The 57,042-nt window shown below is 59.6% G+C and carries 53 protein-coding genes and 1 tRNA gene (1 of these 54 cut by a window edge); 15 read left to right on the forward strand and 39 right to left on the reverse strand.

The genetic code is table 11. From position 1 onward, the window contains the following. Positions 1-59 precede the first annotated feature (59 nt). The 12 genes from T18_RS19360 to T18_RS19415 form a co-directional block, all read right to left on the reverse strand. The gene (locus T18_RS19360) at positions 60-1,139 is read right to left on the reverse strand and encodes an LLM class flavin-dependent oxidoreductase (RefSeq protein WP_003518065.1); all 1,080 of its coding nucleotides are present in this window, start codon (positions 1,137-1,139) and stop codon (positions 60-62) included. Continuing rightward, positions 1,136-2,875, reverse strand: a complete 1,740-nt coding sequence (locus T18_RS19365) for a dipeptide ABC transporter ATP-binding protein (RefSeq protein ID WP_003518066.1) — start codon at positions 2,873-2,875, stop codon at positions 1,136-1,138. The genes T18_RS19360 and T18_RS19365 overlap by 4 nt, the downstream gene beginning before the upstream one ends. Next, the gene (locus tag T18_RS19370; RefSeq protein WP_038494564.1) at positions 2,854-3,690 is read right to left on the reverse strand and encodes an ABC transporter permease; all 837 of its coding nucleotides are present in this window, start codon (positions 3,688-3,690) and stop codon (positions 2,854-2,856) included. Before T18_RS19370 ends, T18_RS19365 begins: the two co-directional genes overlap by 22 nt. Further along, positions 3,687-4,694 (reverse strand): ABC transporter permease, encoded by a 1,008-nt coding sequence (locus T18_RS19375; protein WP_003518071.1) that lies wholly within the window; start codon positions 4,692-4,694, stop codon positions 3,687-3,689. The genes T18_RS19370 and T18_RS19375 overlap by 4 nt, the downstream gene beginning before the upstream one ends. Positions 4,695-4,731: 37 nt before the next feature. Then, positions 4,732-6,381: an ABC transporter substrate-binding protein gene (locus T18_RS19380; RefSeq protein ID WP_003518073.1), complete on the reverse strand. Its 1,650-nt coding sequence runs from the start codon at positions 6,379-6,381 to the stop codon at positions 4,732-4,734. 461 nt (positions 6,382-6,842) lie between these two features. Beyond that, complete coding sequence (locus T18_RS19385; protein WP_003518075.1) at positions 6,843-9,137, reverse strand: molybdopterin guanine dinucleotide-containing S/N-oxide reductase; 2,295 nt, start codon at positions 9,135-9,137, stop codon at positions 6,843-6,845. 18 nt (positions 9,138-9,155) lie between these two features. Further along, the gene (locus T18_RS19390; protein WP_004431566.1) at positions 9,156-10,562 is read right to left on the reverse strand and encodes an FAD-binding oxidoreductase; all 1,407 of its coding nucleotides are present in this window, start codon (positions 10,560-10,562) and stop codon (positions 9,156-9,158) included. 121 nt (positions 10,563-10,683) lie between these two features. After that, the gene (locus T18_RS19395) at positions 10,684-11,286 is read right to left on the reverse strand and encodes a 2-hydroxychromene-2-carboxylate isomerase (protein ID WP_004431567.1); all 603 of its coding nucleotides are present in this window, start codon (positions 11,284-11,286) and stop codon (positions 10,684-10,686) included. Then, complete coding sequence (locus T18_RS19400; protein WP_004431568.1) at positions 11,283-11,861, reverse strand: TetR/AcrR family transcriptional regulator; 579 nt, start codon at positions 11,859-11,861, stop codon at positions 11,283-11,285. The genes T18_RS19395 and T18_RS19400 overlap by 4 nt, the downstream gene beginning before the upstream one ends. Positions 11,862-11,909: 48 nt before the next feature. Then, positions 11,910-12,938, reverse strand: coding sequence for a ketopantoate reductase family protein (locus tag T18_RS19405; protein WP_004431571.1), 1,029 nt, complete (start codon positions 12,936-12,938; stop codon positions 11,910-11,912). Between the two features lie 320 nt (positions 12,939-13,258). Beyond that, positions 13,259-14,416 carry an ATP-binding protein gene (locus tag T18_RS19410; protein WP_004431573.1) on the reverse strand — a complete coding sequence of 386 codons (1,158 nt, stop codon included), beginning with the start codon at positions 14,414-14,416 and terminating at the stop codon, positions 13,259-13,261. Then, entirely contained in the window at positions 14,413-15,111 is a 699-nt protein-coding gene (locus T18_RS19415; RefSeq protein WP_004431575.1) for a response regulator, read from the reverse strand. Before T18_RS19415 ends, T18_RS19410 begins: the two co-directional genes overlap by 4 nt. 170 nt (positions 15,112-15,281) lie before the next feature. Between T18_RS19415 and T18_RS19420 the strand changes: the two genes are divergently transcribed. After that, positions 15,282-16,067, forward strand: coding sequence for a phosphatase PAP2 family protein (locus T18_RS19420; RefSeq protein ID WP_004431576.1), 786 nt, complete (start codon positions 15,282-15,284; stop codon positions 16,065-16,067). 140 nt (positions 16,068-16,207) lie between these two features. On the opposite strand, the gene T18_RS19425 is transcribed toward T18_RS19420, so the two are convergent. The 9 genes from T18_RS19425 to T18_RS19465 form a co-directional block, all read right to left on the reverse strand. Next, on the reverse strand, positions 16,208-16,492 hold the full coding sequence (locus T18_RS19425) for a copper-binding protein (protein WP_004431579.1): 285 nt from the start codon (positions 16,490-16,492) through the stop codon (positions 16,208-16,210). Between the two features lie 24 nt (positions 16,493-16,516). After that, on the reverse strand, positions 16,517-16,993 hold the full coding sequence (locus T18_RS19430) for a plastocyanin/azurin family copper-binding protein (RefSeq protein ID WP_004431582.1): 477 nt from the start codon (positions 16,991-16,993) through the stop codon (positions 16,517-16,519). A 41-nt stretch (positions 16,994-17,034) separates the two neighbouring features. Further along, positions 17,035-18,384, reverse strand: coding sequence for a multicopper oxidase family protein (locus T18_RS19435; RefSeq protein ID WP_004431584.1), 1,350 nt, complete (start codon positions 18,382-18,384; stop codon positions 17,035-17,037). Between the two features lie 14 nt (positions 18,385-18,398). Beyond that, positions 18,399-19,862 (reverse strand): TolC family protein, encoded by a 1,464-nt coding sequence (locus T18_RS19440; protein WP_038494569.1) that lies wholly within the window; start codon positions 19,860-19,862, stop codon positions 18,399-18,401. Further along, entirely contained in the window at positions 19,859-20,089 is a 231-nt protein-coding gene (locus T18_RS19445) for a hypothetical protein (protein WP_004431588.1), read from the reverse strand. Before T18_RS19445 ends, T18_RS19440 begins: the two co-directional genes overlap by 4 nt. Before the next feature lie 87 nt (positions 20,090-20,176). Then, positions 20,177-20,572, reverse strand: a complete 396-nt coding sequence (locus T18_RS19450; RefSeq protein ID WP_038494572.1) for a hypothetical protein — start codon at positions 20,570-20,572, stop codon at positions 20,177-20,179. An 88-nt stretch (positions 20,573-20,660) separates the two neighbouring features. Further along, positions 20,661-21,584: a hypothetical protein gene (locus T18_RS19455; protein ID WP_004431592.1), complete on the reverse strand. Its 924-nt coding sequence runs from the start codon at positions 21,582-21,584 to the stop codon at positions 20,661-20,663. A gap of 123 nt (positions 21,585-21,707) precedes the next feature. After that, on the reverse strand, positions 21,708-22,607 hold the full coding sequence (locus tag T18_RS19460; protein WP_038494576.1) for a helix-turn-helix transcriptional regulator: 900 nt from the start codon (positions 22,605-22,607) through the stop codon (positions 21,708-21,710). Positions 22,608-22,712: 105 nt separating this feature from the next. Then, the gene (locus tag T18_RS19465) at positions 22,713-23,159 is read right to left on the reverse strand and encodes an acetyltransferase (RefSeq protein ID WP_004431596.1); all 447 of its coding nucleotides are present in this window, start codon (positions 23,157-23,159) and stop codon (positions 22,713-22,715) included. A gap of 223 nt (positions 23,160-23,382) precedes the next feature. On the opposite strand from T18_RS19465, the gene bioB reads away from it, so the two are divergent. From bioB to T18_RS19490, 5 genes are read left to right on the forward strand one after another with little or no spacing between them, the layout of a single operon-like run. Then, positions 23,383-24,402, forward strand: coding sequence for a biotin synthase BioB (gene bioB, locus T18_RS19470; RefSeq protein WP_038494580.1), 1,020 nt, complete (start codon positions 23,383-23,385; stop codon positions 24,400-24,402). Beyond that, entirely contained in the window at positions 24,399-25,541 is a 1,143-nt protein-coding gene (locus tag T18_RS19475; protein WP_004431602.1) for an 8-amino-7-oxononanoate synthase, read from the forward strand. Before bioB ends, T18_RS19475 begins: the two co-directional genes overlap by 4 nt. Further along, complete coding sequence (gene bioD, locus T18_RS19480) at positions 25,538-26,176, forward strand: dethiobiotin synthase (RefSeq protein WP_004431604.1); 639 nt, start codon at positions 25,538-25,540, stop codon at positions 26,174-26,176. The genes T18_RS19475 and bioD overlap by 4 nt, the downstream gene beginning before the upstream one ends. After that, positions 26,173-27,486: an adenosylmethionine--8-amino-7-oxononanoate transaminase gene (locus T18_RS19485; protein WP_004431606.1), complete on the forward strand. Its 1,314-nt coding sequence runs from the start codon at positions 26,173-26,175 to the stop codon at positions 27,484-27,486. The genes bioD and T18_RS19485 overlap by 4 nt, the downstream gene beginning before the upstream one ends. Positions 27,487-27,488: 2 nt before the next feature. After that, positions 27,489-28,475, forward strand: coding sequence for a beta-ketoacyl-ACP synthase III (locus T18_RS19490; protein WP_004431611.1), 987 nt, complete (start codon positions 27,489-27,491; stop codon positions 28,473-28,475). A 122-nt stretch (positions 28,476-28,597) separates the two neighbouring features. Here the strand turns inward: T18_RS19490 and T18_RS19495 are convergent. Further along, positions 28,598-28,671, reverse strand: a tRNA-Gln gene (locus T18_RS19495). A gap of 123 nt (positions 28,672-28,794) precedes the next feature. Continuing rightward, positions 28,795-29,232, reverse strand: a complete 438-nt coding sequence (locus T18_RS19500; RefSeq protein ID WP_004431612.1) for an Lrp/AsnC family transcriptional regulator — start codon at positions 29,230-29,232, stop codon at positions 28,795-28,797. Positions 29,233-29,364: 132 nt separating this feature from the next. Here T18_RS19500 and rocF point away from each other — a divergent pair, with 132 nt between their 5' ends. Both rocF and T18_RS19510 read left to right on the forward strand, forming a co-directional pair. Continuing rightward, the gene (gene rocF / locus T18_RS19505) at positions 29,365-30,285 is read left to right on the forward strand and encodes an arginase (protein WP_004431622.1); all 921 of its coding nucleotides are present in this window, start codon (positions 29,365-29,367) and stop codon (positions 30,283-30,285) included. 13 nt (positions 30,286-30,298) lie between these two features. After that, positions 30,299-31,354: an ornithine cyclodeaminase gene (locus T18_RS19510; RefSeq protein WP_004431625.1), complete on the forward strand. Its 1,056-nt coding sequence runs from the start codon at positions 30,299-30,301 to the stop codon at positions 31,352-31,354. Between the two features lie 23 nt (positions 31,355-31,377). Here the strand turns inward: T18_RS19510 and T18_RS19515 are convergent, their stop codons facing one another. The 5 genes from T18_RS19515 to T18_RS19540 all read right to left on the reverse strand — a co-directional run bounded on the left by T18_RS19515 (position 31,378) and on the right by T18_RS19540 (position 36,830). Further along, positions 31,378-32,262, reverse strand: coding sequence for a DMT family transporter (locus T18_RS19515; protein ID WP_004431626.1), 885 nt, complete (start codon positions 32,260-32,262; stop codon positions 31,378-31,380). A 264-nt stretch (positions 32,263-32,526) separates the two neighbouring features. After that, a complete protein-coding gene (gene iolG, locus T18_RS19520; RefSeq protein ID WP_004431628.1) occupies positions 32,527-33,519 on the reverse strand; it encodes an inositol 2-dehydrogenase in 993 nt (330 codons plus the stop codon). Between the two features lie 232 nt (positions 33,520-33,751). Further along, positions 33,752-35,002 (reverse strand): adenylate/guanylate cyclase domain-containing protein, encoded by a 1,251-nt coding sequence (locus T18_RS19530; protein WP_004431631.1) that lies wholly within the window; start codon positions 35,000-35,002, stop codon positions 33,752-33,754. Positions 35,003-35,226: 224 nt separating this feature from the next. Further along, entirely contained in the window at positions 35,227-35,457 is a 231-nt protein-coding gene (locus T18_RS19535) for a helix-turn-helix domain-containing protein (protein WP_004431634.1), read from the reverse strand. A gap of 257 nt (positions 35,458-35,714) precedes the next feature. Then, positions 35,715-36,830, reverse strand: a complete 1,116-nt coding sequence (locus tag T18_RS19540) for an RHE_PE00001 family protein (protein ID WP_004431636.1) — start codon at positions 36,828-36,830, stop codon at positions 35,715-35,717. A 222-nt stretch (positions 36,831-37,052) separates the two neighbouring features. On the opposite strand from T18_RS19540, the gene T18_RS19545 reads away from it, so the two are divergent. Next, on the forward strand, positions 37,053-38,357 hold the full coding sequence (locus T18_RS19545) for an MFS transporter (RefSeq protein WP_004431639.1): 1,305 nt from the start codon (positions 37,053-37,055) through the stop codon (positions 38,355-38,357). A gap of 62 nt (positions 38,358-38,419) precedes the next feature. On the opposite strand, the gene T18_RS19550 is transcribed toward T18_RS19545, so the two are convergent. The 5 genes from T18_RS19550 to T18_RS19570 all read right to left on the reverse strand — a co-directional run bounded on the left by T18_RS19550 (position 38,420) and on the right by T18_RS19570 (position 43,791). Continuing rightward, positions 38,420-39,757 (reverse strand): sensor histidine kinase, encoded by a 1,338-nt coding sequence (locus T18_RS19550; protein ID WP_038494585.1) that lies wholly within the window; start codon positions 39,755-39,757, stop codon positions 38,420-38,422. Between the two features lie 6 nt (positions 39,758-39,763). Beyond that, a complete protein-coding gene (locus tag T18_RS19555; RefSeq protein WP_004431644.1) occupies positions 39,764-40,417 on the reverse strand; it encodes a response regulator transcription factor in 654 nt (217 codons plus the stop codon). A 65-nt stretch (positions 40,418-40,482) separates the two neighbouring features. Continuing rightward, positions 40,483-42,150 (reverse strand): phosphoethanolamine transferase, encoded by a 1,668-nt coding sequence (locus T18_RS19560; protein ID WP_038494588.1) that lies wholly within the window; start codon positions 42,148-42,150, stop codon positions 40,483-40,485. A 198-nt stretch (positions 42,151-42,348) separates the two neighbouring features. After that, complete coding sequence (locus T18_RS19565; RefSeq protein WP_003508451.1) at positions 42,349-42,612, reverse strand: spike base protein, RCAP_Rcc01079 family; 264 nt, start codon at positions 42,610-42,612, stop codon at positions 42,349-42,351. Positions 42,613-42,876: 264 nt separating this feature from the next. Next, positions 42,877-43,791 carry a LysR family transcriptional regulator gene (locus T18_RS19570; protein WP_004431656.1) on the reverse strand — a complete coding sequence of 305 codons (915 nt, stop codon included), beginning with the start codon at positions 43,789-43,791 and terminating at the stop codon, positions 42,877-42,879. 156 nt (positions 43,792-43,947) lie between these two features. On the opposite strand from T18_RS19570, the gene T18_RS19575 reads away from it, so the two are divergent. From T18_RS19575 to T18_RS19600, 6 genes are all read left to right on the forward strand, one after another. Then, positions 43,948-46,110, forward strand: a complete 2,163-nt coding sequence (locus T18_RS19575; RefSeq protein WP_004431660.1) for a TonB-dependent siderophore receptor — start codon at positions 43,948-43,950, stop codon at positions 46,108-46,110. Between the two features lie 28 nt (positions 46,111-46,138). Further along, positions 46,139-47,041: an iron-siderophore ABC transporter substrate-binding protein gene (locus T18_RS19580; RefSeq protein WP_004431662.1), complete on the forward strand. Its 903-nt coding sequence runs from the start codon at positions 46,139-46,141 to the stop codon at positions 47,039-47,041. After that, on the forward strand, positions 47,038-49,002 hold the full coding sequence (gene fhuB / locus T18_RS19585; protein ID WP_004431664.1) for a Fe(3+)-hydroxamate ABC transporter permease FhuB: 1,965 nt from the start codon (positions 47,038-47,040) through the stop codon (positions 49,000-49,002). The genes T18_RS19580 and fhuB overlap by 4 nt, the downstream gene beginning before the upstream one ends. Before the next feature lie 34 nt (positions 49,003-49,036). Next, positions 49,037-49,846, forward strand: coding sequence for an ATP-binding cassette domain-containing protein (locus T18_RS19590; protein ID WP_004431665.1), 810 nt, complete (start codon positions 49,037-49,039; stop codon positions 49,844-49,846). A gap of 248 nt (positions 49,847-50,094) precedes the next feature. Then, positions 50,095-50,622, forward strand: coding sequence for a DUF992 domain-containing protein (locus tag T18_RS19595; RefSeq protein WP_004431668.1), 528 nt, complete (start codon positions 50,095-50,097; stop codon positions 50,620-50,622). Between the two features lie 92 nt (positions 50,623-50,714). Continuing rightward, on the forward strand, positions 50,715-51,125 hold the full coding sequence (locus T18_RS19600) for a c-type cytochrome (RefSeq protein ID WP_004431671.1): 411 nt from the start codon (positions 50,715-50,717) through the stop codon (positions 51,123-51,125). A gap of 3 nt (positions 51,126-51,128) precedes the next feature. On the opposite strand, the gene recX is transcribed toward T18_RS19600, so the two are convergent. The 6 genes from recX to T18_RS19630 all read right to left on the reverse strand — a co-directional run. Further along, positions 51,129-51,719, reverse strand: coding sequence for a recombination regulator RecX (recX, locus tag T18_RS19605; protein WP_004431673.1), 591 nt, complete (start codon positions 51,717-51,719; stop codon positions 51,129-51,131). Positions 51,720-51,792: 73 nt separating this feature from the next. Then, positions 51,793-52,713, reverse strand: a complete 921-nt coding sequence (locus tag T18_RS19610) for an SMP-30/gluconolactonase/LRE family protein (RefSeq protein WP_004431678.1) — start codon at positions 52,711-52,713, stop codon at positions 51,793-51,795. 35 nt (positions 52,714-52,748) lie between these two features. Next, a complete protein-coding gene (locus tag T18_RS19615; protein WP_004431681.1) occupies positions 52,749-53,696 on the reverse strand; it encodes an ABC transporter permease in 948 nt (315 codons plus the stop codon). After that, positions 53,693-54,634: an ABC transporter permease gene (locus T18_RS19620; protein ID WP_004431684.1), complete on the reverse strand. Its 942-nt coding sequence runs from the start codon at positions 54,632-54,634 to the stop codon at positions 53,693-53,695. The genes T18_RS19615 and T18_RS19620 overlap by 4 nt, the downstream gene beginning before the upstream one ends. After that, positions 54,631-56,094 carry an ATP-binding cassette domain-containing protein gene (locus tag T18_RS19625; RefSeq protein WP_004431687.1) on the reverse strand — a complete coding sequence of 488 codons (1,464 nt, stop codon included), beginning with the start codon at positions 56,092-56,094 and terminating at the stop codon, positions 54,631-54,633. Before T18_RS19625 ends, T18_RS19620 begins: the two co-directional genes overlap by 4 nt. A 101-nt stretch (positions 56,095-56,195) precedes the next feature. Then, a protein-coding gene (locus tag T18_RS19630) for an ABC transporter substrate-binding protein (RefSeq protein ID WP_004431691.1) crosses the window boundary here: on the reverse strand, positions 56,196-57,042 show its 3' portion. The gene runs 170 nt beyond the window's last position; the window shows 847 of its 1,017 coding nt (coding positions 171-1,017); its start codon lies beyond the right edge, outside the window; it ends in the stop codon at positions 56,196-56,198.

The raw sequence follows: 57,042 nt of genomic DNA on the forward strand, positions 1-57,042 counted from the left end.
GCCGCGTTTCCGTCTTCAAGTCGCTGCCACGAAGTGGCAATCGCTCGGTGCCCTAACGGTTACAAGGTGGGCGACCAGCCCAGGCTCGGAGCCACCGTGTCCGCCAGATCGGTCAGCAGTTGTATGTTTTCGGCGAGACCGAAGGCAGGCGGCAAAAACAGCACGACCTCATCGGCTGCTGCAAGGCCCGGATCGTTGAATACCGATTCCAGCACCTGATCGGGCGTGCCCTGAAAAACGGGCGAAATTTGAAACCCCGCTGGCTGGGCTGCCTGTTCGAGAGCGCCTTTGGGGCGAGACGCGGCAATACCCTTGGTACGCCGCTCCAGATCATAGGCGGCGTATTTTTCGCGAAGCTCGGCCGTGGTGCCAACCAGGATGGAGGCGGCGACGGCGACCGGCGGCGGTTCCGTTGTCCATGTCTTGCGCCATGTGGAACGGAAGGCCTCGATGATGCGGGCCTGATATTCCCCGAAGCTCTCGCCTTCTGCCTGATCGTGCTGGACGGTTCCCGAGATAAGGCCGATGCCGAGTTCCGCCGCCTGCACAGCCGAAGCAATGCTTGCTGCACCCTGCCGGATGCGCGAACGCAGTGTCGGGCTATGCGGCGTGACACGCAGTGCCGTGCCCTCCGGGTTGGATTGGCCGCCTTCGACACGGTGCAGGACATCGCCAGCGATTGCCGAGAGGAAGCGGGCCTGACGACGCCTGGCCTCTGTGCGGGCATCGGTGTCGACCGTGCCGAATACCGCGTCAAAGGCGGCGTTTGCGCCGGTCGAAATGGCAAGTTCCAGTCGCCCATCAATCAAAAGATCGGTCGTGCCGGCCGCCTCGGCAAGCAGGATCGGATCCTGATAGCGCATGGGGATGACCGCAGAACCGAGCGTAATATGCCGGGTATGCTGGCCGGCAGCGGCGAAGAACGGAAGTGGCGAGGACAGATAGTGATCGAAATGCCGCTGATAGGCCCAGCCGGACTGGTAGCCCAGTTTTTCGGCAGCCTTGAACAGCTCGATACCCTCACGCAGCCCCTGCGCCGGCCCGGCATCGTCGCTGAAAGATACGCGGGTATTGAAGCCGAGCCGCTGTTTGGGGTGGAAAGACGTGGACGCAGTATCGATGGGTGCAGCGATGGTCATGCGATCTTTTCCTTATCGTGAACCCGCCGGGGCAGCGGCTGTGGCGCACGGGCGATGGTTGCGGCACCGGATGGGATCGATTCCAGCAGCGACGCGGTATAGGGGTGCTGCGGATTGTCGAAGATATCGACGACCGTTCCATGTTCGACGATACGCCCGCGCTGCATCACCGAAACGGTGTGGGCGAGCTGGCGTACCAGTGCCAGATCATGGGAGACGAAAACATAGGTCAGGCCGAGCTTCGCCTGCAGCGAGAGCAGCACATCGACGATGTCTGCCTGGACGCTGACATCAAGTGCGGAGGTCGGCTCGTCGAGCACGATCACATCCGGTCGGAGAACCAGCGCCCTTGCAATGGCAACGCGCTGGCGCTGGCCACCCGAAAGGGCCGTCGGCTTGCGGTTGAGAAGGTGTTCGCTCAAGCCCACATTGGCCAAAGCCTCACGAACAGTTTCGAGCCGTTCCGCACGGGTTCCGATCTTGAAACGATCAAGCGGCTCGCGCACCAGCTGTTCGACACTCCAGGTGGGATCAAGCGAGGTAAACGGGTTCTGGTAGACGAACTGAAGATGGCGCCAGGTTGCACGCAGCGACGTGCGGGAGCGGCCGGTCAATTCTTCGCCGGCTACCGATATTGTGCCGGTGTCGGGTTCCTCGAGGCCAAGCAGCAGCCGAATGGTTGTCGTCTTGCCAGAGCCGGACTCGCCAACCAGCGCATGGGTGGTACCTGCAGGCACGTTGAAGGAGACGTTGTTGACCGCCGTCAGCACCCTGTCGCCGACCCTGAAATTCTTGGTGACGGCATTGACCGCGATCTTTGGCGTCGTGGTGGACTCTGCCTTCAGCAGACGGAAACCCGGATCGCGCAGCCGGGCGTAGCGATCCGGATTGAGTGCCGGCACGTCCGCATGCAGCTTCCTTGCATAGGCAGAGGCCGGTGCGGAAAACACCGATGCGGTGCTTCCGGCTTCCTGAACCTTGCCACCCTTCAGGACTACCAGCGAATCCGCCCGTTCGGCGGCGATCGCCAGATCGTGTGTGATGAGGAGCAGGCTGATATCCAGCTCGTGCTGCAACCGCGAGAGCAGATCGAGGATCCGCTTCTGGATCGTCACATCGAGCGCAGACGTTGGCTCGTCTGCGACCAGAAGTGACGGGCGCGGCAGAACCGCAAGGCCTATGAGCACCCGCTGCAACATGCCGCCGGATAATTGGTGCGGGTAGGACTCGTAGACAACACCCGGGTTTTCCAATCCCACCTGCGCGAAGGTCTCGAGAATGAGGGCCTTGCGGATCGCCTTGTCAGGCTCGTCGAGAAGTGCGGCCGCCTCCATGGCCTGCGCGCCGATTGTCCGCACCGGATTGAGCGAATTGCCTGGATCCTGCGGGACAAAGCCGATGGCGCGTCCCCGCAGCGGTCGGAAGTTGCGCTCTGGCAGTCCCAATATCTCCTGATCACCAAAGGTGACGTGGCCGGTGGCATGTCCCCCGCTTGGCAAAAGCCGAAGGACCGCGCGGGCGATTGTCGATTTGCCGGAACCGGACTCGCCAATGAGGGCAAGGCTCTTGCCACGGCCGAGTTCGAAACCGACATTGCTGACGACCTCCTGGCCTCCATAGGCAACCGAAAGATCGTTGACCCGGAGAAGCGGGACAGGAGCCTGCTGCGGCTGCGGTCTGGCCGCAAAGGTAACGGGGCGGGCGATAGTGGTGGTCAGTCTGTCTTGCGTAGCCATCGGCTGATCCTGTTTACAGAGAGGACGGTCGCGATTGTGACGAAGGCGGGGGCGTATACGAGCCACGGCCATTTGAGGTAATCCTTGCCGATCGAGATCAGCAGGCCCCAGTCGGAGGCGGGCGGCGGGTCGCCGTATCCGAGAAAGGCAAGGCTTGCGATCACGAGGATCGACTCGCCGAACTGCAACACGGCAAGCGGCAGCACCGAGCGTGACGCGTTGGGCAGAACATGGCGCAGAAGGATGAACCAGCGCGAGCCGCCGAGCAGGTACGAAGCCTCCACGAATGTCGCCTGTCTGGTCTTGATGACCTCCGCACGCGTGACGCGGGCAAAGACCGCCACGGCGGAGACGCCGGTGGCGATGGCGGCATTGATGGTCTCGAAACCGATGGCGGTGACCACGATCACCGCCAGCAGAAACTTTGGAATTGCCAAGAGAACATCGACCAGCCGGGCAAGTGTGATATCGACCCAGCCGCCGAGAAAGCCCGCAAGAAGCCCGATGAGACCGCCAGCGAAGACGCCGATGACGACCGCGACGAGCGCGCTGGAGACGGAAGAGGACGTGCCATAAACGACGCGTGCGTAGACATCGCGGCCAAGGTGGTCGGTGCCGAACCAATGCGCAAGACTTGGGCCGAGCAATTTGTCCGTCGGCACCCCGACGACCGGGCTGTGACTGGTAAACAGGCCGGGCGCCAGTGACCAGGCGACGACGAGCGCGATAATGGCGACGGTCAGCGGTATCCGCAGGCCTGTCAGCCTGTTTGCAGGGGTCGCACCCGGCAGGGAAGCGTTCGAGGCGAAAGTCATGGTGTCACCGCCTTGGTGGTGGTGGAGGAATCCTCTGTAATGGCCAAGCGAGGCTTTCGCGCGCCGAGAATTTGCACGCGTGGATCGAGCAGGGGATAAAGAAGATCGGCAATCAGGTTGACGAGCACGAACACCACGGCTCCCAGCGAAACGATCGCTTGCAGGACAGGCAGGTCCTGCGTGCTCACGGAGCGCTGCACCAGGCTGCCGAGACCGGTTCGCCCAAAGACAGACTCGGTGATGAGTGAATTGCCAAGCAGTTCACCGACGGTGATGGCGATCACGGTGACGACGGGCAACGAGGCAGGCTTGAGCAGATGCTGTGCAAACAGCCGCGCCTGTCCGATGCCGCGGCTGCGGGCGACGGCCGCGTATTCCTGTTCTGCCTCCCTGTCGAGGTTCGCTATAAGCACCTCGGCGATTTGCGCAGAGAAAGGAATTCCGATTGTGATTGCGGCAAACACCGTTGCCCAGAAGCTATCTGGTTCGATAACGCGGAAGAGGCGCAGCTGAAAGCCGAAGAGATGGATCAGTATCAGGCCAATCACAAAATTCGGTGTCGAGAGAAACAGCGATGGGAAAGCTCGTAGCAATCCCTGGCCGTAGCGCTTTGGTACCACCTGGGTTCCGTAAGCAACGGCCATTGCCAGAATCAAGGCGACGGCGAGTCCCGTGGATGCAAGGATCAGTGTCGATGGCAGCACTTCAGCGATGAGGGTCGCCACCGGCCGGTTGGAGCGCATCGACATGCCCAGATCGCCAGTCAGAAACCCCGACAGGGACGACCACAGCTGCACGAGAACCGGTCTGTCGAGGCCCTGCGCGGCGATGATTTCCGCGATCTCCTGCTCGGTGAACCCGTTTTGCGGGTTCCGGAGCACGCTGGTGATCGGGTCGCCAGGCAGGATGCTGACGACCACGAAGGTGAAGACGTAGGCCAGCAGTATGACGACGACCGCCTGGCCAAGCCGCTTTGCGGCGTAGGTTAGGTAGGCATTGCTCATGCCGGTGACCTCCTTCAACGTTGCCCTGTTGTGCGCATCAGTCGCTGATGGAGGCGGTGTAGTAGCTGGCATAAGCCACGCCGTTATATACTTCGCCCTTCAGCTTCGGGGACTGCACGTAGATCCTCTGCACGATCTGCGTTCGCGGAATGAAATAGCCCTGCTCAAGCACATATTTCTGCAGCTCATCGAGAAGCGGGCTGCGCTCGTCGACAGAGCCGGCGCCGGCGATCTTGTCGCGCAATCCGTTGAGCGTCGCGTCGCGGTCGTCAAGGGCGAACCAGTTCTCGCCATTGTTGGCGTTGGTGAGAATGCTGGCGACGGTGCCTGCATCGATGAAGCTGCGCGTCACCTCATAGGTCGGGATGGCCGCACCGCCGAATTTGACCTTTTCACCAAAGGTCACGACGTCGTAAGCGCGGATAGCGACTTTCCAACCGAGCTTGCCGAGTTGCTGGGCAATGAGTTCATCGACCGACTTGGATGTCGCGAGATAGGGATTGGAGTGGATCGTCAGCGACAGCGGTTTGCCGTCTTTGGTCCGGATACCATCGGCGCCCTTGACCCAGCCCGCCTCGTCGAGCAGCTTTTCGGCCTTGGCGGGATCGTAAGCGAGAAGTGCGCTGTGGTCGGTCGCGCCCGGCACGTTGCTCTGGATGAAGGACGTGGCGAGCTTCCAGTCCGGCGTATAGACGGTGTCGATGATTTCCTGACGATTTACACCGGCCTGAAGTGCCTGGCGAACCTTCACATCATCATAGGGCGGAAGCTTGGTGTTGACCGCCCAGCCGTTGACGAAGCCGAGATAACGCGGCGTTGCGACGGTAAAGCCCTCTTCGTGCAGCGACTTCAGTTCCTGCGGCGAAGCATTATAGGCGACATCGGCCTGGCCGGACTGGACCGAGGCGACACGCAACGACGGTTCCGACACCAGCTTATAGGTGATGGAATCGAGGAAGGCCGGGCCGGTGTGGCCAACGGCGGCAGGACCCCAATTGTAGTCCTTGCGCTTGACCAGCTTGACGTAATCTCCCTCCTTCCAGGATTCGACCACATAGGGGCCGCTGCCGGAAGTCTTGCTGAGATCGGCCTGCTGGGTGGCGGGCTGGGCGATGGTCTTCGGCGAGATCAGGATCGAGCCGTGGTAACCGAGCGTCGGAATAAAGCCGAGCGTCGGCTTCTTGAAGAAGACCTTCACCGTGGATGCGTCCACCGCTTCAGCATGGTCGTAGGTCTTGGGGAAAAGACCGATCGGGTTGATGCCTTCGCTCTTGCGTCCGGCATACCAGATGTCGAGATTGGCGACGACCGCCGCTGCATCCAGCGGTGTGCCATCGGAGAAGGTCACGCCGTTTTTGAGGTGAAGCGTGAATTCGGTGGCATTGTCGTTCTGCTCCCAGCGCTCGGCAAGCCAGGGGCTGACCTTACCGTCGGCATCGACATAAAGCAGCTTATCGGCGACATGGCCCCAGATATGGCCCTGAAAGCTGGAAATGGCGCTGTTGTTCGGGATCCAGGTGTCGCCGAGAGAATCGATGAGGAAGGTAATGTCGCCGCCATTGCGTGGGGTATCGGCTGCCTCAACCGGAGCAGGCCCCATCGTCGTTAGAAGCGCGATTGCCCCTGCGAGAGTGGTGGTCAGCAGACCCCGACGGGAGAAGGAAAAAAGCGAAGAACGTATCGTCATTAAGAAATCCTGATTGGTCGCGTTGTTTCTTGTCTTTGTGATTTCAGGAACTATCGCCGCTCTGGCTGATCTTTTGCGGGCACACGAAAGGCTTCACACGACAGCCTTGCCGGTGGTTTCAATGTCCTGAAATCGGGAAAAATGTGCCTGCGTTACCTCTTGGAAGGTCCGACCGATGTTACGGCTTAGCCGTTACTTTCAGCCATTGACGGCTCGTTCGATCGCAGGCCGTGCTTGCTGATACATCGTGCGGTCATGACGCGGTCCCTTGTTTTGAAATTCGGTTCTTGATGTCTAACGTAGCAGGGTGGCCAGAAGGAGAAAGACCAGTTGTTCTTTTTCTATCGAATTAATGGATTATTTTGCCGCGGTTTCCGAAGGTGGTAGGATCAGCTTTTCCGACGCCCGAAATACGTTGGCGGTGCGATTTTTCAGGTAGTGCCGGAACACCCGTCCCTCACTTATTTTGCAAATGTCATCTTTTCGAAAATCCGCACCGGAGGCGCCTCACCGGCAAAACGTTCCACCTCCACTCTGGTAATCTGACCGGTCGATCCCTGCGCCAGTTTCGAGGTGCCGATGTCGCGCGTCAGGATGTTCGGATTGCCGTGAATGCACATCGCTTGCTCTGCATGCCGGTCATGCGGTTCGAACCACGCACCAGTTGCCAGCTGCATCACGCCGTTGCGCACATCCGTGCTCAGGACGGCTGCGGCGAGGCAGCTGCCACGACTGTTGAACAGCCTGATGATATCGCCATCGGCAATGCCCCGGCGGGCTGCATCTTCGGGGTTGATGCGCACGGGTTCCCGGCCCTTAATCTTGGTGGAGCGGCTGAAGGCGCCATAGTCGAGCTGGCTGTGCAGACGCTGATGCGGCTGATTGCAGACCAGATGCAGCGGATAGAGCGCTTCGTCTTCCGGTTTCGTCCTGCCGGGATACCATTGCGGATGGCCGCCGCAATCGTCATAGCCGAAACCCTCGATCGTCTCGGAGAAGATTTCGATTTTACCGGATGGTGTCTTCAGAGGGAAGGCTATGGGATCATCACGGAAGGCACGCGCAGGCCCTCCGTCATCCGGCTTGAGCGGCAGACCTATCTCTCCACGTTCCCAGAACGTTTCGAAATCGGGAGCCTCGTACCCACCGGCGGCAAGCGCCCCACGCGTTGTTTCATAGAGGAAGGCAAGCCATTCCCGGCTGCTGCGGCCTTCGGTGAAGGTTTCGAATTTGTCGAGCCGGCGCGCGATCTCGGAGAAGATTTCGTAGTCGTCGCGCGCCTCACCAACCGGTTCGATCAGCTTTTTCATCGCGATCATCAGAGGATCGCGGTCGGCGGCGCCAATGTCGTCGCGCTCCAGAGTTGTCGTCGCCGGCAGCACGACATCGGCATGCCGCGCAGATGATGTCCATGCGGTTTCGTGCACGATGATGGTCTCGGGCCGTCTGAACGCTGCCCGTAGTCGGTTGATATCCTGATGGTGGTGGAACGGGTTACCACCCGCCCAGTAAACCAAGCGGATATCGGGATAGTGCATCCTCTGGCCGTTATAGTGAAATTCCCCACCAGGATTGAGCAGCATGTCGGCGATGCGCGCGACCGGAATGAAATCCGCGACCGGGTTTTTGAACTGGTTAAGTGTCGGCAGGGGAACGGCCAGCAGGTTCTTGCCGACATTGCCCAAAGCGCCGAGGGAATAGGAATATCCGCCGCCGTCGAGGCCAATCTGACCGAGCATGGCGGCAAGAACGATCCCTAGCCAGACGGGTTGCTCACCATAATCGGCGCGCTGAAGCGAATGGCTGACAGTGATCAATGTTCTCGCGCGCGCCATGGTGCGGGCGAGTTCCCTAATAGTTTCCGTGCCGATGCCGCAGAGCCCGGAAGCCCATTCGGGGCTTTTCGCCACACCATCGGTCCGGCCGAGCAGGTAGTCTTCGAAACGCTGATAGCCGACGGCATAGCGGTCAAGAAACGCCCGATCGTGCAGGCCCTCGGTGACGAGAACATGCGCAAGTCCGAGCATCAGCGCGACATCGGTACCGGGTATGACCGGCAGCCACTCCGCATTGAGGTCTTTCGGAAAATCGTCTTTTAGCGGGCTGATCAGCACGAATCGCGCGCCGCGTGCGCGTGCGCCATTCAGCTTCTGTGGCACGATATGCACGCTGTTGCCGCCGCCATGCACGTCCGTATTCTTTATCGCCATGCCGCCGAAGGCGACGATCAATTCGCTGCTGCGCTCGATTGCATCCCAGGTAACGCTCTTGCGGTCGAAATGATCGTAGGGTCCGAGCACATGCGGAATGATGACCATCGCCGCGCCTGAACTATAGGTGTTGACGGAGCGCACATATCCGCCAAGCGTGTTCAGAAAACGGTGGACCTGGCTTTGCGCGTGATGGAAACGTCCGGCGCTCGACCAGCCGTAGGAGCCGCCGAACACGGCCTGTGGGCCGTAATCGCCGTAAACCCTTTGAAGCTCCTTCGCGACGAGGTCCGCCGCCTGCGGCCAATCGACCTCCACATAGTCGTCCGCCCCGCGTATCTGCGCGTTGCCCGGTTTTCCCTCCAGCCAGCCGCGCCTGACCGCCGGACGCCGGATGCGCGCGGCGCTATCGGCGATTGCCGGCAGATTGGCGAGCAAGGGCGAGGGGTGTGGATCGTCCGGATGTGGACGGATATCGAGCTTGCCATTCCGGTAGCTGCCGGAAAAGGCGCCCCAGTGGGAGCTGTGGGTCTTGTAATTATCCATCTGCGAAATCCCGCACGGTCAAAGCGTTTCTCGGCGGCTGGGCAAGTCTTGGCTCGGCAGGATCTTGCCCGGGTTCATGATGTCAGCCGGATCTATGGCTTTTTTGATGATCGCCATGAGGTCCACCGCGTCGCCGTGTTCCTGCCGCAGATAAGCGATCTTGCCGGTGCCAACCCCATGCTCGCCGGTGGAAGTGCCGCCAACCGAGATGGCGTGCTGCACCATCTTCTTGTTGATTGCCGCCACCTCGTCGAGTTCGGTTTGATTTGCAGGATCTACGGCGAAGACCACATGATAGTTGCCATCGCCGACATGGCCGAGAATGGCGGCGGGCACGCTGCAGTCGCGTAGCAATTCCCGGGTCCTGACGATGCAGCCGCTCAACTCGGATACCGGCACGCAGACATCGGAAGACCAGCCCTTGGCGTTCAGGCGCTGCGAGACCACGGCGTAAAACGCGTTGTGGCGCGCCTTCCACAGGCGGTTGCGGTCCTCCGGCGCATTCGCCCATTCGAAATCCCTGCCGCCATTATCTTCCACTATGGCAGCGACCATCTCGACCTGCTCCTTCACGCCAGCAGGCGAGCCGTGGAACTCGAAGGCGAGCGTGTCCTCGACCTTGAGGGAAAGACTGGAATAGGCGTTGACGGCCTCGATCAGGCCACGGTCCATTAATTCCATTCTCGCAACTGGAATGCCGAGCTGCACGACCGTAATGGCTGCCGCAACAGCCTGTTCGACGCTTTCGAAGGAGCAAAGTGCAGCTGAGATGGTTTCGGGAATTCCGTAGAGTCGCAACGTCACTTCCGTGATGATGCCGAGCGTCCCCTCGGAGCCGACGAACAGCCGCGTTAGGTCATAACCTGCTGATGATTTACGCGCCCGCCCGCCGGTGCGGATGACCTGGCCGTTGGGCAAGACGACTGTCAGCGACAGCACGTTTTCTCGCATTGTGCCGTAACGCACGGCGTTTGTGCCGGAAGCGCGGGTTGCGGCCATGCCGCCGATAGACGCATTGGCGCCAGGATCGATCGGAAAGAACAGGCCCATGTCGCGCAGATGTGTGTTCAGTTGCTCGCGCGTGACCCCGGCCTCCACCGTGCAATCGAGATCCTCGGCGCTGATGCGGACGATTTTCGACATGCGCGACAGATCGACCGAGACACCGCCACGCACTGCCGTTAGATGGCCTTCGAGCGAAGTGCCGGTGCCGAAGGCGATGACGGGAACACCTTCAGCGGCGCAAAGCCGCACGGTTTCCGCCACATCATCCGTGCTCTCGGCGAAAACGACGGCATCGGGGATCGCCGGCGTATGGTGGGATTCGCCACGGCCGTGTTGTTCCCGCAATGCCTGCGCGGTGGAAAAACGCTCGCCGAAACGGTTGCGCAAAGCGTTCGAGAGAGCGGGAGGCAGTGCGCTCATCGCGATACTCCGCGCGAAGAGGGCGGGAAAAGAGACATGAGAAACTCCACGGGAATGGTCTGGAGAGAGCCATGGCCGGGTTGCGGCCACGGCGTGACAGTCACCCGGTTTTCGGCTGGGATCAGGCGGCCAGTTTTTCGCCCTTGAGATGACGTTCGAGGAAAGGCAGGCTGTCCTGTCCCCAATACAGTTCGTCCTCGTAGCGGAATGTCGGAAGCCCGAACACACCGGCTGCCTTTGCGGCCTCATAATTGGCTTTCCGGATGTCTTCCACGGCATCGCTTCCGCCGCGTTCGTCCAGCGCCGCACCGTCGAAACCAGCTTTGTCAGCGATTGCGCGGCGAACTTCGGCATTGCCAATATCTTGGCCTCCTTCCCAGAAAGCTTCCTGAAGCGCCTTGGTCAGCCTCAACCAGTCCTCGCGCGCATCGATCGCGGCAATGACCATGAAGCCGGCCGGCGTGGGATCGGAAAGGGCGGCGCGATTGTCGAAGTTAAGGGACTTGCCGCGCAACGCCGCCCATCGCTTCAAATCCTTCGTCCAATAGGCGCGGCGCGCTTCCGGACGGTTGCGTGAGTAGATGGCGCCATTATCCTCGATCAGCGGGATGACATAGGGCCGTATCGTGGCGTTGTGCTCGGCGGCGAGCGCGGCGAAAGGCTCCAGGCCGAGAAAGGCCCAGGGGGAGCCGATGCCGAAGAAGTAGTCGATGGTCTTGGTCATATCTTGTCTCCTGAGGATATCTTGCCGGTGGCGAGATCGAACACCGAGAGCGCACAGTCCCGGGCGATGAGTACGGCATGCGGATCGCGCCCGACCGCGACCGTGGCAAGTGCGCCTTCGTAAAGAAGCGAAAGGTGGGAGGCGGCCTGATCCAGTCGCACCCCCGCTTTAGACATGACGGTCTCGAAAATATCCCGCACCATTCTTTTGTGGGTTCGAGCTACGGTGACGACGCGTTCGGAATCGCCGTGTTCGGCAACCGCGAGTGCAAAGGCGCAGCCCCTGAATTCAGGGCTGTCGGCCTTCTCGTAAAGCCGCTCGAAAATCACCTGCAGCTGGTCCCTTGGATCAATCGTCGCCGTCAGAACATCCTTCAGCGAGCGAATGACACGATCGTGGCGATCCTGAAGATAGGCCGCGACAAGATGATCCTTGGACGGAAAATGCCGATAGAGAGTAGCTTTTGCGACCTTCGCTTCTTCGATGATGCGGTCGATACCGACCGCCCGGATACCTTCGGTATAAAACAGCGCGCCGGCGGCGGTGAGAATCTGGTCTGGAATGGCTTCTCTCATTTTATCGCTTCAGCTTGGTGGTTTCATGGGAAGAACGGGTCGCACGCATCATTGCGCGGCGGCGAGACCGGTTTTGTCGCGCTCGTGGAGCTGCCCGACAAAAGAAAGGATCGCGTCAAGCGGCACCGCCTTCGAGAAGCCGCCCTGATGCGCCAGCCTGCCGCCAAGAGACTGGATAGCCTCGTTATACGGTGTCGCGACGTTATGCAGACGGCCGAGCAGCACAATCTCACCGTTGAGAAAGTCGACCTCGCTGGAAGCGCCCCGGGCAAAGCTCTGCCAGGTCGATTGCTGGCCGGGCTGAATGCCGCTGTTTTGAGCGATGCTCCAGCCTGAAATATCGACAGCCCGTTCAGAGGGAGAGGCGAGATTGTAGCCTGCTATCTCAAGCGTCTGGCGGGCTTCATTGACCAGCGCTTCGGCAATCGATGCTCGCAGATCGTCTTCTCCGTCGAACAGATCCAGCGCGTTGCGGACGTTATGAAGCAGTTTTGCCGATTTCCAGCGGCGGATATCGCTGCTGGTTTCCGCAAGATAATTGGCGCGTGTGAGGTCTGCGGCAATCTCCTTCGCCGTTTCATCGGAACCGGCCGGGAAGCGCCCGATCGTGACCACGCCGACCTGCGGATTGCCGGCCGCCGCAACCGCGCCGGTTTGTGTAAACCGGGCAGGGGTCAGAATACTGGCGCCGTAGACATTGGCGAAGGTCCTGAGCGCCAGCGCTTCCGTCGCCAGACCGTTCTGAAAGGTAACCACCGGCAACTGCGTGGCTGTTAGACCTTCCACGCCGGATACCTGTCGCCATGACCAGTCTGCCAGAGTGGCTGCCGCATCCTGCGTTTTGACGGTCAGCAGCAGGATATCGTCGGGCGCCAGGTCCGGCGGAGCGGATACGTCGAAGGCGTTCAGCCTTATTTGCTGCGTGCCTGAGGGGCGTTGGTAGCTCAGCCCCTGTTCAATGATGGAGGCAATTTGTGCGCCGCGTCCGACCAGAGCATATTTGATGCCGGAAAGCTCGAACTGTGCGGCAAGGCTTGCGCCAACCGCGCCTGCGCCAATGATAACGTATCGTGTCACCTTTTCCTCCAATTCTACCGGGCCGATAATGCGCCAGTATCAATTGCAGCGGTGCAGTTTGCTGGATCGATACGGGATTTCGCTCAACATCGGTCCTCCCTGACGGCGACCAATGATGACAGCTAAACTAGGCATGAGGAGCGCCTCAAGAAAGACAGGTCGTTCTTTTTCTATCTATTTTATAGAAAATAATTCGGCGTAGGGAAAATTTGCGATCACCTTATTCCCGACAGCAGTCCTGGCGCGGTGAAACCCTGGAATAAGCCCCAACGAAGCACACCGTCAGCGCGCATGGGAGAGCATCAACTCGCCGGGATTTTTCAGGAGGCCGCCTTGAAGAGAACCGTGACGACGGTTCCGCCGTCTTGTCGCGGATCTATCTGCAAATCGCTGTCATGCGCGCTTGCGATCGCTCGAGCAATCGACAGGCCGAGGCCGGTGCCACCGGTCTTACGTGCACGCGACGGCTCTGTGCGCCAGAAGAGTTCGATGCCGTGTGCCTCGATGCCGGGGGGAAAACCCGGCCCCTTGTCTTCGATTGTTATGAAGGGACGTCCTTCCCGGACTCCGGTCGAGCAGAAGAGGCTCTTCCCGCTCGCCGCATAGCGGCGTACATTATCCATCAGGATGAGCAGTAGCTGTTGAAGGCGTTGAGGGTCGCCGCTAATTGGAGCCGTCTGCAGCGACATATCGAGACGAATTCCTGCCTCTTCGAGAAGAGGCCGTGCCGCCTCCGCCACGGCCGCGCATTCGGTAGCGAGATCGAGTGGCCGCATCTCCGTAACGAGACTGTTGGTTTCTGCCAGCGAAAGCGTCCGCAGATCGTCGACGAGACGCGCAAGTCCTTCCACATGGCCGATTAGGTGGCGAATGGCCTGCTTGTCGAGCGGAAAGACGTCATCGGCAATGCCGTGTAAACGGCCTTGCAGGATGGTCAGCGGGGTGCGCAGCTCGTGGGCTACCGCCATGGTGTTGAACTTCAACCGGCGCTCCATCATCTGAAGCTCCTGCGTCAAAGTCTCGAAACTGTCGACCAGAAATCCGACTTCGGCGATGCGGCTCGCCTTGATCTTTGCGCCTCCGCTGAAGTCGCCCGTCGCCATGCGCCGCGCCGCGTCGGCAAGTTCGCCGAGAGGTGCTGCAATGCGCCGGGAGATGAAATAACCAAGCAAGCTGCACAGGAAGACACCGAGCAATCCGAAGAGGAACACCGATTTGAGAAGTTCGCTATCTGCCTGGTCCTCCAGGCCCGGTAAAACCTCGATAAGGGCCTGAAGCTGGCGCTGATCCGGCATCACGCCCCGGTCAATATCCGAGAAAGCCTTGGCGGCATCAGGCGACAGTTGGGCAAGGATGCGCTCCTCAATGGTGTCCGAATACCAGGAAACGCCGAAATAGACCAACGCAACCGCAAAGATGAGCATTGTGGTGATTGTGATCGCCGTCATCGTGCGCAGGCGGAGCCGCCGGAACCTCATGATGTCTGCTCCCTGGCAAGTCGGTAGCCGATGCTGCGCACCGACACCAGATAACCGCCAGCACCGTGATCCGTCAGTTTTTTACGCAGATTGGCGATGTGCGTATCGACCGTGCGTGCCAGCGCATCGCTTTCCGGCAGGCAGGCATCCAGAAGATCGGCCCGCTGAAAGGCATAGGTGGGGCGACGCGTCATATGGGCAAGAATTCTGAATTCGCTGAGCGTCAACGGCAGAACGGTTCGTCCCGCATCGCTGCAAACAGCCGCGATGTAAGCTTCGGTATCTATTTCGATGGCGCCGAAACGCAGGATCCCTCCGCCAGTTGGCTGACGCGAGCGTTTTAGAACGGCATTTACCCGGGCGACCATTTCCTGCGGGTTGAAAGGTTTGACGATGTAGTCGTCGGCACCCAGGCGCAGACCGGTCAGCTTGTCCATATCTTCGGCAAGGGCGGTGACCATGATGATCGGCGTATCACGCTCCCGCCGGATGCGTGTCAGCACATCGATGCCATCGAGCTTCGGTAGCCCGATGTCGAGAAGAATGAGATCCGGCCGCAGCATGGAGAAATGCGTCATGGCCGTCTCGCCATCCCCGGCTCTAACGGTTCTGTATCCGTCACGAATGAGATAGGCGTCCAGAATCTGCATGATGTCGGGGTCGTCTTCGACGATGAGAATGAGACCTTTGTCCATGCTGACCTTACGAACTTACTGATATTACCGCTTTATTGCCGGGACGCTAAGCCGACGCAAAGCGCCGGGCAAGAGCCGTCTCACGAGATAGATGCGGCAGGCACGCTTTTCCTCTCAGTCTTGGGACTTCCTCCGCAGAACCTTGACATTTCTACGGAAGAAAGCTGGCCATGCACCAGTATCTCTCCCATAAGACCGAACAGAAATGGCCAGGCCGGCCCGAAAAGCCGAAGTTCCGCTTTGCCGTCATCCCCACGGCGCGCCAGACTTTCGCATGGGTTTCCGGCAGCCCATCTCTGCTCGCGCTTTCGACCACGCTTGCAATGATGGTCTTCTTCACTGTCAGGCCGGATATCGATCTTGACGCCAGTCGCTGGTTCTGGACAGATGGTTTTCGTCTTGGCGAGGATCAATTCTTGATTTCCGTCCGCGATCTGAACCGCGCACTTCCCGCCATTTTATTGTCCACGCTTGTCTGCCTGCTCCTTGCAACGCCATTTGTCTCCGGCGTGCGGCGTGCCATCCGCCCTCACAAACTGCTACTTGTTCTCACCTTTTATGCGCTTGGGCCGGGTGCGACCGTGCATGTGCTGAAAAACCTGTTCGGACGTGCCAGACCGCGGCATATCAGTGAATTCGGGGCAGATTTGTTTTTTACGCCCGTTCTTTCCCTCGATGGCAGCTGTTCGCGCAACTGCTCCTTTCCGTCCGGCGAAAGCGCGTCCGCAATCGCCCTGCTGGCGTTCATCATCTTCCTGCCGGAAAAATTCCGCCTGAGCGCCACGGCGATCTTGATGCCGTTCATCGTGCTTTGCTCCCTAAACAGGGCAGCTATGGGCGCACATTTTCTCTCCGATGTCCTGATTGCATGGCCACTGATGCTCGCCGTGTTCCTCTCACTGCATCGGCTGTTCACGAAGCATGCGGACACAATCGACACTGCGTTTCTGCGCTAATTCATGGGAATACGGCATAGCGCCGAACAAAGGTCATGCCCTGAGCAATAAATTTGTGTTCGGGGTTCGTCCGCCGCCTGCTCAAATCGCACATGCCCGTGCCTGTGGTCTGGTACGGGCATGTGCAGACGAGGACTGCCTTATTTCACCTGGGCTACGACCAGCTTGCCATCCGCACGTTCGGCGATGAACTCGATGTTCGCGCCTTCCTTGAGCTTGGCGAGCAGGGCATCGTCCTTGACGCGGAACACCATCGTCATGGCGGGCATGTCGAGGTTCTTCAGTTCCTCATGAATGATGGTGACTTTCTTGGCGGTAGCGTCGACCTTCTTCACCGTACCCTTGGTGAATTCCTGTGCGAATGCGCCAAAGGGGGCTGTAAGCAACAGAGCGGCTGCAAGGGTAATTTTAACGATCGTCTTCATGGTCAGATTCCTTTTTTCGATTGGTTACTTGGCCGAAACTTTGAGATCGCCGCGCATGCCGGCCTCGTAATGTCCGGGCTTCAGGCAGGCGAATTCGAACATGCCGTCATTGGTGAATTTCCAGATAATTTCGCCACTTTCGCCCGGCGCAAGGCTGATTGCGTTCGGATTGTCGTGTTCCATCTCCGGGGCCTTTGCCATGGCGGCCTTGTGCTCCAGATTTGCGCTCTGTTCGTCGAGAATGAATTCATGGTCCAGCTCGCCGACATTCTTCACGGCAAAGCGAACGGTCTTGCCCTTCTTGAATTCGAACTTGGCGGGCGTGAACAGCATCTTGCCATCAGGCGTTTCCTTCATGGTGACCTGTATGGTCTGGGTTACCTTGGATTTGTCGCCGGGTTCGCCGATCGCCATCGCTTCATGGCCGCCGCCGTGGGTGCCCGATGCGAAGGCGGGTGTGGCAAGAGCGGTGAGAAGCAGTGCAAGTTTCAGTCTGGTCATCGAATTTTTCCTTGGTTCTGGTGGGGATATGGTCTGCACGATCAGCCGTGTTTCATCGGTTTCGGCGTGATCTGTGTTTTCGGATCATTGGTCTTTTCGGTATCCGGCACGTCGCCGGTCCATTCCCAGGCCTGGGTACCGGGCGGGTTTTGGTACCAGCCGGGATCTGAGTAATCGCCCGCGGAAATGCCTTCGCGGACCTTCACCACGGAGAACATGCCGCCCATTTCGATGGGGCCGTGCGGACCCCAGCCGGTCATCATGGGAACGGTGTTCTCAGGGATTTCCATCTCCATCGCGCCCATATCGGCCATGCCGGCTGTACCCATCGGCATGTATTCCGGCCGCACCTTGCGGATCTTTTCGGTGACGGTCTTCTTGTCGACGCCGATGAAGGTTGGGACATCGTGTCCCATCGCATTCATCGTGTGGTGCGACTTGTGGCAATGGATCGCCCAGTCGCCGACATATTTGGCGTCGAATTCATAGGCCCGCATGGCGCCGACGGGGATGTCGATGCTGACCTCCGGCCACCGGGCCTCGGGCCGCACCCAGCCGCCATCCGTGCACGTCACCTCGAAATCATAGCCGTGCATGTGGATCGGGTGGTTGGTCATGGTCAGGTTGCCGACCCTGACACGCACCCGGTCGTCCTTGGAGACCACCAGCGGATCGATGCCCGGAAATACCCGGCTGTTCCATGACCACAGATTGAAGTCCGTCATGGTCATGATTTTCGGAACGTAGGAGCCGGGATTGATGTCGAAGGCGTTGATCAGGAACACGAAGTCGCGATCAACAGGCATGAAGGTCGGGTCCTTTGGATGGACCACGAAAAAGCCCATCATGCCCATCGCCATCTGCACCATCTCGTCTGAATGCGGGTGGTACATGAAGGTGCCGGACTTCACGAGATCGAACTCGTAGACGAAGGTCTTGCCAACGGGGATATGCGGTTGCGACAGGCCGCCGACACCGTCCATGCCTGATGGCAGGATCATGCCGTGCCAGTGCACCGTTGTATGTTCCGGCAGCTTGTTGGTCACGAAAATCCGCACCCGGTCGCCTTCTACGGCCTCGATGGTCGGGCCGGGTGACTGGCCGTTATAGCCCCAGAGGCGGGCGGTCATGCCCTCCGCCATCTCGCGTTCCACTGGCTCGGCGACAAGGTGGAATTCCTTGACGCCATTGTTCATCCGGAAAGGCAGGGTCCAGCCGTTGAGGGTGACGACCGGATTGTAATCGGGACCGGTAGTGGGCTTGACGGGGGCTTGCGTTGCTGCCGTTTCCATCACGGCAGCTTCCGGCAGGCTGCTATTCGATGTCTTTGCCCAGGCCGCCGTGGAGACCATTGCGGCGCCGACGCCCAGAAAGTTTCTTCTATTGAACATGGTCGTTTCCTCTCTCAGTGTCCGCCACCGCTGCCGCCACCAGTGGCGGCAACTTCGGTCTCCGCGCCTGCCGTACCCGCGCCACCGCCGTAGATGGCGGGCGCAAGGCCGGCTTCCGCGAGCCAGAAGTCACGTTTGGCATTGATGGCGAGCAGGTTCGAATTGACCTTTTCGCGGCTGTCGGCGAGCAGTTCGAAGGTGTTGGTGACCATGCCGTTATAGGTCAGCAGCGACTCCTCCTCGATCTTGGTCCGCAGCGGCACCACGCTGTTGCGATAGTGCCGGGCGATGTCGTAGTTCGAGCGATAGGCCTGATAGGCGGAGCGGGCTTCGGAGCGGATATTGACCGCTTTTTCGGCCAGCAGGTTTGCTGCGCGCATATAGGCGAGTTCGGATTCCCGCATTCTTGCCCGACCGGAATCGAAGATCGGAATGACGAATTCCAGCTCGGCATTGCCCGTCGTCTGTTTGTGTTTTTCGCCGTCTTCAAGTTCGCGTTCGGTCTCGAAGCCGGAACGAAGTTCTAGATCGGTGACGTATCGGGTGGCTTCTGTGAGTTTGAACGACCGGGCGGTCGATTCCAGATCGAGCTTCGCCATCTGCAAATCCACCCGGCGCTGCAGCGCCTCAGCCTCGATCATCTCACGTTTGGCCAGATCCTTTGGAAGCTGGGGCAGGCGGTTGGGGATGGAGTAGTCTATGTCCGCGCCCCACAGGCCCATCAGCCTTGTCAGTTCCTCCTTCGCAAGCCGGGCTTCAAGCCGCGCCTTGGCGATCTGGCCGGTCAGTTCGGCATAGAAGACCTGCTCGCGAGCCTGGCCTTCCTTGTTCAGCGAGCCTGCTTCGCCAAGCTTCCTCGCAAGTTCCGAGGCGGCATCCGCGGCTGTCTGGGCCTGCGCCAGCTGGCCGACATTTTCCCAGGCAGCAACCGCCGTGATCCAGGCGCGGCGGGTATCTGCCGCCAATTGCAACGTCTTCAGCGCGGCTGCGAGCTGCGCCTTTCGGAAGCCGGTATCGGCAATCTCGACATTCTGTTTGAGCGTGGCCAGTGCCAGAATATTGGTGACGATCACACCCTCGATCGCCTTGTAGGCCCGGAGCCCCGGAGTGCCGATCCCCGTCAATCCGATGCCGACCCTCGGATTGACCAGCATGGTCGATTGCCAGGCGGTTGCGGCCGATTCACCCAGATCGGCATAGGCCGCCTGAAGGCCCTTGTTGTTGAGGAGCGCGACCTGAACCGCCGTCTCGACATCGATTGTTTTCGCTGACATCAGCGATTTGACGCGGGTTGCGGTTGCCTGCGCCTCGGCCCGGTTCTGTATCCAGACAGTCTGCTTTCCTGTCGCCTCGGTCGCCCTGGCCGAAACGGTGGTGAAGCCTGCGTTCTTCGAGGTGTAGTCGGTGGCCGTGACGCAGCCGCCAAGAACGAGCGGGACGGAAAGGACGGCCGTGAGTTTGATCACGCGTAGCGTCATGATGCGTCTCCTTTCGGAGCCTGCGCATCGTTCTGATTACGCCAGGGCTTCGGGTCCACCGGAGCACGGTGCGAGTAACCTGTGACCGGTGTCTGATAACGCAGAGGGGTGACGCCGAGCGACGGGTTTGCCGCGTCTTCATACGAGGCGGCCTCGTTCATCGAGGATGTGGCTGTGCAGCCGCCCAGCAAAAGGGGCGCTGCAACCACGATGTAGATAGGGTTCATGGTAATTTCCGAACAGGAGATGCAACGGCGCGACGGCGCTAAAGCCGTTCACGCACGATCATTGCCCGAGAGGCGGGCTTTGCCTGTTCAGATATTCGGTGGACGGTGAAGCAGCGGGATCTGGCCCACGGTCTTGCTGTCGTCAAGGAAGGAACGGATGGAATTGACGACTGGTCCGCCAAGGGCGTCATGCGCAATCAGTACCGCCATGCCGAGACAGAAATCGTTGCAGCATTCCGGCTTCACGGGCTTTTTGACGCCGCTGTCGTGGTCTGCCGTATCCATATTATGGTGGTCGCTGGACATCATGGCCGAACCGCCATGATCCATCATGATGGCGGATTGGGTGGTCTGCATTTCCGCGGTATCGGGACCATGCATTGCGGCATTGACGGTGGAAACGCTGTATCCCGCCAGTGACAATATCATCACCAGTCGAAACAGCAGTGCCGTCAATTTCGATGTTCGCAACATCCCACGCATGCCCTGTAGAAGAGCCGCAGTCCTGAAGTTTGTCAATGGATATCGCTCATAACCATCAATAAATAGCACGTCTGCCGGTTCTTAAACCTTACATTGTCTCCATAAAGGCATCGTCGAGAATGAGGAGTTTACGTGCCTGCATGCGGGCATATTCCTCGTAAAAGCCCGTGGAGATCCAGAGAGCGGAACGCCCCTTCCGTCCGCTCCAGCCGATGCCGCCGATCAGTTCGGCCGCGCCAAGCTTGCGCCTGACATGGATTCGGGAAAGGGAGAGCGATGCCGCCAGTTGCGATGCTGTTTTCACATCCGTCAGGTGTCTGCCCTGTTCTGTCGGCTTTTCCCAGTCGATCCCGGCGATCAGGCGGTCCATCAGCAGCCCGCCCGCGTCGAACCAGTTGAAGATGATGGACAGCGGGCCCGGGCAACGTACCTCCGGATTGGAAAGCAGCGCCTGCGCCACGCGGGGATGGATGTGTGCGAGCATGGTTTCGGACCGCTCGATGAACCGAGAGGCCCTGAACCCCTCATCGATGAGGTCCAGCGCCTGAAAATGCACGTCGTACCATTGGGCAAGCATCGCCAGGGTGGACGGTGAAGGCACCACGCCATCGGCCGGCTTTTCGCCGGCTTGGTGCGCCGGTCTCGTCAGGCCGCGTTTCAGCGCCTCTTTGAAGAAGGCATAGGCGACATCATGGCTTGCAAGGCCGTGTTGGAGCGCGAGTTGGCCGAAATCTTCCCGCGTCAGGGCGGGTTCGTCCGTTCTGGTCTTGCGCTTTTGAAAATAGAGCGCCAACAGCGCGTGGCAAAGAAGCCGGCTCTGGCGCGTGGCGAAAAGCGCGGTCATGTCGGGTGAACCTTCGTAGAGGGTGATGAAACTTCCCGCCAGCAGCCGTAGTGCTGCCGCGAAAGCACCCGTTTGAAGCAACCGGTCGATTTCGCTGGGTGGTAGCCTGCGGCCAACGGTAGAGGCGTCCGGCAACCCGGAGATCGCGAAATCGAAAAAATTGGTCATGGGCAGCGCTCCTCGAATTGCCGGCACCACCCTCCTTGCGGAGTGTAATGAGGATTGGATGATCCATCGGCCTTACAGGGGTCGGGATGAGGCGTCTTCTCATTGCGCGCAGAGGTGACACGTTTAGGCCGTCGGCATGCCCGTGGCGCGGGCTTCGCCGGGCGTCATGCCATAGGTGCCGCTGAACACCCGGTAAAAGGTTGGAAGACTGTCGAAGCCGCAGCCATACGCGACCTGCGTGATTGGCAAGGCGGGAGATTCCAGCAGCAGGCGTCGCGCTTCCTCGATCCGCATGGAGGCGAGCGTGCGGGAAAAAGACAGCTCCGCGCCTTCGAAAACGACGTGCAGTTGCCGAAGCGAAATGCCCAGTTCCTTTGCCACTGCGGCAGGCGTGAGGTTCTGCCAGGACTTTTTGCGCATCATGATGTCCTGGGCCGCATAACAAAGCCCGGTGCGGAGTGCGGCGCGCACTTCCGGCATTGCAGGCGAAAGCCGTCCACGCGCCGTCATGGCTAATCGGGCGATATGCGTCACATCGCGCACGGGATCGATGAGCCTGCCGCGTTCGGCGTTCAGCGCGTTGAAGAGCGCCCGGAACGGCCGGGAGAAGGCGGTCTTGTCGGCGTAACGCGTGGCAAACAAGTCATCAGCCGGTCGGCCAAGCATGACTTCGTCGTCGACAGGGATCTTGAGCATCTTGTAGTGAAAATCCGCCTCACCGCCGGGTATCGCGTCATAGGGCAAGTCCGAATAGTTGATGGTGAAATCACCGCCGCTGACGGCATGGATCCTGTCTCGACCGGCATGCAGCAACCCCGAACCCTTCACCTGCAAGCCAATGCAGAGGCTGTCGCCGGCAATGCGGGCAATATCGGCTTCCGTGCGGTTGACCCGGTATGAGGAAGCGCGCATTTCGCTTACGACGGCGCCTGCGACAGAGCGCGCCTGAAAAGACCCGCTGAAGGCCCGGCGGCGATCCGGCGCAAGCTCGATCGTTACGCCAAACAGGCTTTTGCCGCGCACTTCGCGCCATTGGTCGAAGCGGTGCTCGGGCCGAAAATCCTCGGTTGCGAAACGGATGATGGTGTTCGTGGCTTGCTCCCCCCAGATGAGCCATGTCCCCGCGGCTTATTGTTCGGTTGCGCGAAACCCAAGATGGACGAGCGGATAGGGCCGTCCCTGCCCGTCGAGGTCGGAGCGTCCCGTCGGCTTGAACCCGAGCCGGCGATAAAAGCCCATGGCCTGCGTATTCTGTTCGTTGACATCGGTTGTCAGCGCGGGGTGTGCGGTAAGCGCTGCCTGCACGAGCGCCTTGCCGATGCCTCTGCCGTGATAATCCGGATCGATGAAAAGCGCTTCCATGTGCCCTTCATGCAGAAACATGAACCCGAGAGGCTTATCCGACGCATCGACGGCTAGCATCAAAGCGGCCTCGGGAAGAAAAGCCGTCACTTCTTCCTCGATTGCGGCGCGATCCGCTCTGTGAAGAAAATCATGGGTAGCGTCTACGGCCTTACGCCATATTTCAAGGATGCGGGCCGTGTCGCGAGCGTTGGCGGGACGAAATGTGATCATCCCTCACCCTTAGCAATTGCGGCGTTTTTGCGCCATGGGTCTTTTCCGCAAGGCGTTTTCCCATTCGCTAAATCCCCGCAGCCAAACGCCGCAGTCTTATCCCGCATATTTCTTCGATCTCCGGTGCCTGACGTTTTTCTCGAAAAAAGTCCTTGCAAAAGGGTCCGATAAAAAAATAGATAAAAATAAGTTCTATCTATTTATTTGAAGGGAAAATCGCCGGATGAATCAGATTATCACAGAAATTGAACAAAATCAGGCGCAGATTCCCTCAATCAAAGCGGATTCTTTACTCGAAGAAGCAAAAATTATCTATAATTTACCATTTAATGACCTCCTGTTCCGGGCACAGCAGGTGCATCGTCGCCATTTCGATGCCAACGCCATCCAGATGAGCCGGCTTTTATCGATCAAGACCGGCGGCTGCCCGGAGGATTGTGGTTATTGCAGCCAGTCCGCCCGCAATCCAACAGGTCTGAAGGCTTCCAAACTCATGGAGGTGGAGCGAGTACTGGCAGAGGCGCGCAAGGCGAAAGAGGGCGGGGCGACGCGCTATTGCATGGGGGCGGCGTGGCGCAACCCTAAGGAGCGCGACATGGAGGCGGTGGTGGCCATGGTCGAAGGCGTCAAGGCGCTCGGCATGGAAACCTGCATGACGCTCGGCATGCTGACGCCGGAACAATCCGAACGTCTCGCTCACGCCGGGCTAGATTACTACAATCACAATGTCGATACGTCGGAGCGGTTCTATTCGGAGATCATCACCACCCGCACCTTCGAGGATCGGCTGGAAACGCTCGCCAATGTTCGTGATGCCGGCATGAAGGTCTGCGCCGGCGGCATTCTCGGCATGGGAGAAACGGTCGAGGACCGTATTTCCATGCTGGTAACCCTTGCTAATCTGCCGGTTCCGCCGGAAAGCGTGCCGATCAACATGCTGATCCCGATCCCCGGCTCGAAGCTTGCCAAGGCCGCTCCGGTTGATCCGATCGACTTCGTCCGCACCATTGCGCTTGCGCGCATCCTCATGCCCCGTTCGCATGTGAGGCTTTCCGCCGGACGTACCGAAATGAGTGATGAGACGCAGGCGCTCTGTTTTCTGGCCGGGGCGAATTCCATCTTCGTCGGCGAGACGCTGCTGACGGCGGATAATCCGGGGGAAGATCACGATACGGCGCTGTTCCGGCGGCTGGGCCTGAAGCCGATGGCGTTGCAAACGGCGGAAGCGGGAGAGACCCGGTGAATTCGTCGGCGCTCTCCGCCTATGAGCTGAAGCTTGCCGGTCTGCACCGCAAGTCGCGCCTGCGGGCGCTAGCGCCCCGGCAGGGTATCGACTTCACCTCCAACGACTATCTCGGGCTTGCCGATGCACCCCGGCTGAAGGCGGCGATCACTGACGCAATCGAGAGCGGCGTGCCTGTGGGTGCCGGTGGTTCGCGGCTGCTTCGCGGCAACCATCCCGAACATGAGGCGCTTGAAACGGAGGCGGCGGTATTTTTCGGCGCTGAGAGGGCGATCTATTTCGGTAGCGGATTTGCCGCCAATGTCGCACTTTTTTCCGCACTGCCGCTGCGGGACGACCTCGTTCTCTACGATGCGCTGATCCATGCCAGCGTGCATGACGGCATTGCCGCCGGCAAGGCGAAGGCGGTCGCTGTGCCGCATAATCAGGTTGAGGCATTCGAACGGGAAATAAACCGATGGCGGCAGGCGGGCGGCAAAGGTCGCCCGTGGATCGCGGTGGAGAGCCTCTATTCCATGGATGGTGACCGGGCGCCGGTTGCTGCCCTTGCCGACCTCGCCGGGCGACATGGCGGCTTTCTCGTCGTCGATGAGGCGCATGCCACCGGCGTGTTCGGGCCGGGCGGGCGCGGCCTGGCCGCTGAACTGGAAGGTCGGGGTAATGTCGTGGCGCTGCACACCTGCGGCAAGGCGCTTGGTCTTTCCGGCGCGCTTATCAGTCTGCCTGCGGTTCTCGCCGATTACCTCACCAACCGCGCCCGCGGTTTCATCTATTCGACCGCGCCGTCACCGCTGATGCCGGCGGCTGTGCGTGAGGCCTTGCGGATCGTCGCCGACGAGCCCTGGCGGCGCATCCGTCTGGAAGAACTGATAAATTTGGCCAGCGAACAATTACGATCCCGGCTGGGCGTGACGCCCGGCGGCTCGCAGATATTGCCGGTGATGATTGGTGACAATGCGCGTGCACTGAAAATCGCCACGCGTATGCGAGACGGCGGCTTCGACGTGCGCGCCATCCGCCCGCCAACGGTACCGGAAGGCACGGCACGCCTGCGCATATCCATTACGCTCAATGTCGAGGAAAGCCAGATCGCCGATATGGTCGGGCTGCTCGCCTTCGCCATGGAGGAGGAACGATGAGCCTCCGTTTCATCGTCTCGGGCACCGATACGGGTATCGGTAAGACGGTTTTTTCTGCGGCGCTTACTCACGCATTGCAAGCCCATTACTGGAAGCCGGTGCAATCCGGGCTCGAGGAAGAGACCGACAGCGAGGTGGTGGAGCGGATGGGTGGCGTGCCGCGCACGCGCATCCTGCCGGAGGCCTATCGCCTGAAAATGCCGGCCTCACCGCATCTTTCGGCCCGCCTCGACAATGTCACGATCGAGCCCGAGCTTTTGCTGCCGCCGGAAACGGATGGGCCGCTGGTGATCGAAGGGGCGGGCGGTCTGCTGGTGCCGCTGACCGACACATTGCTGTTTGTCGATATTTTCGCCCGCTGGCGAATTCCGCTGATCCTGTGCGCCAGAACCTCACTCGGCACCATCAACCACACGCTGCTGTCGCTCGAGGCGCTGCGGCTGAGAGCCATTCCGGTGCACGGCGTGGTCTTCATCGGTGATGAGAACCGGGAAAATCAGCGCATTATCGCCGATATAGGCCGAGTTCGCTCGCTTGGCCGCTTGCCTCGCATACCGGAGATGACTGCCGAGGCGCTGCACCATGCATTCGCTCAACAATTCGATCTCGCCGATTTCCTGGAGGTGCCGGCATGAGCCGTTCCCGCGTCTGGCATCCTTTCACCCAGCACGGGCTGGAACCGCCGATGAAACGCATCGTCTCGGCGGAGGGCGCCTATCTGGTCGATGAGGATGGCCAGCGGTTGTTCGATGCAATTTCATCCTGGTGGGTCATCACTCACGGCCACCGGCACCCGGCAATCATGTCCGCCATCCGCGCAGCGACCGAGACCTTCGACCAGATCATTTTCGCCGAGTTTTCGCACGAGCCGGCCGAAACGCTGGCCAAAGGGCTGATCGAACTCGCGCCTGCCGGCTTGGAACATGTGTTTTATTCCGATAGCGGTTCGACCTCGGTGGAAGTGGCGCTTAAAATGGCGCTCGGTTATTTTCACAATTGCGGTGAAAAGCGAGATCGCATCGTGGTCATGGAGCACGGCTACCACGGTGATACGATCGGCGCCATGTCGACGGGCGAACGCGGCGTGTTCAATGCTGCGTATGAAACACTGCTATTCGGCGTCGACCGACTTGCTTTTCCGGAAGCGGATTGTGAGCAGGAGACGCTCGACATGTTCGAAAGCTTTTGTCGTTCGGGCCGAGTCGCCGCCTTGCTGATCGAGCCGCTTGCTCTAGGTGCCGGTGGCATGAAGATTTACCGCGCGGACGTTCTCGCCGGACTGAAACAAATTGCCGAACGCTACGGTTGCCTTGTCATCGCCGACGAGGTGATGACGGGCTGGGGCCGGACAGGAACCATGTTCGCCTGCGAGCAGGCGGGAGTTTCACCGGATATTCTGTGCACCTCCAAGGGGCTGACCGGTGGCTCCCTGCCGTTGGCAGCGACCTTGTGCAGTGGCGAAATCTTCGACGCGCACTTCTCGACCGATCGCCGCAAGACCTTTTTCCATTCGAGTTCCTACACCGCCAATCCGATTGCCTGCGCTGCCGCTGTCGCCAATCTGCAGGTTTGGCGCGATGAGCCAGTGGTACAGCGCATCGGCCAACTGCAAGAAGTGCTGCGCGACAATCTCGGGCGATTTGCGGATGACAGGCGCTTCACCAACATACGCCAGATTGGAACCATCGCAGCGCTTGACCTCGTCGTGCCCTCTGGCGGTTATCTCGCGGAGGCGGGGCCACGCATGCGGCAATTGTTCCGCGAGCGCGGGCTCATCATCCGCCCGCTCGGCAATGTGCTCTATCTGATGCCGCCCTATTGTTCGACGGCGCAAGACCTCACCCGTGCCTTCGACGCGATGGACGAAGTGGCCTCGATCGTGACTGAAGCCGCTCCGGGGGAACCCGGCGCGGCCGCGATCAAAAACCGTCTCCGAAAGGCCTGACAATGCAGACCCGTTCTTCCCGCATGGCTGGCTTCGGGCATGCCGTGCCAGCGCGATGTGTCCGCAACGCCGAGATTGAGACGCGTCTTGGGCTGGAGGCTGGCTGGATAGAGCGTCGGACGGGGATCCGCACACGTTATTGGGCGCAAGAGGACGAGACGCTGAGCGGCCTTGCCGAAAAAGCCGGCCGCATGGCACTGGAAAACGCGAAAATTGGCGCCAAGGATATCGCACTGACATTGCTTGCGACCTCCACACCAGACCATCTTTTGCCGCCTTCGGCCCCGCTGCTTGCGCACCGGTTGGGCCTCACACAATCCGGGGCGATCGATCTTGCCGGGGCCTGTTCCGGTTTTCTCTATGCGCTCACTCTTGCGGATGGTTTTGTCCGCACCCACGGCCGCGCGGTGCTGGTTGTTGCCGCCAATATCTTAAGCCGTCGTATCAATCCGGCGGAAAGGGCAACTGCGGTTCTGTTCGCCGATGCTGCCGGCGCCGTCGTGCTTGTCCCCTGCCGGGATGCGCAGCGCGGCTTTTTGTCTGCCGATCTCGTTTCGGATGGGAGCGGTTACGACCTGATCCAGATCGCGGCGGGCGGCAGCAGCCAGCCTTTTTCCAATGATACAGAGGCTGAAGATACCCTTATGACGATGCGGGACGGCCGCGAGGTCTTTTCCCGTGCCGTCGCAACAATGACGCAGACCTCACAGCGCGCTCTGCAACGCGCAGAAATGACGGCCACCGATATCCATCGATTCGTGCCGCATCAGGCCAATGCCCGCATGTTCGATGCCGTCTGCGGCAATATCGGCATCGACCGGCAAAAGACGGTACGTACAGTCGAAACCTTCGGCAACTCTTCTGCCGCCACTATTCCGCTTTCGCTTTCCGTTTCCAATGCTGAGCGGCCCATCACGGAGGGTGAAACGCTGTTATTGACGGCGGCAGGGGCGGGGATGACTGGGGGGGCGGTGGTGTATCGAGGCTAGGCCAGCTGGATACGGAAATGTCTGATTCGGATCGAGCCGCGCGTACAACGTTGGCAGATATAGGCAGAGCGCGGTGATGCAGCTCAAGTGCTCGAAACAGTTTGATTTTGTTTGGAGAAATTTGGCTGGGGAACCTGGACTCGAACCAAGATTAACGGAGTCAGAGTCCGTCGTTCTACCATTGAACTATTCCCCAAAAGCCCGAAGCGGGTTACCGCGTTCGCTTTGGTGGGTCGTCATATAGATGATTTCTTGCGAGGCGCAAGTCGAAAAAATCGAAAAATGCGTTTTCGTCGCTCTTTTGCGTCTGTCTCCTGCGTCAGAGCCGCGCACGGGTGGAGCGTGGGGTGGAGAGCAGAAGGCTGGTCTCGCTGCCGGTAATGCCAGGGACAAGGCGGATACGGCGGAGCACCGCGTCGAAATCGCTGAGAGTGGCGGCGTTAAGTTCTACGATCAGGTCCCAGCGACCGTTCGTGCTGTGAATTTCGGATATTTCCGGGAAACCGCCGAGCGTGCGGATGACGCGGTCCGTCACATGGCCTTCAATCTCGATCATCATGATGCCGCGGATCGCCGCCTCCACCGCATCGGCACGCAGGATGACGGTGTAACCGATGATAGTGCCGTCATTTTCCATTTTTTCGATGCGTGAGCGTACCGTTGCGCGCGAGGTTTCCGTCTCGATCGCCAGATCGGAAATGCTGCGTCTGCCGTTATGCCTCAAAAGGGTCACGAGCCGTTCGTCGAGATCATCCATTGGTAGCCATTCTGATAAATAGATTTGACCAAATCGATAGCCTATTTCGATAATATTGCCAATATTTGATGTTCATTCCGCCATGTCTGTGTGGTTTAGTGAGGTTATCGGTTGATAAAAGCGAGGGCTCAAATGGATATCAGGCTGATCGGTGCGCCGTTGCAAATCGGAGCCGGGCAATTGGGGTGTGAGATGGGGCCGAGTGCGTATCGCATCGCCGGTCTCACGCGGGCGCTCGAAGATTTGGGCCATCGGGTGGTGGATACCGGCAATGTGACGCCGGCGCCGCTGAGGGAGTTTAGCCACCCCAATCCGGCGGTGCATCATCTCGCTGAGACGGTGGCCTGGACCGAGGCGCTGACGGAGGCGGCCTATCGCGAAAGTGCTGCCGCCGTTCCGATCTTTCTTGGCGGCGACCACGCAATTTCCGCGGGAACCGTCGCCGGCATGGCGCGGCGGGTGGCGCAGAGTGGCCGGCCGTTTTTCGTGCTCTGGCTCGATGCCCATACCGATTACCACACGCTTGAAACGACGCGCAGCGGCAACCTGCATGGCACGCCGGTCGCCTATTTCAGTGGTCGCGACGGATTTTCGGGTTACTTTCCGCCGCTCTCGCATGCGGTTCCTGAGGAAAATATCGGCATGATCGGCATCCGCAGCGTCGATCCAGCCGAGAGAGCCGCACTGGAAGACAGCGGCATCACCGTTCACGACATGCGCTCGATAGACGAGCATGGTGTCGCGGTTCTGCTGCGCGCGTTCCTTGCGCGGGTGCAGGCGGCAAACGGCCTGTTGCATGTCAGTCTCGATGTCGATTTCCTCGAACCGTCGATCGCGCCTGCGGTCGGCACCACGGTTCCGGGTGGGGCGACGTTCCGTGAGGCGCATCTGGTGATGGAGATGCTGCATGATAGCGGGCTTGTGTGCAGTCTTGATCTCGTGGAGCTTAACCCGTTTCTCGATGAGCGCGGCAGGACGGCGACGCTGATGGTCGATCTGGCTGCCAGCCTGATGGGCAAGCGGGTTATGGACCGCCCGACACGGGCCGGCTGAGGGGGATGATGCAATGACGATTATACCGAACCTTAATATCGTACCTTTCGTCAGCGTCGATCATATGATGAAACTCGTTCTGCGCGTGGGGATCGATACGTTTCTGCGCGAGCTTGCCGACGTGGTTGAAGAGGATTTCCGTCGCTGGGAAAGTTTCGACAAGACGCCGCGCATCGCATCGCATTCCCAAGAGGGCGTCATCGAGCTGATGCCGACCAGTGATGGAACGTTGTATGGCTTCAAATATGTGAACGGCCATCCGAAAAACATGAAGGAGGGCCGCCAGACGGTGACCGCCTTTGGGGTGCTTTCCGATGTCGGCAACGGCTATCCGCTGCTATTGACCGAAATGACCATTCTGACGGCGCTGCGCACCGCTGCTACTTCGGCTGTCGCTGCAAAACACCTTGCCCGCAAAAATGCCCGCTCGATGGCCATCATCGGCAATGGCGCACAGAGCGAGTTCCAGGCGCGGGCCTTCAAGGCCATTCTCGGCATCGACACGGTGCGGCTTTTCGATATCGACCGGACCGCCAGTGAAAAATGCGCCCGCAATCTTGCCGGGCAGGGCTTTACCATCGAAATTTGCGATAGTGCGCAGAGCGCAGTGGAGGGTGCAGATATCATCACCACCGTTACCGCTGACAAGCAATATGCGACAATCCTGACCGACAACATGGTTGGTCCCGGCATTCACATCAATGCCGTCGGCGGCGATTGTCCCGGCAAGACGGAACTGCACCGGGACATTCTGCTGCGGTCGGACATTTTTGTCGAATACCCACCGCAGACGCGCATCGAAGGTGAAATCCAGCAATTGCCCGAAGACTACCCCGTCACTGAGCTATGGCAGGTCATATCGGGTGAAAAGCACGGGCGGGTAAACGACAGGCAGATCACGCTGTTCGACAGCGTCGGTTTCGCGACCGAGGATTTTTCGGCGCTGCGTTATGTGCGCTCGAAACTGGCCGCCACCGGGCTTTATACGGAACTGGATCTGCTGGCCGATCCGGATGAGCCGCGCGACCTGTTTGGAATGCTGCTGCGTTGCGAGGCGACTCTCGCCTGAGAGGACGTTCAACGGGAATGACGTCAGTCAGCCCGCCTGCGTTCCCTGCGGGCAACGGCATGTTCCCGCCAGATGGTAAAGAGACCGGCGGCGATCACGATTGCAGCACCCAGAACCATGTTGGATGTCACGACCTCGCCATAGATGGTAACGCCGATGATGGAGACGAGCACGAGCTGGTAATAGGAAAACGGCTGCACGGAGGCCGCATCCGCCAGCTCGAATGCTTTGATCAGGCAATAATGGCCGCTCATGCCGGTAATGCACAGCGCCAGCATCCAGCCCCAATCCTGGGGTGCGAGGCTAACCCAATAAAACGGACCCACCAGCGTCAGTGCTGCCGCACCGGCCACGCCGGTATAAAAGAAGCTCGTCATCGCTGAATCGCTCTTGCTGCCAAGGCGGGTCAGGACGCTGTAGAGCGCAAGCATGAAGGCGGCGATGAAAGTGATCAGCAGGCGGTTGTCGAACCCTTCGCCATCAGGTTTCAGAATGACGAGAACGCCGATGAAGCCGACAAAAATGGCGCACCAGCGCCGCCAGCCCACATGTTCGCCAAGCAACGGCACGGACAGTGCGGCGACGATCAGCGGCGCCGAAGCGAGGATGGAGTGGCTGTGCGCCAAGCCGACAACGGCGAAGGAGAAAATGGAAAAAACAATCTGTACGGCAAGAAGGACGCCGCGGCTGATCTGCAGCCACGGACGGTTGGCCATGACAGCGCCCCGAATGCCGCCAGAGGACCTTGCAGCCATCAACAAAACGAAGACGGCGAAGGCCCAGTATCGAAGCATGGCGACGAAAACGGGCGGATAAGAACCGCCAAGATGTTTGGATATGCCATCCTGCGCTGCAAAGATCGTGAATGCTATGAGCGCATAAAGATAACCGGTCTTGGGTGATGGCATAAATAAACCACTGTCCGGCTGTTGCCGGCAAAAAGAGGATTCGGCCTGAATAAGGTGAATAGCAGCCATATGGTCTGGCCGTATCTTGTCAGACAACCTTATTTTCCGAATAGCTGCCATGCAAGTCCGAAGACTGCCTCTGCCCGGTCAAGTTCACGGGTGGCGCCGATGCTGGCGGAAGCTTTGCTAATAGCTGTTTTCCTGTCCGCCATGCGTTAACGCACCGCGGACAGGATGTCGGTTACGGAGTGATTTCTGCGTCGATCAGCCGATCGTCACGGCCGCCTTCGAGGTGACGGATTTCAGCGCAGCGTCGGCCAGTTTCAATGCGATCAGCCCATCCTTGATGGAGGGTGAAGGAGCCACATTGTTTTCGATGCAATCGATGAAAGCGGTAATTTCCGCCGCGTAGGCCGCCGTATAACGCGTCATGAAGAAATCATGCAGCGGCGGGCGGGTGTAGCCCTCAGCATTGGCGATCTCGATGGAGACCGGCCGCTGGTTCTCGGCCGCAGCCGAACCGAGCGAACCATGTACTTCGATACGCTGGTCGTACCCATAGGTCGCGCGTCGCGAATTCGAAATGCTGGCTTGCCTGCCGCTTTTCGTCGTCAGAATGATGCTGGCGCTATCGAAATCGCCGAGTGCACCGATCTCCGGATTGACGAGAACGGAACCGGTGGCGAATACGCTTTCCACTTCCTCGCCGAGCAGGAACCGCGCCATGTCGAAATCATGAATAGTCATGTCACGGAAAATGCCGCCGGAAACCTTGATGTATTCGGCTGGCGGCGGGCCGGGATCGCGGCTGGTGATGGTCACCATTTCGACCTTGCCGATGCGGCCATCCTCGATTGCCTTGTGCACGGCCTGGAAATGCGGATCGAAACGCCGGTTGAAACCGAGCATCACCTTTGCACCGGTTTCCTCAACCACCTTGGCGCAGGCTTCCGCACGGGCCACATCCAGATCGACGGGTTTTTCGCAGAAGATGGCCTTGCCGGCACGGGCGAAACGCTCAATCAGATCGGCATGGGTGTTGGTCGGCGTGCAGATGATGACGGCATCGATCGTCTTGTCAGCCAGAACCTCGTCGATTGTGCTGACCTTGCACTGCGCTTCGCGGGCGATTGCTTCCGCAGCACCGGCAACGGCGTCCACAACGGCCACCAGCTTCGCACGGCTGTCGGTGGTGATCGCCTTGGCGTGGACCTTGCCGATCCGTCCAGCGCCGAGCAGTGCCAATTTCGTAACCATCTTTCCTCCGGTTCCTCACACCCGTCTTCCACTCCCGGAAAGACAGAATATGAACGCAAACAATGTTTCGATATGGAATATATGTTCTATTTTGCTAGATCGACATCGGAGGCGTGTCAAGCGTTTTGACGACGGGCAGGGCAGCCGAAATCATCTCTTCCGGAGGTTGTGCAGCACGGGTGAGCGCTGCGTTGAGAAAGCGTTGAAACGGGAACAAAGTCCTGACCGGCAGTCAGTCGACAGGGGGTGCGAGGACCTCCTGTTGGGGAAGCGCATAAACCTCGACCGGGGTTTCAAGGCCGCGCAGGAGCCATGGGCCAAGATTGTCCAGCTTGTCCTCATGTCCGGCCATACGGACGAATTCTTCGGAAAACAGGACGTTGCGGCCGGTTTCCTTGGTCAGGGTTTCAAGCCGTGATGCGATGTTCACGGCCGGACCGATGACGGTAAAATCGAGGCGGGTTTTCGAGCCGATATTGCCATACATGACATCGCCGACATGGACGCCGATGCCGTAACCCAGAGGGTCATGGCCTTTCTGGCAATTGATGTCGTTGAGGGCAACGAGACTTTTCTGTGCGCTGGCAATGGCTTTCAGCAGGTTTTCACAAGCCTGCGGATCGCTGAGCGGGAAAATCGCCAGCAGCCCATCGCCCATGAATTTCAGGATTTCACCACCGAATTCCTCGATCGGATCGCACATCGCGTCGAAATAACCGTTCAGCAATTCGATCACATCATCGCGCGGCCAGAGGTCGGAAATATGGGTGAAGTTGCGCAGGTCGCAGATCAGGATCGCCGCGCCGACCGTTATGCCGCTGCCGCGCGTCGTTGCGCCATTGAGGATTTTTTCGCCCGCATGCGGCCCGACATAGGTCTCAAGCAGGGTGCGCGTCATGCGGTTTTTCAGGCGAATTTCGCTGACCAGCGCGAGCGCCGGTAGCAGGTTTTTCAACGCAAGGACTTCCGCTTCCAAAAAGCCACCGGGCCGATCGCTGGAAAAAGTGGCGACATGGCGCTTGCCGAACGTATGTTCGATCGGCCAGGCGAAATAATCCGTCAGCCCGTCGGCGCGCAATTCCTCATAGATCGGATAAGCGGATGGCTCGATTTCGTCGCCGGTCAGCCGGTGGCGGATTTCGGTTGCGCCCTGATGGATGTCGTTGATGGGGCTGTTCAGATATTCGGGCGAGCTCTCCGCCCCATAGCCATAGGTGGTGATCTCGGCCGACGATATGCCGGCCTTCCACAGGATGCGCGCGCCAAGCCATTGCGGGTGACGAATGCGGAAGGCAAGTGCGCCCCGCGCTATGGAAATTCCACTTTCGCGCAACCTGCTACACAGCTCGAAGAATATCTCATCGATAAAGCGCTCGTCCTTCGTGCCGGTGACGAGCCAGTCGAGAATTTCCGTTTTCTCCGTTGGCCACAATTCATCCAATGCTGAAGAAACCCGTTCTTCGGTGTTAAGGCTGAGTGTCATGGCAGGATTCCGGAAATTATTGGTGCTCTCGCGCAGGCGGGCCACATGGCGAACATGTCCCGTGCGGACATCATGTGGTGCCGGATAACGGAAATGTTAAGAGAGCGGAGCGGAAAATGTTCCGGAGAGACTTGTAGCGTTCAAACCGTTACGCGCGCCGCCCGGATGTTGCGTGAACATCGTCCCCGGCGGCGCTGAGATTTGGTTCGGATCGTTGTGAACGATCAGATAACGGTTTCGACTGGAATATGCAGGGCGGCGGCAACGCGCCTGATGCGCAGAGGATCGCTGTCTGAGCCGTCTTCCAGGGCGCGGATTTCATTGGCTGTCAGGCCGCAGGTGATGGCAAGCTGATCGACCGTATATCCGGCGAGATTGCGCGCCATCAGGACTTTTCGGGCGAAAGGAGCATCTGTTTCCTGATCGGAATCGAGTTGTGAGACTGAAATTGTCATTTTTTGCATCTCCCTCATGGTGGACACTTTAATGCGGATGGCAAAGAAAGGTTGCCGGAGCCGAATGCGACCGCGTTACCGGAGAAAAATCGTGTTGCAACGCAGCGAGAACATAGCCGCTTCATCCACCTACGCAATAGTTAAATTTTGTTAAGATTCGTGATCGCAGGATTCCTGCGGGATTCATCGCAGGAACAAGGGGTTGAGAAAAATACTATTTTTCCGGGGTTTAGGCGGATGAAGACTGGCGGCTTGTGCTATAGCATGCCCCAGGCACGGAAGCGGCCGCGGCCCGTAACCTCCCTCAACTCCAGTTGATTGGCGAGCCCTATCGCGCCCTGCGGCGTGGTGCCGAGTTCCCTGACGATCATGGCCGCCGAAACCACCGGCCGGGAGACGACAAGCTCCACCAGGTCTGGAAGACGCGAAGACGAGCGTCGGCCGGCCAGCTTGCGCATCATGCGTTCTCTGGCGTGGGTCAGCCTGTCATGTTCCTTCATGCTGGCCAGTCCCGCCTCGTAAAAGCTGTCGAGAAGGGCGACTAGGCGTTGCGTCTGGTTTCTGGCGTGCCGGCGCTCGCGCGGGACGGCACGAAGACCAGCGCTGAGCGCCGGCAGGTGGTCGGGAGAGACAGCCCCGTCGCGCAGAAAAGCGGCGGCCATGAGCCTGCCGAGCCAGGGGCTGCGTTGCAGAACCTCGATCATATTCCAGGCATCCAGCAGGATCGCGGTGCGCAGGATTGGGGGCAGCTCCTCCGTCTGGCCAAGGACCTGCCGCCATTCCTTCAGCCTTTCCTCCTCGTCCCAATCGGGATCGTTGATCATCGGATGGGCCTCCTCCCGATGTGTCACCGGCGCAAGGGTGGTGCCGGCGGTGATCGCGTCCAAGGTCGCGGCGCTTCGCGCCAGAAGTGCGTCCAGCTCTGAAAAGGCCCCATCCAGCGGTGTCTCGCCGTCTGCATCAGACTCTTCGTTGCCGGAATGATCCACCGTTTCCGGGGTAAATGCCGTCGCGTCGGCGGCAATTCCCATTCTTCCGCGCAGACGGGAAAGGCCTGGTGCAGTGAAGGCCCAGCCTGGCGCGTTTGAAAAAATCAGCCGCCTTGAGCGGACGATCCGGTGCGCCGCCGTCATTTCATGGGTTGGCGCCCGCACATCCATATGGGCGTCATGCAGGACCAGATCTTCCATATGGACAAGTTCGCCATCCACCCACATGGAGGAAATCGCGTCGGTAAAGTCCTGCCTTTCGATGAAGCCGTGTTTCATCGGCGACCGGCTTATCCTCTCGTCCAGTCGTGCCAGCGCTTCACCCGCGCGCGCGGCGGGGATGAGAAGCTTTTCGATATAGATGTCCGATGTATCGTAAATCATTGATATTTTTTAGTTTGAGCACGGCCGGGTGACAAGGCGTATTAGAATGGTCCGGCGCGGAAGATGGCGAGTAGACGCTGCCATTGCCATGCTGCGATGCGGCGTAAACTTGCGCATTGCAATATGGCGGGTATATACCCCCTCCGAGAGCGACAAATTATCACACCTTCCGTTCGCCCTTCCACCTCCAGGCGAGATGAATTGGAGTTTACCGTGAATATTATGGCAAATGGTCCCGCTACGGCACCGGATCAGAAAACCCGTTTGAAATCCATTATCGGCGGATCGGCGGGCAACCTCGTCGAATGGTACGACTGGTACGTTTATTCGGCCTTCACCCTTTATTTCGCGCCGGTGTTTTTCCCTTCCGGAAACCAGACCGCTGAATTGCTGAGCGCGGCCGCCGTTTTTGCCGTCGGATTTCTGATGCGGCCCATCGGTGCGTGGTTCATGGGAACCTATGCCGACCGCAAGGGCCGCAAGGCCGGCCTGACCTTGTCCGTTACCTTGATGTGCCTCGGCTCGCTGTTGATCGCAATTACACCCGGCCACGAGACGATCGGCATTGCAGCGCCTGCCATTCTGGTGTTTGCCCGCCTGCTGCAGGGCATCAGTGTCGGCGGTGAATATGGCGCCAGCGCGACCTATCTCAGCGAAATGGCCGGCAAGAATCGTCGCGGCTTTTTCTCCAGTTTCCAGTATGTGACGCTGATTTCCGGCCAGCTTCTGGCGCTGGCGGTGTTGCTGGTTCTGCAACGGGTTCTGACACCCGAGCAGCTCGGCGCCTGGGGCTGGCGCATTCCCTTCTTCATCGGTGGCGTTCTTGCAATTGCGGTGTTTTACATCCGTCGCGGCCTTGCCGAGACGCAGTCCTTTGAAAATGCCAAGGCGGGCAACGCGGACAAGCCGAAATCGAGCGGATGGGCGCTTTTCAAGCACTACCCGCGGGAAGCGATGATGGTCATGGCGCTGACATCAGGCGGCACGCTCGCCTTTTACGCCTACACGACCTATCTGCAGAAATTCCTCGTCAATACCTCCGGCTTCAGCAAGGAAAGCGCGACCGAAATCACCACGGCAGCCCTCTTCGTCTTCATGCTGTGCCAGCCGATTGCCGGTGCACTGTCGGACAAGGTGGGTCGCAAGCCGCTGATGGTCGGCTTCGGCATTCTTGGAACGCTGTTCACCTATCTCATCTTCACGACGCTGGCGACGACAACCGACCCGATCATGGCTTTTGCTCTCGTTCTGGTCGGCCTGTTGATCGTCACCGGCTACACTTCCATCAATGCGGTGGTGAAGGCGGAAATGTTCCCCGCCCACATCCGGGCGCTCGGTGTGGCTCTGCCCTACGCGCTGGCGAACACGATTTTCGGGGGAACGGCAGAATTCGTAGCCTTGAAGTTCAAGCAGATCGGCCACGAAAACTGGTTCTTCTGGTACGTTACGATCATGATTGCGCTGTCGCTGGTGGTTTATGTGAAGATGCGCGATACGCGCGACCATAGCCATATTCACGAGGATTGAGCGGCCAAAATTATACCAGCGAAAGCCCCGCCCCCTGGCGGGGCTTTTTGTTTTCAGCGGATTCAGGCGTCTTCGACCGGAAGCACGATGCGGGCCTCAAAACCGTCCTGTCTGCCGGGTGCAGGGGAGGATAGCACGAGTTCGCCGCCAATCTGTTCCATCAGGCTTCTGACGATAGCGAGGCCAAGCCCGGTGCCATCAGCCTTGGACGGGCCTCGGACAAAGCGCGTCGTCAGTTTGGGAAGAAGCGCTTTGTCGATCGCCGCGCCGGAATTGACGACGCGGATCGTGCCGTTCTCTTCGGCCAGTATGTGCACCGGGCTTTCCGGCGGACTGTGGATCAGGGCGTTTTCGAGAAGGTTGCGGATGATGATGCCGAAGGCATCCGTGCCCAGCTTGCAGTTCAGGCCGCCTTCGCAGCGATTGGTCAAGCGGATGCGGGACGTGCCGATCGCCGTTCTGCTCATATCGTCGATGATGAGCTCGAGAATGGGGATGAGGTCGGTCGCCGTGTCTGTTACCCCGATCCTTGCTTCCGCGCGCGACATCTGCAGCAGTTTTTCGGCGAGATGGCCGAGATGCATCAGGGCTTTCTCGATATTTTCCACGCGCGGTGCAAGTTCAGGCGGAATATCGGCGTGCAGTCGCTGCGCCTGCGCCAGCGCGCCGGCAATCGGCGTGCGCAATTCATGGGCGCTGTTGGCGGTAAACTCCCTTTCCGCTTCGATTGTCGATCGCAGCCGCCTCAGCAGCAGATTGACCGAGCGGGCAATCGGGTGAAGTTCAGCCGGAAACGGCAGGGTTTCCAGCGGCGCGAGATTGCCGCCGTCTTTTTTCCCGATCTCGTCGCGCAAGGTCTGTATCGGTTGCAGGGTTTTGCGCACCACGAAGATAACGGCAAAGATGCTGGCGGGGATAAGAATGAGAACGGGCAGCAAAATTGCTGTGCCGGCTTCCTCGATTGCCTCACGCCGGTTGGCGAAGGCATCTGCGACCTGAAGGAAGTAATTCCCGTCCGGTGTCGCCACCGTGTAGATGCGCTGGGTCGCCGTTTCAGAAAAACCGGGGTCGAGAGAGACTTCGAAAGGTTCGGTCGAACTGTCATGCGAATGCAGGACGACCTGTCCTTCCCGGTCGCGAACCTGATAGGTCAGATATTCCGCCGCATGTGCAGACTGGTTGAGTTTTTGCGAGGCGGGGCCCGTGTTGTTTTCCCTGAGATCGTCCACCAGCAGTGGCAGCAGTCTTTCGGCTGTTTCCTCAACGCCAGCGTCGAAAATTTCAGCGAACTCGTCCTGCATCACCATGACGCCCAACCCGCAGGCGATAAACCAGGATATGGCGACAACGCTCGTCAGCGCCGTGACGAGCTTGCGGGTCATGCTGGTTGGTCTGGCCATTTCTGTCTACCTGATGGTGTAGCCGACGCCGCGCACGGTCTCGACGCGGTCATGGCCGATCTTCTTGCGCAGCCGGCTGATATAGACCTCGACCGTATTGCTTTCTATTTCCGCGCCGAATTCGTAGAGCGTGTCGTGCAGTTGAGATTTCGAGACGACCGCACCGGGATGCTCGACCAGCTTTTCCAGCACGGCCCATTCTCTGGCGCTGAGCGTTTGCGCTGTTCCGTCAACGACGATATTGCGCGCCACCTGGTTGATTTCGATGCCGGGCAGGCGAATGACGGGGGCGGAGCGCCCCTCGTACCGCCGCGAGACCGCCAGCATGCGTGCCGAAAGCTCGTTGAGATCGAAGGGCTTGACCAGATAGTCGTCCGCTCCGGCATTCAGTCCGGCAATCCGGTCGGACACCTGGTCGTGCGCCGTCAGAATGATCACCGGCGTCGAGTCATCGCGATTGCGCAGTGATTGCAAAAGGGTGATGCCATCGCCGTCCGGCAGCCGCATGTCGAGCAGGATGAGCCCGTAAGCCATGGTCAGCGTCGCCGCCGTGGCGTCGTCGAGCAACTTAAACCAGTCAACGGCGTGGCCTGCCGCGGCGACATGGTCTCGCAGCGCCTCTCCCAGCACATGATCGTCTTCAACAAGCAGAACCCGCAAGACAGCTCCTTTATCGCGTCGTCTTGCGTATCGCTTTCACGGGATAAGCGTCAAGCACTGTATGTTCAGCTATTCTGGCGCTGGGTGCAGCCGCCGAACACGTCCTGCGCGGAATCGTAGACGGAGGTGGAGACGTTCATCATTCCAAGGATACTGTGGAAATAATTGTCGTGCGAGCGCCCGCCCTTTGCTGCGCCTTTTGCAAGGCATGCGCGATCCAGCCCCATTGATTTGGCGAAATCATCATCGAACCAGACGAGAAACGGCACATGGGTCTGCTGGTCGGGTGCCAGCAGATAGGGTGCGCCGTGCAGATAGACGCCGTTCTCGCCAAGCGATTCACCATGGTCCGAGGCGTAGATCATCCCCGTTGCAAGCGTGTTGGAACGTGCCTTCAGCTTGTCGATCACGATCGACAGGAAATGATCGGTGTAGAGAAGCGTGTTGTCATAGGAATTCACGATTTGCGCGTCCGTGCAATTGCCAAGCTCAGCGGTTCGACAGTCCGGGGTGAACTTCCGGAATTCGTCGGTGTAACGCAGATAGTAGGTCGGCCCATGGCTGCCCATCTGGTGCAACACGATGACACTGTCCTTCTTGACGTTATCGAGCCATGCGTCGAGCTTGTCGAAGAAGATATCGTCGCGGCATTCTCCGCCAGTGCAGAAGCGGGTGTCGTTGGTGGAAGGCAGATCGAAAAAGGGAATGCGGTCGGCCACGTTCTTGCTGCCGGTGTTGTTGTCCAGCCAGGTTGCACCGACACCGGCATGGACAAGAACATCCATGACGTTCTCGTTGGCGAGCGCCTTGTTGTGGCTATACTCAGAACGCGGGAATTTCGAGAACATGCAGGGAATGGAAATCGCCGTCGCAGTGCCGCAGCTGGTTGTATTAGGGAAATAGATCACGTCGCGCTTTGCCAGTTCCGGGTTGGTGTCGCGCCCATAGCCGTTCAGGGAAAAGTTCGAAGCGCGCGCGGTCTCACCAGCCACGATGACGGTGATGCGTGGCTTGTGGATGCCACCCAGCGCCGGCAGGATTTTTGCATCCTTGCCGATCGGGCTCACCTGTATGTCAGCTTCCTTTTCCGCCTGCGTCAGATAGTGAATGGTGGATATGATCGGCGACAAGGGATTGACGCTTTTGACGATATCCTTGTGCTGGCGCACGGCGGTGGTGAATGTTTTGGAATTCGCAAAGCTGATGATGCCGGCAACGGTGAGGCAGATCAGGATGCTGACGGTGTTCCACAGCAGCTTGTCGATGATCGGCCGATGCCGAACCCGGACGGCGGCGATGACGAGCGACGGCACCAGCCCATAGATGGTCAGATGCCAGAAAAGGCCAGGTGTCATCAGATTGCCCGCTTCCGCCCGCGTGGTCTCCACGGCGTTGCGGATCATGTCGCTGTCGATGATGATGCCGTAGCGGTCCATGAACCATGAAGCCGCCGCGGCCGCGAATACCAGCAAGATAAGAAACGGCTTGATGAGATATTTGGCGGAAAAAATGGTGATGAGCGCGCCGAAAAGCGCCGCTATGGCGACATAAAGCCCAACGATGGCGACCGGATAGGCGGAAAGATAGGTGTGAACCTTCGACCAGAACGTCTGGTTTGTAAAAAACAGCAGATAGGCCGCCGTCAGCAGGCTGAGCGGCACGCTGCCGATCTCCGGACGATACGTTATTGTTCCCGTCGCTTTCGCGGTAAAAAGAGCCACTGCGAGATCCACCAGATTTCCGATAGGCCGGCGGCAACGAAAAAGGGGCGGGAACGCCGCTGTCCAAGCTGCCGCATGGGCCGATCAATGGCGGATGCTTCATTTTGCTGACATCAACCTGAAAGCTTGTCATGAAAGTGTCACACTCCTTGGTGGGCTTCTGGCGAGGGCTGCGTTTCAGATCGAGGAGATCAGCCGGCGATGGAGCGCTCAATTGAGCCCCAGAATGCCTGTGGCGGTGGTGCGGGTTGCAAATATGCGGGTGGCCCTGACCGGCAGCAGGCTGCCTGCGGGCAGGTTCTGGAAGGTCACCGTCGCGCCGGAAAGCAGGGTCAGGCAGAGATGACCACCATTGCCCACATAGATGGCGCGCGTGGGGGAAGGAAGCGGGTTCGTATCATCAGGAACAACCTCGAAAGCATGGGATGCCGGGGATTCGAGGCCTGCGGCGTGGTGTTCGTAAGTCTCAGCCATTGCTGTCTCCCGTAAATCGAAATCTGCCGCGATTATACGGTGCGCCGCGGCTGCGGGGAAAAGCGGGAACAGAAAATATCCGGACGGGATTTAGGCCTTGCTTCCGGTTTGCCGAAAAGAGCGCCATTCTTTCCGTAATCTCATGTGGTTGCGTCGCTTGGCCTGTTGCCACCGATGCCGCGGAAACGGACGATGACGGGTTTTTCGTCCACGGGATCGGCAGCCGGGTCGTGGATATTCAGCGCATGGGCGGGTGCGGTCGCGTCAATTGCGGGTATGGAGAATGAAGGCCCTGACGGCGGGAGAGGCTTCCGTTTTCCGGTGGGCGATGGCGAGGTCGGAAGTCGTGGCGCTTGCTGCAAGCGGCACGTAGCGCACGCCGGGCAACCGCAGACAATCGAGCGAGCGCGGCACCAGCGCCACACCGAGGCCGATCGCCACCATGCTGGTAATGGTGGTGTAATCCCGGCCTTCCGGGCTTATCGTTGGCTGGAACCCGGCCTCGTTGCAGGCTTCTATCGTATTGTAATGAAAGCCGACATCCGGCGGCTGCCGCGGTGTGATGAAGGTCTCGTCGGCAAGGTTCTTGAGGTCGACCTGCAGCGCAAAGGCCAGGGGATGGTTTTCAGGAAGTGCGGCCACCAGCGGTTCGCGCAGAACCACATGGGTTGTGACACCTTCCGGAACGGGCGCAGGCGGGCGGATGAAGGCAAAATCCAGATTTCCGTCGGCGATCTTGGCGAGTTGCAGCCGCATCTCCATCTCGATCAGTTGCAGTTCCACATCGGGATGAGAGGCGCGGAAACTGGCGATGGACTGGATCATCAGGCCGGAATAGGCGGCCGAAGCGACATAACCGATGGAGATGCGGCCCGTCTCGCCGCGATCGACGCGTTTAAGCGCCGCAAGTGTCGCCTCGGCATTGGCGAGAATTTTGCGGGCATCCTCATAAAGAAGCTGGCCAGGCGTGGTGAGCTTCACCGATCGCCGTGTCCGGTCAAGCAACGGCATGCCGACGATCTGCTCGAGCGCCATGATCTGCTGGCTCAAACCCGGCTGGGCAATGCCGAGGCGGGCGGCGGCGCGCTCGAAATTGCGCTCATCCACCAGCGTGGTGAAATAGCGCAGGTGCCGCAGCTCGAACGCGTCCGCCCGGTTTGCCGGTTTCCTGCCCATCATCACTGCCTTTCCTGACGGATTTGAATAATTCCAAGCTATTATCCGTAAGAATTTTCATAATCAGTAGTTCTGAAAAAATCCAGTTTCACTTATTGGATCACAATCCGCTCCTTGCGTAATAAGATGACTTAAATTCTCCAGAAAAATAACCGTCTCATGGCGGCGCGGTTGATGAAGGGTCTTGGCGTGCAGGGAAAATCTAAACACATTTCCATTCTGGCGGGCGGTTGCGCTGCCATCGCCTATGTGGCGTTCGTGACCTCCGGCGTTGCCCTTGCGCAGGAAGCCGGAACGACGGTGCTGCAGACCATCACCGTGGACGGCGCGAAAAATCAGGACTCCAAGGCGCCGGTGAAGGGCTATGTGGCAAAAACCAGCGCCAGCGCCACCAAGACGGGGCGATCCCTGATCGAGACGCCGCAATCGGTTTCCGTCATCACCAGGGATCAAATGGATGCGCAGAATGTCCGTAATCTCAGCGAGGTGCTGAATTATGTGCCTGGCGTCGTCGCGCAGCCGTTTGGGGCGGATCCACGTTTCGATGCGCCGCGCATTCGCGGCTTTCAGGGTAACCAGCTGCAGTTCCTCAACAGTCTGCGGCTGATGCGCACGGCCGGTGCGCCGTCTTATGAGGTCTACGGTCTGGAGCGGGTGGAAGTCATTCGCGGGCCGGCCTCGGTGCTTTACGGTCAGGGTAATCCCGGTGGCCTCATCAATCTCATCAGCAAGCGGCCGACTTTCGAGCGTTTCGGCGAAGTCGGAGCGCAGATCGGCAGCTTCGATTATTACCAATCGATGTTCGATATTGGTGGGCCGGTCGCGGATAGCGACAGTTTTGCCTATCGCCTGACCGGCCTTGCCCGCAACGCCCATCTTCAGACGGACAATCTGCAGAACGATCGTTATTTCATCGCCCCGGCGCTAACATGGCAGCCCGACGAGGATACGAAACTGACGGTTCTCGCCTCCTATCAGCACGACAATCCGAGTTCGCCGTCTGGCCTGCCGCCGGCGCTGACCTATCTGAGACCAGGCAATATGCTGGACCGCAGCTTTTATGTCGGCGATCCCTCTTTCGATACCTCAAGCCGCAAGTTCACTAATATCGGCTATGAGTTCGAGCACCGTTTCGACGAGACCTTCACCTTCCGGCAGAATGCGCGTTATTCCAATTTCGACTGGTCCTACCGCGCGCTCGGCATGTCTTCGACCAGCGGCGGCATGATCGGCAATCTCATCCGCCGCAATGCGACGTTCCAGGATGAATTGCTGAACACCTTCAACATCGACAACAGCCTGCAGGCGGAGTTCTCCACGGGACCAGTCGACCACACCCTGCTTGTCGGGCTGGATTACCGCTATTTCGACAATAACGTCAAAACCGAATTCTGGGCCGCAACGCCGCTCAATCCCGTCAATCCTGTTTATGGCGGGCCAATTAGTCTCACCTCGCGCACGCTTTATGCCGATGTGAAGACGGATATTTCCCAGATCGGTCTTTATGCGCAGGACGAGATGGCCTTTGAGAACTGGCGGGTCACCGCCGGTCTGCGGCAGGATTGGGCAAGCACCGGCGGCACGACGTTCAACGGAACGACCTACCGCACTCTCGACAAGGACGACCATAAGCTGACGGGCCGTGTCGGGGTCAGCTATCTCTTCGATGGCGGCATCGCGCCGTATGTCAGCTACGCGACCTCCTTCGAGCCCGTGCCGCAGCCGGCTGTCGGTGATGCGCCGAAACCGACCACGGGCGAACAATGGGAAGCGGGCATCAAATATCAGCCCGAGGGCTTTGACGGTTTCTTTTCCGCGGCGATCTACGATCTGAAACAGAAGAACGTCACGACGACGGTGGGCGGGGTGACGCAGCAGATGGACGAGGCGCATGTGAGAGGCCTCGAACTGGAAGGCGTCGCAAGCCTTGCAGACGGGCTCGACCTGCGGGCGGCCTATACCTACATGGACAGCGAGGTCTCCGGCCGTGTGAACAACGGCAAGGAGCTGGATAGTACGCCCCGGCACGCCGCCAGCCTCTGGCTCGACTACACCTTCCCGGAAGATACGGCGCTTGAAGGTTTCGGCATCGGCGGCGGTGTCCGTTATGTCGGAAAACGTTATGGCGATGCGGCCAATGCCTTCGAAATGAAGGGCCTCGCCCTGCTCGATCTCGGCGTGCATTACGAGAAGAACGGCTACCGCGCCTCGCTTCTGGTGCAAAACTTGACTGATAAAGAATATATTTCTAGTTGCTCCACTTTCGGATGCTATTACGGTGACGGCAGAACCGTTATGGGCAAGCTGACCTACCGTTGGTAACGCCATATTAAAGTGAAGCAGCAGGGGCATGACGCGTAAGGATCGATGGATTTCCCCCCTCTGGGGGCGGCGGGAATTTTTAAGCCTGCTCGCCGCCTCGGCTCTTGCGGGCAAGGCGCGGGCAGCAGTGACGCCGCGCATCGCCGCCATCGACTGGGCCATGCTGGAAACATCTGTGGCGCTCGGCGTCATGCCGGTGGCGGCGACCGAACTCATCCAGTTCCGGTCCGGCGCGGTCGAGCCTGATATCCCTGAAACCGTCGCCGATCTCGGCCTGCGCGGCGCTCCGAATTTCGAGCTTCTGCAGCTCACCCGGTCGGAGCTCATTCTGATTTCGCCTTTCTACACACGTTATACCGGCAGGCTGGAAGCGATCGCCCCCGTCTTTTCACTGCCCTTTTACGTGAAGGGTGAGCCGCCTTTCGAAAAGGCGCTGGCGGCGGTCACCGCGCTTGGTGAAAAGCTCGGGCGGGCCGAAGAGGCGCGCAAGGTTCTGGGTGAAACGGAAGCGGCACTGCACGCCATGCGGGCCCGTCTTGCCGGGTTTTCCGCACGGCCGACCTATGTCATCAACATAGGCGACGCCCGGCATTTTCGTGCCTTTGGTGCGGATAGCATGTTCGGGGATGTTCTTGGCCGTCTGGGGCTGACCAATGCCTGGGTGGATCGGTCGCAATTCACCTTCGCGGCCCCGGTGCCGCTTGAAAACCTCGCCGCCTCATCCGATGCGCGCATCGTCATCGTCTCCGATATTCCGGTGGAGGCGCGGGAAACTCTGCGCAACAGTGCCATCTGGCGTGCGCTTCCGGCCGTGCGGGAAAACCGGGTGGTCACCCTCGGTAATGTCAGCCCCTATGGCGGTATCACCGCAGCCATGCGTTTTGCGCGGCTTTTGACCGAGGCTCTGGCAACCCACGGAGAGGCATTGTGACGGCACGGCCTCTCCAGCTTTTCTTCGGCCTCGTCTTTCTTCTGGCCTGCGGGCTTTCCCTGCATGCCGGATTGCTGCGGTTACCCCTCGGCGCTTGGCCCGGCCTGCCGTTCGATGCCGCGTCCATGTCGATGGATCAGGTCATTTTCGCCTTCAGCCTGATGCCGCGTGTGGCGGTTGCCATTCTGGCGGGGGCGATGCTGGGATTGTCGGGTGCGCTTTTCCAGCAATTGCTGCGCAATCCGATTGCCGACCCCTCCACCCTTGGCATCTCTGCCGGCGCCCAGCTGGCAATCGTCATCGCGACCCTGTTCTTCCCCTCGGTGCTGGATGGCAACCGCGCATGGGTGGCGCTCGCCGGCGGTACCGCTGCGGCCTCCGTGGTGTTTCTTCTCGGCTGGCGGCGGTCCTTCGAGCCCGTCACCATGGTGGTGTCGGGACTGCTGGTCGGCATCACCGCCGCTTCCGTTGCCGCCGCGCTGACGCTTGCACGAGGCGAATATCTAATGTCGCTTGTGGTCTGGAATGGCGGTTCCCTCAGCCAGCAGGACTGGTCGAATGCGTTTCTGCTTGCCGCCCAACTTCTCGCTGGTCTGGTTCTCACCGGGCTACTGATAAGGCCATTGACGGTTCTGGGTCTCAGCGATTCCAGTGCGCGATCGCTCGGCGTATCGCTCTTTTCGATCAGGCTGGCGGTGGCTGCCGTCGCCGTGATGCTGTCGGCATTCGTCGCCGCCGCCGTCGGTCTCGTCAGTTTTATCGGACTTGCAGCACCTGCGCTTACCCGTGCGCTGGGTGTGCGACGTGCATCTTCCGTGCTGTTCGTTTCGCCGCTTCTGGGCGGTCTGCTGCTCTGGTTCTGCGACGGTCTCGTGCAGCTTCTGGCGAGTACGACAGCGGAAGTGTTTCCGACGGGTGCGGTCACGGCTCTCATCGGCGGGCCTTTGCTGCTTTGGCTGCTGCCGAAAATCCCGCCTACGAATATCCATCGCAATGAGGGCGGCGATCTCGCGATCAGACGCAGGCTTGCCTCCCTGCTGCCGGTGCTTGTCATCATGGCCGGGCTGGTTTTTGCAGCCCTCGCCATCGGCAAGGGGCCGGAGGGCTGGACGGTGCTGAAAGCTGGCGACCTGCAAAGCCTTCTGCCCTTTCGTTGGCCGCGGTTGATGGCGGCTTGTGCTGCCGGTGGTTTATTGGCGATGGCGGGCGCGCTTCTGCAGCGGCTGACCGGAAATCCCATGGCAAGCCCGGAGGTGATCGGCGTCAGCGGTGGCGCGGGTCTTGGTTTTGCCGCCGCCATCACGCTCTTTCCGGCCGCCGGGCTGTTCGAACTGTTTTGCGGCGCCGGCCTCGGCTCGGCAGCCGTCATGATGCTCGTTCTGTTCTTTTCGGTGCGCCGGCATCTGGCGCCTGAAAAAATACTGCTCGCCGGCATTGCCATCAGTTCGCTCTGCTCGGCGGTACTTTCGGCACTGCTTGCCATTGGTGATCAGCGGGCCTGGCAAATTCTCTCCTGGCTCAGCGGCTCGGGTTCGACGGCGACATCAGGTTCGGCGATCTTTCTTGCGGTGCTTTCCGTCGTGCTCCTGGCCGCTGCCCTGTCGGTGACGCGCTGGCTGGTGATCCTGCCGCTTGGCCGGGATGTGCCGCTCTCACTAGGTCTGCCGCTCGCTACGGCGCGTATTGCAGTCATCGCCGTGGCCGGCATTGCCACCGGTGCGGCCTCACTGCTGGTCGGTCCGCTGAGCTTCGTCGGGTTGATGGCACCGCACATTGCGCTTCGGGCCGGTTTCACCACACCGCGCGACCACCTGTTTGCATCGTTCCTGTTCGGTGCGGTGCTGATGGCGCTTTCCGATCTCGGGGCAAGAACCGTGACCTTTCCTTACGAGTTGCCGCTTGGGCTTTTTGCGGCTCTGGCCGGTGCGCCCTATCTGATCTGGCTTTCAGGCAGGCGATGATGATTTTTCTGAACGATTTACGGAGATGAGAACAATGGGTCAGGCCGCACCTGCCGTAGATTACGACGATATCCCGCTTTTCTTTCTGGAAGCGGTAACCATGGAGGTTCCGGGCAGGACATTGCTGCATCCGCTGACGGCAAGCTTTGCCACCGGCAAGACCATCGGTCTTATCGGCCATAACGGTTCGGGAAAATCGACGCTGCTTAAGATTCTCGCGCGCATGCACGAGCCGACGGCGGGCAAGGTGTCGTTCGAGGGGCAGCCGCTGGGGAGCTGGGGCAACCGCGAATTTGCGCGAAAGCTCGCCTATCTTCCGCAATATACGCCGGCTGCGTCCGGCATGCTGGCCAAGGAACTGGTGGCGCTTGGCCGTTACCCCTGGCACGGCGCGCTCGGCCAATTCACCAAGGCGGATCAGGAGAGGGTGGACGAGGCTATAGAGCTGACCGACACCGTGGCCTTCAGGGACCGGCTGGTGGACACGCTTTCGGGTGGGGAGCGCCAGCGCGTGTGGCTGGCCATGCTGGTTGCCCAGAACGCCGAAAGCCTGCTTCTCGACGAACCCATATCGGCGCTCGACATGGCACACCAGCTCGAGGTTCTCTCGCTGGTGCAAAGACTGTCGCGGGAAAAGGGTCTCGGCGTCATCGTGGTGCTGCACGATGTCAACATGGCGGCGCGGTTCTGCGATGAGATCGTCGCACTGCATTCCGGTAGGCTTATCGCAAGGGGAACGCCGAACGAAATCATGACGCCGGAAACGCTGGAGCGTATCTATGGCGTCCGTATGGATGTCATGACCCATGCTGCGACCGGCTTTCCCGTAGCACTGCCGCTTTGACATCGTTGCAGCAAAACAACGCCCTGACGTACTCGCCTTTAACAGGAATTCCGCAGGCGTTTCCCGCCCTAACAATGTCTTAATGGCATCCTACCGCCAGTAGACATTGTTAACCGTTTTGCTTTCCTTGCACCCAATTCAGTTGTTTTGGATCGATTTCGGGGAACAAACGTTAACAGTGCGGAATTCAATATCCGGAGAGGGCAAGAAGGGCTGCTGCGGGTAGGAATAAAACAGGAGAAAATCAGATGAAAAAGGCTGTTGCCGTAACTTTTGCCGCATTGACGATGGGTCTCGGTGGAACCGTGTCCGCACTCGCTGCCGACCTTGCAAGATATGAGCCGGCTCCGCAGGAGCAGGACGAACGCAATGGCGTCAAGATCGGTTACCTCACCTGCGATATCGGCGGTGGCGTCGGTTACGTAATCGGCTCGGCCAAGGAACTGGATTGCACCTTCCAGTCCACCATGGGCGCGCGTCGCACCGACCATTATACCGGCGCCATCCGCAAGATGGGCGTTGACCTTGGCTTCACCACGCAGGGCCGTCTGGTCTGGGCCGTTTTCGCCCCGACAGCGGGTTACCACCGTGGTTCGCTCGGTGGCCTTTATCAGGGCGCCACGGCTGAAGTAACCGTTGGCCTCGGCGTTGGCACCAACATCCTCGTTGGCGGCACCTCGGGCTCCATCCAGCTTCAGACGGTCAGCGTGACGGGTCAGGTTGGCCTCAACCTCGCCGCAACCGGTACATCCGTGACGCTCACTGCGATGAACTGATCATCGACGTACTGCCCGGCTTATAACGCCGGGCATTCTGTCGCATGTCAAAAAACGCCCTCTTCGTTGTCAGACGGGGAGGGCGTTGTATTATGCGGGGCATGATGATCTCGGCATTCAGAACGCTTCCGGCTTCAATGGCTTTTTTCCTCTGTATTGCTGCGCCGGCATTGGCCGAAGGCGATGCGGTGCACGGGGAAAAAGTTTTCAGCCGCTGTTCCACCTGCCACAGTATCGATGCGCCGCGCACCCGCATGGGACCGCATCTGATGGGCGTGGTGGGCAGGCCGATAGCCTCCGTGGCTGGTTACGGCCATTATTCGCAGGCGCTGAAGGATGCCGGTGCCGCGGGTCGGGTGTGGACGGAGGAGGAGCTGCAAAGTTTTATCTCGAGCCCAAAAAAGGCGATCCCTGGAACCTCGATGCGCTTTTTCGGGCTGTGGAGCGAAACGGATATCGCGGATCTGATCGCTTATCTGAAAACGCATCCGATGCCGCAATAACCTTTAAAGCGGTGCTTCCGAGACGATCTCTTCTGCCTCTTCCACCGTCATCGCCATCACCTTCGCGCCGATTTCGAAGCCGAAGCCGTTGCGGGCGAAGGCAGAAAATTCCTTCGACTTGCGTTTTTCATCAAGCTCGACACGGCGAAAGGGACCGAAGGCGCGCTTGCGCGCAAAGATGACGGCCGCCACCAGATCGTTGGTTTCCTGCAGTGCGACTGCGGCCGTTTCCCGATCAATGCCCTTGATCTGAAGTTTCTGCGCAAGCCCGCGCTTCGACTTGCCGCTGCGCTGGCCACTTCGCACGGCAATTTCTGCATAAGCCGTATCGTCGAGCGCCTTGATGCCATAGGCGAAGGTCACGGCGAATTCGCCAAGCGCCTTTATCTGAGCGGGGCTGATATCCTCGAATTTTTCCCGCGCCTTGCGGGTGATCGCATCGCGCAGCTGCTTTTCCGTCATCATGCGCTGTTCCAGCCGGTAGAGAGCGGAATTGCGCGCCCATGACAGCATGCGGCTGGTGGGTTCGATAGCCTGCGTTTCGCCATCCAGTGCCATGTCGTCGGTCAGGAAGGGGCTGGAATCATCGGTCATCCCGCTTTTATAGCGCAGTGAAGCCGTCTTGCCAGTTCCCGTCTGCTACATGCCCTCCGGTTTTTCCAGCGTATCAGGGCGTCTGCGCGCCGGTTGCGGCGACGTAGACCGAATAGAGCGATTTCGTTGCGGTGATGAACAGGCGGTTTTTCTTCGGGCCGCCGAAGGTGAGGTTTGCGACCGTCTGCGGCACCTTGATCTTGCCAAGCAGCGTACCGTCAGGCGAAAAGCAGTGCACGCCATCGCCGGCACTGGTCCAGAGATTGCCCGCTGTATCCAGACGGAATCCATCAGGCAAGCCATTGTCGAGATTGCAGAATTCCCGGCCGTTTGTGAGCTTCACGCCGTCCACGACATCGAAAACGCGGATATGGCGTGGGCGGGATACATCATGGCTGTAGGAACTGTCTGCGACATAGAGCTTGGTTTCATCAGGCGAGAAAGCCAGACCGTTTGGCTGCACGAAGTCATCGATGGCGATCTTGATTTCACCGGTTGCGGGATCGAGCCGGTAAACATTGCGCGTCTTCTGTTCGGGTTCCGCCTTGTAGCCCTCATAATCGGAAAGAATGCCGTAAGTGGGGTCGGTAAACCAGACGCTGCCATCGGATTTCACCACCACGTCATTAGGCGAGTTCAGCCGCTTGCCGCCGTAGCTGTCGGCAAGAACGGTGATCGAGCCGTCGACTTCGGTGCGGGTGACGCGACGGCCGCCATGTTCGCATGAAACCAGCCGTCCCTGCCGGTCGCGCGTATTGCCATTGGTGAAGTTGGAGGGGTGGCGGAATACCGAAATCCCGCCATTCGGCACCCATCGCAACATGCGCTCATTGGGAATGTCGCTGAACAGCAGGCAGCTCAGATCAGAAAACCACACCGGGCCTTCCGCCCAGCGGCAGCCGGAATAAAGCTCTTCCAGTTCCGCATTGCCGACAATCAGAAGGCGGAAGCGTTCATCGTGGATTTCGTAAGGGGAGGCGTTGTCTGTGGTCATGAGCGTGGTCCGCTTGAGGGCTTTTCGTTCGGGGTTCAGCGTGTGGCCTTGGGGCCGCTAGCCAGAAGAATGACGGAAATGATGATGAGGCCGGTGAGGATGAGGCGGATGCCCGCGCCGAAACCATAGGTGTTCAGCATCGAGACCACCAGGAACATGAACAGCGAAGCGCCCCAGATACCGGGTACGTTGGAATCGCCGCCCGCAACCGCCGTGCCGCCGATCACCACCACCGCGATGGACATCAGCAGATATTCCGATCCCATGTTGAGTGCTGCGCCGCCGGAGAAGCTGGCGAGCAGATAACCCGCGATCGCCGCCAGTACCGCGCAGAGCACATAGGTGACGAAGCGTGCTCCATCCACTGGAATGCCGGTCATGCGGGCGGCGAAAGTGCTCTGGCCGATGGCGGAAATCCAGCGTCCGTAAAAGGTGCGGTCGAGCAGCAGCCAGGCGATGACCGAGAGGACAAGGGCGACGAGGGCAACATTCGGAATGCCGAGAGAGCTCGACGTGGCAAAGGTGGCGAGTGTTTCCGGCGGCTTGATCCGCAGGCCGCGGTTGGACCAGATGGCGATAGACTGCACGATGAAGCTCATCGAAAGCGTCGCGATGATCGGTGGGATGCGCAGAAGCTTGATCAACGTATAGTTGCCGATGCCGATGGCGATGCCGATCAGGATGGCGATCAGCAATCCCGGCAGGATGAGACCATCGGACACATCCATGAATTTGAGCGCCAGCGTGCCTGATAGCGTCATCGTGGCGGGAACGCAGAGGTCGATATTACCCGGCCCGAGCGTGATGACGAACATCTGGCCGATACCGACGATCACGGAAAAGGCCGCGAAGGTCAGGGCTGCGTGCGACAGGCCGAAGGAGCTGGCGCCGCCGGTGAACATGACGGTAACGATCCAGACCGCGGCCGTTGCGGCGAACGACCAGATCCATGGTTTTTTCGAGAGAGACGAAAGCCCGTTCATTGGTTTTTCTCCCGCTTTTCGAGACGGTTGAGCAGGATGCGGAGCGCCAGCACGATGATGAGGATCGCCCCTTGTGCGCCTATCTGCCAGTCCGGCGAAATGCGCATGAAGGACAGGAACGAGCCGGCAAGGGTGAGCGTCAGCGCGCCGATGACAGCACCGATGGGCGAGACCCGACCGCCGACGAATTCGCCGCCGCCCAGAATAACGCCGGCAATCGACAGCAGCGTGTAGCGAAGCGCGATATTGGCATCTGCCGATGTCGTTAGCCCGACGAGCGCTATGCCCGACAACACCGCGAAGAAACCGGCCAGCGCGAAGGTGGCAGCACGTATGCCGATGACCGACCAGCCGGAGCGCTCGACGGAGCGGAAGTTACCGCCGACGCCGCGCATCAGCACGCCGAAGGAGGAGCGCATGACGATGTAGTGGGCGACGACCGCAATCACGATGCTGGCAACGATGGCAATTGGCACGAGCGGCGGTTTTGCCGTCATCAGCGCCCGGATGAAGGCTGGCGCCTGGCCGCCGGGTGAGGGGAGGATGAGGACGGCAAGGCCGCCCCAGACAAAGCTCATGCCAAGCGTGACGACGATTGAGGGCAGGGCGCGGATGTGGATGATGGCGCCCAGCATCGCATAAACCGCAATCGCACCGGCGAAGATCGCGATACCGAGCAGTGGCGTCGTTTGCAGGAAGGTGGCGGTGACGCAGGCGCAGAAACTGACGAAGGTACCCATCGACAGATCGAGATCGTTGACGGACATGATCAGCATCTGCGCAATGGTGGCAAGTGCAATCGGCACCGCCAGATTGAACAGCAAGTTGAGTCCGTTATAGCTCATGGCGCGCGGCTGCATGTAAAAGACGGCGGCGAGCAGGAAGGCGAGCGAGGCGGCGGGAATGATGAGACGAAGGGCACTGGCGGAGAGTTTCATGCGTGGTCCTCTCCGGAAAAGGAAGCGGCCAGCACATTCTGTTCGGTGATGTCCTCTCCCACCAGTTCCGCCTGAATGGCGCCGTCGCGGAAAACATAGACCCGGTCGCAAAGGCGGATTTCATCCATCTCGGTGGAGTACCAGATGAAGGTGCGGCCGTGGGAGGCTTCGGTTCTCAAGATATCGTAGACCTCCTGTTTGGTGCCGATATCGACGCCACGCATCGGGTCGTCCATCAGCACGGTGCTAGCCGTGGTGGCGAGCGCGCGGGCGAAAAGCACCTTCTGCTGGTTGCCGCCGGAGAGCGAAAGGATTTTGTTGCCCATGTCGGGCGTGCGGATTTCGATGCGCTTTTTCCACTGCGCGCCAAGCTCGGTTTCCTTGCCCCTGTCCACCATGCCGGCGGATGAAATATCCCGCAGCGAGGCGATGGAAAGGTTTTTGAGGATGCTCCACAGCGGGAAGGTGCCGTTCAGACTGCGATCACCCGCCACGAAGGCGATGTCGGTCTTGCGCGCGGGCAGCCAGCTGCTGTTGCGGGCAAGGTAGAGATCGAGTAGCGCTTCGGTCTGCCCGTGGCCGCCGAGACCGGCAAGGCCGATGATTTCACCGCGGAAAGCCTCGAAGGCGAGGCCTTCGCCCCGGCGCGCCGGCATCGAAAGCACCTTCTCTCCCGCCTTGCGGTTTTCGCCCTTTTGCCTGTCCTGTTCCTTGACGACGCTGCCCATGGCTTCCACCAGCGTGCGCGTCGTGAACTCGCCCGCTGCCCGATCAGCGACCACTCGGCCGTCCTTCATCACCACGATGCGGGTTGCTGTCGACAGAATCTCGCCGAGAATATGCGAGATCAGCAGCACGGAGCCGCCGGTGCGCACGAAACTGCGAACATAATCCATCAATTGTTCCGCAAGACCCGCATCAAGCGAGGAAGTCGGTTCATCGAGGATTACCAGTCTCGGCGCATCCGGGGTTCGACAAAAATTGATGGCGATTTCTACCATCTGCCGCTCGGCGATGGAGAGTTCCGCGATCGTCAATTCGCAATCGATACCGTGGCCGGGAAAAATCTCGTCCAGCGTATGCCGGATCATGGCGAGCGCACGTCCGCGCCAGTTCCGCCCGTTCATCGCGGCATGCATGATGCGGACGTTTTCGCTGATCGTCAGGTTCGGGCAGAGCGACAATTCCTGAAACACGCAGCGAACGCCGCTGGCGCGTGCTGCCGCGATTCCTTGACGGCCTTGTTCGCCGCGATAGGAAATGGACCCCTCATGCGGCGTCAGCCCGCCATTGATGACGTTGACGATGGTGGATTTTCCCGCACCGTTATGGCCGACGAGCCCCAGGCATTCGCCCGAACGGATGACGAGATCGGCCCCATCAAGCGCCCTTACCGCGCCGAACACGACCTTCACGCCGCGCGCGGCAACGACTTCTTCCGCCTCGATGATGTCATTCATGAGCATTCACGCCAGTGATCTGAAACTTGGATAATATAGGTGGCAGTTGCGGCGCCCGTTCAGGGAGCGCCGCAATCGCTTGTGTCCGGAAATTGTCCGGCCTATTTGGCGGAGGCGATGGCCTTCTGGGCGTCTTCCTGTGAATATTCCACATTCGCGACGCCGCCCTTCTGGGTGTTCTTGAGGTTTTCCTCAAGATTGCCCTGATCGATGCGCAGGAAAGGTACGGTCAAATCCTTTTTGACATCCTTGCCGTCGAGGATTTGCTGCGCCACCCAGAAAGCGAGCGTGGAAACGCCGGGGGCGATGGAGACCGACATGGTCTCGTAGCCGCTGGCATCCTTCTGCTGCTTCCACCATTGCAACTCGTCTTCGCGGTTGCCCATGACGATGGTGGGTGTCGGGCGCTTGGCGGCGGCAAAAGCCTGTGCTGCACCGTAACCGTCACCGCCCTGCGTCACGACTGCCGCAACTTCGGGAAGGCTCGGCAGAATGCCGGCGACAGCGCGCTGTGCGACGTCCTGCGCCCAGTCGCCATTGACCGAACCGACAATCTTGAACTGCGGGTTCTTGGCGACGGCGTCGACGATGCCGGCATGGATTTCATCGTCCACCGAAACGCCCGCGAGGCCGCGGATTTCGAGCAGGTTGCCACCCTTCGGCATCGCCTTGGCGAGATAGTCGATCTGGCTTGCGCCCATCGCCTTGAAATCAACGGCGATACGCCAGGCGCAAGGCTCGGTGACGATGCCATCGAACGAGACGACGGTAATGCCGGCGTCACAGGCTTCCTTGACAGCACCGTTAAGAGCGGTGGGCGAGGCGGCGTTGATGACGATGGCGTCGTAACCCTGAAGAATGAGGTTCTGGATCTGCGCCGCCTGTTCGGTCGCCTGATTTTCGGCTGTCGTGAAGGCGTCAGCGGCAGCGACCTGCTTGTCTGCAACT

The organism is Rhizobium sp. TBD182 (assembly GCF_001950375.1).
In the GTDB taxonomy this organism is placed as follows: domain Bacteria; phylum Pseudomonadota; class Alphaproteobacteria; order Rhizobiales; family Rhizobiaceae; genus Agrobacterium; species Agrobacterium tumefaciens.

Excerpts from the sequence above, each read along its gene's own strand:
- T18_RS19510 (WP_004431625.1), top strand. The coding sequence starts at position 30,299 with ATGACGATTATACCGAACCTTAATATCGTACCTTTCGTCAGCGTCGAT.
- T18_RS19535 (WP_004431634.1), bottom strand. The coding sequence starts at position 35,457 with ATGACAATTTCAGTCTCACAACTCGATTCCGATCAGGAAACAGATGCT.
- T18_RS19485 (WP_004431606.1), top strand. The coding sequence starts at position 26,173 with ATGAGCCGTTCCCGCGTCTGGCATCCTTTCACCCAGCACGGGCTGGAA.
- T18_RS19375 (WP_003518071.1), bottom strand. The coding sequence starts at position 4,694 with ATGAGCAATGCCTACCTAACCTACGCCGCAAAGCGGCTTGGCCAGGCG.
- rocF (WP_004431622.1), top strand. The coding sequence starts at position 29,365 with ATGGATATCAGGCTGATCGGTGCGCCGTTGCAAATCGGAGCCGGGCAA.
- T18_RS19490 (WP_004431611.1), top strand. The coding sequence starts at position 27,489 with ATGCAGACCCGTTCTTCCCGCATGGCTGGCTTCGGGCATGCCGTGCCA.
- T18_RS19445 (WP_004431588.1), bottom strand. The coding sequence starts at position 20,089 with ATGAACCCTATCTACATCGTGGTTGCAGCGCCCCTTTTGCTGGGCGGC.
- T18_RS19435 (WP_004431584.1), bottom strand. The coding sequence starts at position 18,384 with ATGTTCAATAGAAGAAACTTTCTGGGCGTCGGCGCCGCAATGGTCTCC.
- T18_RS19580 (WP_004431662.1), top strand. The coding sequence starts at position 46,139 with ATGACGCGTAAGGATCGATGGATTTCCCCCCTCTGGGGGCGGCGGGAA.
- T18_RS19365 (WP_003518066.1), bottom strand. The coding sequence starts at position 2,875 with ATGGCTACGCAAGACAGACTGACCACCACTATCGCCCGCCCCGTTACC.
- T18_RS19530 (WP_004431631.1), bottom strand. The coding sequence starts at position 35,002 with ATGACACTCAGCCTTAACACCGAAGAACGGGTTTCTTCAGCATTGGAT.
- T18_RS19515 (WP_004431626.1), bottom strand. The coding sequence starts at position 32,262 with ATGCCATCACCCAAGACCGGTTATCTTTATGCGCTCATAGCATTCACG.
- T18_RS19450 (WP_038494572.1), bottom strand. The coding sequence starts at position 20,572 with ATGCGTGGGATGTTGCGAACATCGAAATTGACGGCACTGCTGTTTCGA.
- T18_RS19370 (WP_038494564.1), bottom strand. The coding sequence starts at position 3,690 with ATGACTTTCGCCTCGAACGCTTCCCTGCCGGGTGCGACCCCTGCAAAC.
- T18_RS19385 (WP_003518075.1), bottom strand. The coding sequence starts at position 9,137 with ATGGATAATTACAAGACCCACAGCTCCCACTGGGGCGCCTTTTCCGGC.
- T18_RS19595 (WP_004431668.1), top strand. The coding sequence starts at position 50,095 with ATGAAAAAGGCTGTTGCCGTAACTTTTGCCGCATTGACGATGGGTCTC.
- T18_RS19550 (WP_038494585.1), bottom strand. The coding sequence starts at position 39,757 with ATGGCCAGACCAACCAGCATGACCCGCAAGCTCGTCACGGCGCTGACG.
- T18_RS19600 (WP_004431671.1), top strand. The coding sequence starts at position 50,715 with ATGCGGGGCATGATGATCTCGGCATTCAGAACGCTTCCGGCTTCAATG.
- T18_RS19590 (WP_004431665.1), top strand. The coding sequence starts at position 49,037 with ATGGGTCAGGCCGCACCTGCCGTAGATTACGACGATATCCCGCTTTTC.
- T18_RS19430 (WP_004431582.1), bottom strand. The coding sequence starts at position 16,993 with ATGACCAGACTGAAACTTGCACTGCTTCTCACCGCTCTTGCCACACCC.
- T18_RS19570 (WP_004431656.1), bottom strand. The coding sequence starts at position 43,791 with ATGATGGGCAGGAAACCGGCAAACCGGGCGGACGCGTTCGAGCTGCGG.
- T18_RS19360 (WP_003518065.1), bottom strand. The coding sequence starts at position 1,139 with ATGACCATCGCTGCACCCATCGATACTGCGTCCACGTCTTTCCACCCC.
- iolG (WP_004431628.1), bottom strand. The coding sequence starts at position 33,519 with ATGGTTACGAAATTGGCACTGCTCGGCGCTGGACGGATCGGCAAGGTC.
- T18_RS19440 (WP_038494569.1), bottom strand. The coding sequence starts at position 19,862 with ATGACGCTACGCGTGATCAAACTCACGGCCGTCCTTTCCGTCCCGCTC.
- T18_RS19420 (WP_004431576.1), top strand. The coding sequence starts at position 15,282 with ATGCACCAGTATCTCTCCCATAAGACCGAACAGAAATGGCCAGGCCGG.
- T18_RS19565 (WP_003508451.1), bottom strand. The coding sequence starts at position 42,612 with ATGGCTGAGACTTACGAACACCACGCCGCAGGCCTCGAATCCCCGGCA.
- T18_RS19390 (WP_004431566.1), bottom strand. The coding sequence starts at position 10,562 with ATGAGCGCACTGCCTCCCGCTCTCTCGAACGCTTTGCGCAACCGTTTC.
- bioD (WP_004431604.1), top strand. The coding sequence starts at position 25,538 with ATGAGCCTCCGTTTCATCGTCTCGGGCACCGATACGGGTATCGGTAAG.
- T18_RS19545 (WP_004431639.1), top strand. The coding sequence starts at position 37,053 with ATGGCAAATGGTCCCGCTACGGCACCGGATCAGAAAACCCGTTTGAAA.
- T18_RS19615 (WP_004431681.1), bottom strand. The coding sequence starts at position 53,696 with ATGAACGGGCTTTCGTCTCTCTCGAAAAAACCATGGATCTGGTCGTTC.
- bioB (WP_038494580.1), top strand. The coding sequence starts at position 23,383 with ATGAATCAGATTATCACAGAAATTGAACAAAATCAGGCGCAGATTCCC.
- T18_RS19465 (WP_004431596.1), bottom strand. The coding sequence starts at position 23,159 with ATGATCACATTTCGTCCCGCCAACGCTCGCGACACGGCCCGCATCCTT.
- T18_RS19415 (WP_004431575.1), bottom strand. The coding sequence starts at position 15,111 with ATGGACAAAGGTCTCATTCTCATCGTCGAAGACGACCCCGACATCATG.
- T18_RS19500 (WP_004431612.1), bottom strand. The coding sequence starts at position 29,232 with ATGGATGATCTCGACGAACGGCTCGTGACCCTTTTGAGGCATAACGGC.
- T18_RS19620 (WP_004431684.1), bottom strand. The coding sequence starts at position 54,634 with ATGAAACTCTCCGCCAGTGCCCTTCGTCTCATCATTCCCGCCGCCTCG.
- T18_RS19540 (WP_004431636.1), bottom strand. The coding sequence starts at position 36,830 with ATGATTTACGATACATCGGACATCTATATCGAAAAGCTTCTCATCCCC.
- T18_RS19575 (WP_004431660.1), top strand. The coding sequence starts at position 43,948 with ATGGCGGCGCGGTTGATGAAGGGTCTTGGCGTGCAGGGAAAATCTAAA.
- T18_RS19625 (WP_004431687.1), bottom strand. The coding sequence starts at position 56,094 with ATGAATGACATCATCGAGGCGGAAGAAGTCGTTGCCGCGCGCGGCGTG.
- recX (WP_004431673.1), bottom strand. The coding sequence starts at position 51,719 with ATGACCGATGATTCCAGCCCCTTCCTGACCGACGACATGGCACTGGAT.
- T18_RS19455 (WP_004431592.1), bottom strand. The coding sequence starts at position 21,584 with ATGACCAATTTTTTCGATTTCGCGATCTCCGGGTTGCCGGACGCCTCT.
- T18_RS19400 (WP_004431568.1), bottom strand. The coding sequence starts at position 11,861 with ATGAGAGAAGCCATTCCAGACCAGATTCTCACCGCCGCCGGCGCGCTG.
- T18_RS19425 (WP_004431579.1), bottom strand. The coding sequence starts at position 16,492 with ATGAAGACGATCGTTAAAATTACCCTTGCAGCCGCTCTGTTGCTTACA.
- T18_RS19380 (WP_003518073.1), bottom strand. The coding sequence starts at position 6,381 with ATGACGATACGTTCTTCGCTTTTTTCCTTCTCCCGTCGGGGTCTGCTG.
- T18_RS19410 (WP_004431573.1), bottom strand. The coding sequence starts at position 14,416 with ATGAGGTTCCGGCGGCTCCGCCTGCGCACGATGACGGCGATCACAATC.
- T18_RS19395 (WP_004431567.1), bottom strand. The coding sequence starts at position 11,286 with ATGACCAAGACCATCGACTACTTCTTCGGCATCGGCTCCCCCTGGGCC.
- T18_RS19610 (WP_004431678.1), bottom strand. The coding sequence starts at position 52,713 with ATGACCACAGACAACGCCTCCCCTTACGAAATCCACGATGAACGCTTC.